General features: G+C 62.5%; 48 protein-coding genes (2 of these 48 cut by a window edge). 28 read left to right on the top strand and 20 right to left on the bottom strand.

Features of this window, described 5'->3' with window-relative positions; translation table 11 throughout:
- Nucleotides 1-649: the 3' portion of a DnaJ C-terminal domain-containing protein gene (locus GNZ12_RS04875; protein WP_172309282.1), read on the top strand. Its footprint begins 395 nt before the window's first position; 649 of the gene's 1,044 nt are visible here — the last part of the coding sequence; its start codon lies off the left edge, out of view; the stop codon is at nucleotides 647-649.
- Nucleotides 646-957, top strand: a complete 312-nt coding sequence (locus tag GNZ12_RS04870; RefSeq protein WP_172309281.1) for a chaperone modulator CbpM — start codon at nucleotides 646-648, stop codon at nucleotides 955-957. Before GNZ12_RS04875 ends, GNZ12_RS04870 begins: the two co-directional genes overlap by 4 nt.
- 57 nt (nucleotides 958-1,014) lie before the next feature.
- Here GNZ12_RS04870 and GNZ12_RS04865 read toward each other — a convergent pair whose 3' ends face one another.
- Complete coding sequence (locus GNZ12_RS04865) at nucleotides 1,015-2,307, bottom strand: NRAMP family divalent metal transporter (protein WP_172309280.1); 1,293 nt, start codon at nucleotides 2,305-2,307, stop codon at nucleotides 1,015-1,017.
- Nucleotides 2,308-2,552: 245 nt separating this feature from the next.
- A complete protein-coding gene (locus GNZ12_RS04860; protein WP_172309279.1) occupies nucleotides 2,553-3,425 on the bottom strand; it encodes a LysR family transcriptional regulator in 873 nt (290 codons plus the stop codon).
- Nucleotides 3,426-3,631: 206 nt separating this feature from the next.
- Between GNZ12_RS04860 and GNZ12_RS04855 the strand changes: the two genes are divergently transcribed.
- The 4 genes from GNZ12_RS04855 to rbsK all read left to right on the top strand — a co-directional run bounded on the left by GNZ12_RS04855 (nucleotide 3,632) and on the right by rbsK (nucleotide 8,295).
- The gene (locus GNZ12_RS04855; RefSeq protein WP_172309278.1) at nucleotides 3,632-4,597 is read left to right on the top strand and encodes a sugar ABC transporter substrate-binding protein; all 966 of its coding nucleotides are present in this window, start codon (nucleotides 3,632-3,634) and stop codon (nucleotides 4,595-4,597) included.
- Between the two features lie 73 nt (nucleotides 4,598-4,670).
- Nucleotides 4,671-6,311 carry a sugar ABC transporter ATP-binding protein gene (locus GNZ12_RS04850; RefSeq protein WP_172309277.1) on the top strand — a complete coding sequence of 547 codons (1,641 nt, stop codon included), beginning with the start codon at nucleotides 4,671-4,673 and terminating at the stop codon, nucleotides 6,309-6,311.
- Between the two features lie 3 nt (nucleotides 6,312-6,314).
- Complete coding sequence (locus GNZ12_RS04845; protein ID WP_172309276.1) at nucleotides 6,315-7,316, top strand: ABC transporter permease; 1,002 nt, start codon at nucleotides 6,315-6,317, stop codon at nucleotides 7,314-7,316.
- Nucleotides 7,317-7,341: 25 nt separating this feature from the next.
- Nucleotides 7,342-8,295, top strand: coding sequence for a ribokinase (rbsK, locus tag GNZ12_RS04840; protein WP_172309340.1), 954 nt, complete (start codon nucleotides 7,342-7,344; stop codon nucleotides 8,293-8,295).
- Nucleotides 8,296-8,313: 18 nt separating this feature from the next.
- Here rbsK and GNZ12_RS04835 read toward each other — a convergent pair whose 3' ends face one another.
- Complete coding sequence (locus tag GNZ12_RS04835; RefSeq protein WP_172309275.1) at nucleotides 8,314-9,225, bottom strand: LysR family transcriptional regulator; 912 nt, start codon at nucleotides 9,223-9,225, stop codon at nucleotides 8,314-8,316.
- Between the two features lie 116 nt (nucleotides 9,226-9,341).
- Between GNZ12_RS04835 and gltP the strand changes: the two genes are divergently transcribed.
- The 3 genes from gltP (at nucleotide 9,342) to GNZ12_RS04820 (ending at nucleotide 12,539) form a co-directional block, all read left to right on the top strand.
- Entirely contained in the window at nucleotides 9,342-10,667 is a 1,326-nt protein-coding gene (gltP, locus tag GNZ12_RS04830; RefSeq protein ID WP_172309274.1) for a glutamate/aspartate:proton symporter GltP, read from the top strand.
- 54 nt (nucleotides 10,668-10,721) lie between these two features.
- A complete protein-coding gene (locus tag GNZ12_RS04825; protein WP_172309273.1) occupies nucleotides 10,722-11,996 on the top strand; it encodes an aminotransferase class V-fold PLP-dependent enzyme in 1,275 nt (424 codons plus the stop codon).
- A 339-nt stretch (nucleotides 11,997-12,335) separates the two neighbouring features.
- The gene (locus GNZ12_RS04820; RefSeq protein WP_172309272.1) at nucleotides 12,336-12,539 is read left to right on the top strand and encodes a hypothetical protein; all 204 of its coding nucleotides are present in this window, start codon (nucleotides 12,336-12,338) and stop codon (nucleotides 12,537-12,539) included.
- A gap of 95 nt (nucleotides 12,540-12,634) precedes the next feature.
- Here GNZ12_RS04820 and GNZ12_RS04815 read toward each other — a convergent pair whose 3' ends face one another.
- From GNZ12_RS04815 to GNZ12_RS04800, 4 genes are read right to left on the bottom strand one after another with little or no spacing between them, the layout of a single operon-like run.
- Entirely contained in the window at nucleotides 12,635-14,266 is a 1,632-nt protein-coding gene (locus GNZ12_RS04815) for an efflux transporter outer membrane subunit (RefSeq protein WP_235993605.1), read from the bottom strand.
- Nucleotides 14,263-17,496, bottom strand: a complete 3,234-nt coding sequence (locus GNZ12_RS04810; protein ID WP_172309271.1) for an efflux RND transporter permease subunit — start codon at nucleotides 17,494-17,496, stop codon at nucleotides 14,263-14,265. Before GNZ12_RS04810 ends, GNZ12_RS04815 begins: the two co-directional genes overlap by 4 nt.
- 6 nt (nucleotides 17,497-17,502) lie before the next feature.
- A complete protein-coding gene (locus tag GNZ12_RS04805; RefSeq protein ID WP_172309270.1) occupies nucleotides 17,503-20,568 on the bottom strand; it encodes an efflux RND transporter permease subunit in 3,066 nt (1,021 codons plus the stop codon).
- A 12-nt stretch (nucleotides 20,569-20,580) separates the two neighbouring features.
- Nucleotides 20,581-21,789 carry an efflux RND transporter periplasmic adaptor subunit gene (locus GNZ12_RS04800; protein ID WP_172309269.1) on the bottom strand — a complete coding sequence of 403 codons (1,209 nt, stop codon included), beginning with the start codon at nucleotides 21,787-21,789 and terminating at the stop codon, nucleotides 20,581-20,583.
- Between the two features lie 367 nt (nucleotides 21,790-22,156).
- On the opposite strand from GNZ12_RS04800, the gene GNZ12_RS04795 reads away from it, so the two are divergent.
- The 6 genes from GNZ12_RS04795 (at nucleotide 22,157) to GNZ12_RS04770 (ending at nucleotide 29,208) form a co-directional block, all read left to right on the top strand.
- Complete coding sequence (locus GNZ12_RS04795; RefSeq protein WP_216673095.1) at nucleotides 22,157-23,596, top strand: ATP-binding protein; 1,440 nt, start codon at nucleotides 22,157-22,159, stop codon at nucleotides 23,594-23,596.
- The gene (locus GNZ12_RS04790) at nucleotides 23,581-24,963 is read left to right on the top strand and encodes a sigma-54-dependent transcriptional regulator (protein ID WP_172309267.1); all 1,383 of its coding nucleotides are present in this window, start codon (nucleotides 23,581-23,583) and stop codon (nucleotides 24,961-24,963) included. Before GNZ12_RS04795 ends, GNZ12_RS04790 begins: the two co-directional genes overlap by 16 nt.
- Nucleotides 24,964-25,143: 180 nt before the next feature.
- Nucleotides 25,144-26,388 (top strand): Crp/Fnr family transcriptional regulator, encoded by a 1,245-nt coding sequence (locus GNZ12_RS04785; RefSeq protein WP_172309266.1) that lies wholly within the window; start codon nucleotides 25,144-25,146, stop codon nucleotides 26,386-26,388.
- Nucleotides 26,389-26,459: 71 nt separating this feature from the next.
- A complete protein-coding gene (locus GNZ12_RS04780) occupies nucleotides 26,460-27,224 on the top strand; it encodes a flagellar motor protein (RefSeq protein WP_172309265.1) in 765 nt (254 codons plus the stop codon).
- Between the two features lie 96 nt (nucleotides 27,225-27,320).
- Nucleotides 27,321-28,037, top strand: a complete 717-nt coding sequence (locus tag GNZ12_RS04775) for an OmpA family protein (RefSeq protein WP_172309264.1) — start codon at nucleotides 27,321-27,323, stop codon at nucleotides 28,035-28,037.
- Between the two features lie 277 nt (nucleotides 28,038-28,314).
- The gene (locus GNZ12_RS04770) at nucleotides 28,315-29,208 is read left to right on the top strand and encodes a sterol desaturase family protein (RefSeq protein WP_172309263.1); all 894 of its coding nucleotides are present in this window, start codon (nucleotides 28,315-28,317) and stop codon (nucleotides 29,206-29,208) included.
- On the opposite strand, the gene GNZ12_RS04765 is transcribed toward GNZ12_RS04770, so the two are convergent.
- The 9 genes from GNZ12_RS04765 to GNZ12_RS04725 all read right to left on the bottom strand — a co-directional run bounded on the left by GNZ12_RS04765 (nucleotide 29,131) and on the right by GNZ12_RS04725 (nucleotide 38,826).
- Complete coding sequence (locus tag GNZ12_RS04765; protein ID WP_235993604.1) at nucleotides 29,131-30,309, bottom strand: MFS transporter; 1,179 nt, start codon at nucleotides 30,307-30,309, stop codon at nucleotides 29,131-29,133. The two genes, GNZ12_RS04770 and GNZ12_RS04765, sit on opposite strands and share 78 nt — an antisense overlap.
- Nucleotides 30,306-31,100, bottom strand: a complete 795-nt coding sequence (locus GNZ12_RS04760) for a DeoR/GlpR family DNA-binding transcription regulator (RefSeq protein WP_172309262.1) — start codon at nucleotides 31,098-31,100, stop codon at nucleotides 30,306-30,308. The genes GNZ12_RS04765 and GNZ12_RS04760 overlap by 4 nt, the downstream gene beginning before the upstream one ends.
- 390 nt (nucleotides 31,101-31,490) lie before the next feature.
- Nucleotides 31,491-32,402: an HvfC/BufC N-terminal domain-containing protein gene (locus GNZ12_RS04755; protein ID WP_235993603.1), complete on the bottom strand. Its 912-nt coding sequence runs from the start codon at nucleotides 32,400-32,402 to the stop codon at nucleotides 31,491-31,493.
- Nucleotides 32,386-33,282: an MNIO family bufferin maturase gene (gene bufB, locus GNZ12_RS04750; protein WP_172309261.1), complete on the bottom strand. Its 897-nt coding sequence runs from the start codon at nucleotides 33,280-33,282 to the stop codon at nucleotides 32,386-32,388. The genes GNZ12_RS04755 and bufB overlap by 17 nt, the downstream gene beginning before the upstream one ends.
- 37 nt (nucleotides 33,283-33,319) lie before the next feature.
- The gene (locus GNZ12_RS04745; protein ID WP_172309260.1) at nucleotides 33,320-33,583 is read right to left on the bottom strand and encodes a BufA1 family periplasmic bufferin-type metallophore; all 264 of its coding nucleotides are present in this window, start codon (nucleotides 33,581-33,583) and stop codon (nucleotides 33,320-33,322) included.
- Between the two features lie 155 nt (nucleotides 33,584-33,738).
- Nucleotides 33,739-34,188, bottom strand: a complete 450-nt coding sequence (locus GNZ12_RS04740) for a copper chaperone PCu(A)C (RefSeq protein ID WP_172309259.1) — start codon at nucleotides 34,186-34,188, stop codon at nucleotides 33,739-33,741.
- A gap of 75 nt (nucleotides 34,189-34,263) precedes the next feature.
- Nucleotides 34,264-35,820: a PepSY-associated TM helix domain-containing protein gene (locus GNZ12_RS04735; RefSeq protein ID WP_172309258.1), complete on the bottom strand. Its 1,557-nt coding sequence runs from the start codon at nucleotides 35,818-35,820 to the stop codon at nucleotides 34,264-34,266.
- 142 nt (nucleotides 35,821-35,962) lie between these two features.
- A complete protein-coding gene (locus GNZ12_RS04730) occupies nucleotides 35,963-38,341 on the bottom strand; it encodes a TonB-dependent receptor (protein WP_172309257.1) in 2,379 nt (792 codons plus the stop codon).
- An 83-nt stretch (nucleotides 38,342-38,424) separates the two neighbouring features.
- The gene (locus GNZ12_RS04725) at nucleotides 38,425-38,826 is read right to left on the bottom strand and encodes a DUF2946 domain-containing protein (RefSeq protein WP_172309256.1); all 402 of its coding nucleotides are present in this window, start codon (nucleotides 38,824-38,826) and stop codon (nucleotides 38,425-38,427) included.
- Between the two features lie 268 nt (nucleotides 38,827-39,094).
- Between GNZ12_RS04725 and GNZ12_RS04720 the strand changes: the two genes are divergently transcribed.
- Nucleotides 39,095-41,260 carry a tetratricopeptide repeat protein gene (locus tag GNZ12_RS04720; protein WP_172309255.1) on the top strand — a complete coding sequence of 722 codons (2,166 nt, stop codon included), beginning with the start codon at nucleotides 39,095-39,097 and terminating at the stop codon, nucleotides 41,258-41,260.
- A 4-nt stretch (nucleotides 41,261-41,264) separates the two neighbouring features.
- Here GNZ12_RS04720 and GNZ12_RS04715 read toward each other — a convergent pair whose 3' ends face one another.
- Nucleotides 41,265-42,221 (bottom strand): LysR family transcriptional regulator, encoded by a 957-nt coding sequence (locus GNZ12_RS04715; RefSeq protein ID WP_172309254.1) that lies wholly within the window; start codon nucleotides 42,219-42,221, stop codon nucleotides 41,265-41,267.
- A gap of 104 nt (nucleotides 42,222-42,325) precedes the next feature.
- On the opposite strand from GNZ12_RS04715, the gene GNZ12_RS04710 reads away from it, so the two are divergent.
- The 10 genes from GNZ12_RS04710 (at nucleotide 42,326) to GNZ12_RS04665 (ending at nucleotide 53,064) form a co-directional block, all read left to right on the top strand.
- Nucleotides 42,326-43,441 (top strand): aryl-sulfate sulfotransferase, encoded by a 1,116-nt coding sequence (locus GNZ12_RS04710; RefSeq protein ID WP_172309253.1) that lies wholly within the window; start codon nucleotides 42,326-42,328, stop codon nucleotides 43,439-43,441.
- A gap of 30 nt (nucleotides 43,442-43,471) precedes the next feature.
- Nucleotides 43,472-44,800 carry a uracil-xanthine permease family protein gene (locus tag GNZ12_RS04705; protein WP_172309252.1) on the top strand — a complete coding sequence of 443 codons (1,329 nt, stop codon included), beginning with the start codon at nucleotides 43,472-43,474 and terminating at the stop codon, nucleotides 44,798-44,800.
- Between the two features lie 65 nt (nucleotides 44,801-44,865).
- Entirely contained in the window at nucleotides 44,866-45,972 is a 1,107-nt protein-coding gene (locus tag GNZ12_RS04700) for a porin (protein ID WP_172309251.1), read from the top strand.
- Nucleotides 45,973-46,536: 564 nt separating this feature from the next.
- Nucleotides 46,537-46,734 carry a hypothetical protein gene (locus GNZ12_RS04695; RefSeq protein ID WP_172309250.1) on the top strand — a complete coding sequence of 66 codons (198 nt, stop codon included), beginning with the start codon at nucleotides 46,537-46,539 and terminating at the stop codon, nucleotides 46,732-46,734.
- A gap of 104 nt (nucleotides 46,735-46,838) precedes the next feature.
- The gene (locus GNZ12_RS04690; protein ID WP_172309249.1) at nucleotides 46,839-47,408 is read left to right on the top strand and encodes a phasin family protein; all 570 of its coding nucleotides are present in this window, start codon (nucleotides 46,839-46,841) and stop codon (nucleotides 47,406-47,408) included.
- A 132-nt stretch (nucleotides 47,409-47,540) separates the two neighbouring features.
- Complete coding sequence (gene phbB, locus GNZ12_RS04685; protein WP_172309248.1) at nucleotides 47,541-48,284, top strand: acetoacetyl-CoA reductase; 744 nt, start codon at nucleotides 47,541-47,543, stop codon at nucleotides 48,282-48,284.
- A gap of 36 nt (nucleotides 48,285-48,320) precedes the next feature.
- On the top strand, nucleotides 48,321-48,479 hold the full coding sequence (locus GNZ12_RS04680; RefSeq protein WP_172309196.1) for a hypothetical protein: 159 nt from the start codon (nucleotides 48,321-48,323) through the stop codon (nucleotides 48,477-48,479).
- Nucleotides 48,480-48,900: 421 nt separating this feature from the next.
- Nucleotides 48,901-49,914, top strand: coding sequence for an ABC transporter substrate-binding protein (locus GNZ12_RS04675; RefSeq protein ID WP_172309247.1), 1,014 nt, complete (start codon nucleotides 48,901-48,903; stop codon nucleotides 49,912-49,914).
- A gap of 287 nt (nucleotides 49,915-50,201) precedes the next feature.
- Nucleotides 50,202-51,329 carry a porin gene (locus tag GNZ12_RS04670; protein ID WP_172309246.1) on the top strand — a complete coding sequence of 376 codons (1,128 nt, stop codon included), beginning with the start codon at nucleotides 50,202-50,204 and terminating at the stop codon, nucleotides 51,327-51,329.
- A 109-nt stretch (nucleotides 51,330-51,438) separates the two neighbouring features.
- Nucleotides 51,439-53,064, top strand: a complete 1,626-nt coding sequence (locus tag GNZ12_RS04665; protein ID WP_172309245.1) for a methyl-accepting chemotaxis protein — start codon at nucleotides 51,439-51,441, stop codon at nucleotides 53,062-53,064.
- 294 nt (nucleotides 53,065-53,358) lie between these two features.
- On the opposite strand, the gene GNZ12_RS04660 is transcribed toward GNZ12_RS04665, so the two are convergent.
- A complete protein-coding gene (locus tag GNZ12_RS04660; RefSeq protein WP_172309195.1) occupies nucleotides 53,359-53,853 on the bottom strand; it encodes a hypothetical protein in 495 nt (164 codons plus the stop codon).
- Nucleotides 53,854-54,150: 297 nt separating this feature from the next.
- Here GNZ12_RS04660 and GNZ12_RS04650 point away from each other — a divergent pair, with 297 nt between their 5' ends.
- Nucleotides 54,151-54,699, top strand: coding sequence for a carboxymuconolactone decarboxylase family protein (locus tag GNZ12_RS04650; protein WP_172309244.1), 549 nt, complete (start codon nucleotides 54,151-54,153; stop codon nucleotides 54,697-54,699).
- A gap of 143 nt (nucleotides 54,700-54,842) precedes the next feature.
- Nucleotides 54,843-55,700, top strand: coding sequence for a helix-turn-helix domain-containing protein (locus GNZ12_RS04645; protein WP_172309243.1), 858 nt, complete (start codon nucleotides 54,843-54,845; stop codon nucleotides 55,698-55,700).
- Nucleotides 55,701-55,936: 236 nt separating this feature from the next.
- On the opposite strand, the gene GNZ12_RS04640 is transcribed toward GNZ12_RS04645, so the two are convergent.
- Both GNZ12_RS04640 and GNZ12_RS04635 read right to left on the bottom strand, forming a co-directional pair.
- Nucleotides 55,937-57,304 (bottom strand): c-type cytochrome, encoded by a 1,368-nt coding sequence (locus GNZ12_RS04640; RefSeq protein WP_172309242.1) that lies wholly within the window; start codon nucleotides 57,302-57,304, stop codon nucleotides 55,937-55,939.
- Nucleotides 57,301-57,671, bottom strand: partial view of a GMC family oxidoreductase gene (locus GNZ12_RS04635; protein WP_172309241.1) — the final stretch only. 1,408 nt of this gene lie beyond the right edge of the window; the window shows 371 of its 1,779 coding nt (coding positions 1,409-1,779); its start codon lies off the right edge, out of view; its stop codon occupies nucleotides 57,301-57,303. Before GNZ12_RS04635 ends, GNZ12_RS04640 begins: the two co-directional genes overlap by 4 nt.

Raw genomic sequence — 57,671 nt, 5'->3', positions numbered from 1 at the left:
TGCCCGCAACGAGGGAATGGGGCAGCATCAGGAGGCGGCTTACGGCGGCGAGCGCTATGCAGCGCCCGGCCAGGATCACCATGCCAAGGTTGTCATCGATCTGGAAGAAGCCTATCGGGGAGCACAGCGTTCCATCTCGCTGGAGATGCCGGTGCTCGACGCAAGTGGCCACGTCACGCTGAACTCACGAACGCTGAACGTCTCCATTCCAAAGGGCGTCTACGGTGGCCAGCATTTGCGGCTGGCCGGCCAGGGCGGCCCTGGCTTTGGCGACGGGCGCGCAGGAGACCTCTATCTGGAGATCCATTTTCACGAGCATGGCCGCTTTCGCGTCGATGGCCGCGACGTGACGATCGATGTGCCGGTCGCCCCGTGGGAGGCCGCGTTGGGCGCGCGGATCACGGTGCCCACACCCGACGGCGCGGTGGAAATGACGGTGCCACAGAACTCGGCCGGCGGCCGCCGGTTGCGCCTGCGAGGCAAGGGCATCCCAGCCAGCGGTCCGTCCGGCACACCGGGTGACCTCTATGCGCAACTGAACGTCGTTCTGCCGCCCGCCGACAGCGATCAGGCACGCGCGGCCTACGAGACGATGCGGCAAGCGTTCAGCTTCGAACCTCGCGAGCATTTTTCAGGGGACCCGTCATGAACGAATCGCGCACTGCATGGTTGGAATGTCTGATCGTCGAAGAGCAGGTGGAGTTCACCCTGATCGAGTTGTGCCGGGCAACCGGCGCCTCGGAAGCGCAGTTGGCGTCGTGGATCGATCAGGGCGTCATTGAGCCGAAATACCCAGGCAGCACGGATGCACCGCGCTTTGACGGGTCGTCATTGCGCCGTGGCCGAACTGCCCGGCGCCTCGCGCACGATCTCGAGATCAACGCTGCGGGCATTGCGCTCGCGCTCGATCTGCTCGATCAAATCGAAGTCTTGCGCGCACAGCTGCTTGGACGATAGAGGCAGATCGTTGTCACCTGTCCGCCTGCCAGCGCCTTCCAGGCGCGAAAGCAGGGCTCATGGCGCAATCCACGCGACGATCATCGCGATCACCGTCGCCGCCATCACACCGGTTGCCACCCAGCCGAGGACACGCAGCACCAACGGCAACGTGAAGCGCGACATGATGCCGGTACGCATCGACAGATGCATCATGACGATCATGACCGGCACGGCGACCACCCCGTTGAGCACCGCGCTCCAGAACAGCGCCTTGACCGGGTCGATCGAGGTGAAGTTCAAACCGACGCCGATCGCTGTCGCCGCGGCGATCACGCCATAGAACGCCTTCGCCTGCAGCGGCAGGCGGGCAAGTCCAACCCGCCACGCGAACAGTTCGCCGACTGCGTAGGCACCCGAGCCGGCCAGTACCGGCAGCGTCAACAAACCGGTGCCGATAATGCCGGCCGCGAAAACGACAAACGTGAACGGTCCGGCGACCGCTCGCAGCGCTTCCGCCGCCTGGGCCGAAGTCTGGATATCGATGGGCCCGTGAGCATGCAACGTCGCTGCGGTGGTCACGACGATGAAGAAGGCGATGGTATTCGACAGCGCCATGCCGAGATAGGTATCGATGCGGATTCGCGTGAACTCGGCAGGGGCTTCCCACGGCGCGTGAGTGAGCGGATGGGCGCCGGGCCGCTCCAGTTCGTCTTCGACTTCCTGTTCGGCTTGCCAGAAAAACAGGTAAGGGCTGATGGTCGTACCCATGACCGCAACGATGGCCACGATGTAATCCGGTTTAGCCGAAAGCGGTGGCCAGATCACGGCCAAGCCCACCTGGTCCCACGGCACTTTGACGACGAATGCGCAGATCACGTAGCTGAAGAGCGACAGGCACAGCCATTTGAGTATCGATACATAGCGAGCGTAACGCGTGAAAACTTCGAGCGCTACCGAGAGCAGGCCGAAACCGCAGACATAGAGCAACGCGGGGCCAGAGATCAACAGCTTGAGCGCCGCGCCCATCGCGCCGAGGTCGGCGCCCAGATTGATGATGTTCGCAATCAGCAGCAGACTGACGACGCTGGTGGAAAGCCAACGCGGATAGTGCCGCCGTAAATTGCCGGCGATGCCGCAACCGGTGACGCGCCCGATGCGCGCACTGATCTCCTGGATCGCGGCCATTAGCGGATAGCTGAACAGCAAGGTCCACGCGAGACCATAGCCGAACTGCGCGCCGACCTGCGAATAGGTGGCGATGCCACTTGGGTCGTCGTCCGAGGCGCCGGTAATGAGGCCGGGTCCCATTACCTGAAGCAGTTTCGGGCGGTTCGGCTGCTTGACTGGCTCGCGGGTCAGCGTGTCCATGGCCGGGGGCTCCTCTTTGGCCGGCGAGGCCATAATCGTCCGTCAGATGGTCGTGGGCGCCGCCGGTTCGGTCGCCGCCACGCATTCATGCCAGCCGATGATGCAGCGTGACGCGGCGCGGGTAGCGTGAACCTGTTTGCCGACGTGCTGTGAGACGAGTCGAGGGTGCGCCTGTTCGCCGGTGCAGTCGGTACGGTGTCGTACCACGTGGTGCCGCTCGCCCCCACGAGCGCCGGGGCCCGGTGCTACCGGAAGATCTCGGCAATGAGATTAGCCACGGTCCGGATGCGCTCGCTGTCGCGCAGGGCGGGATGCAGCACCATCCACACGTCCTGGTCGAGCGCCTTGATGTGCTTCTCGATGCAGACGAGATCGCTCGTTGTATCGCCCGCGAGTTGGGCAAGCACGCCGAGCCCGGAACCACCCAGCACGCCGTCGAATACGCCCATGCCATAGCTGCTTCGAAGCGAAGGCGCGGGCGCGCCGGGCAGGGTCTTCAGCCATTGCGTGGCGGGATGATCCGGCTGCCGGTCGTCATAACCGACGAACGACAGCTTGTCCCATTCCTTCCTCGTGATCGCCGCCTTGTGGCGCAGATAGTAGTCGCGCGAACCAAACAGCCCGAAGCGGATCTTGCCGATGCGCCGGACATACAGGTCGCCCTCGTCCGGGCATTCGGACCACAGCGCGATGTCCGCTTCGCGGCGAGCAAGGCTATACGGCCGTCGTGAAGTCAGCACTTCGATGGCGAGGCCGGGCAGCCGCTCCTGGAACGAGCCGAGCAGCTTAAGCAAAATGTAAGACGGCCATTCGACGGCGTTGATCCGCACCGTGCCGTGCGCACCTGCGCCGCCGGTCACGTCCGCGGCGCGCTCGATCTGGTGGGCGAGATCTTCCATCTGCTCGGCCCAGGCCAGCACGCGCGCGCCGAATGCCGTGACCGTGCAGCCTGAGGGCACCCGGTCGATCAGCGGTTCACCCAGCCGCCGTTCAAGCTCGGTCAGGCGGCGCGACAGGGTCGGCGCGCTCAGATCGCAGGCCGCCGCGGCCGCTCGCATGGTCCCGCCGCGCGCGATTTCCACGAGAATCCGTAGGTCGTCCCAGTCTACGTGTTCCATTTTTGAAACGCTCGATTTTGAAATTAGGCATAGCATAACGTGGATCGCGAGGATAGCATTGGACCTGGCCATACTCGTCCCGGCATCTGGCAAAGAAACCTGAGGGTTTCAAGGGCAGCCGGTGGCAGGTGTGGCGAACCAACCTTCCCATCACACGACTCAACGGCTATCAGTATGTAGACCGAACGAGCGATACGGAGACATCAATGATTCGTCATTTCCAACTGGCGCGGCGTCGCGCCATCGTAGCCAGCGCAGCCTTCCTCGCAGTGTCGATTCTGCCGATGCCCGCCGCGTTCGCTCAGGCCGCACACAAGCCGAAAGTCGCCCTGGTGATGAAGTCGTTGGCGAACGAGTTTTTCCTGACCATGGAAACCGGCGCGAAAAACTATCAGAAACAGAACCCCACAAAATTCGATCTCGTCACGAACGGCATCAAGGACGAAACCGATACGGCTAACCAGATTCGCATCGTCGAGCAGATGGTCGTGTCCAAGGTCGACGCACTCGTGATCGCACCGGCCGATTCCAAGGCGCTGGTGCCGGTTCTCAAGAAAGCGGTCGACGCCGGCATTATCGTGGTCAACATCGATAACCAGCTGGATCCGGACGTGCTCAAATCGAAAGACCTGAACATCCCGTTCGTCGGCCCGGATAACGCGAAGGGCGCGCTGAAGGTCGGCGACTACCTGGCGAAACATATGAAGGCGGGCGACAACGTGGCCATTATTGAAGGCGTCTCGACGACCACCAACGCGCAGCAACGCACGGCTGGCTTCAAGCAAGCCATGGCGACGGGCGGCATGAAGGTCGTCTCGCTGCAATCGGGTGAGTGGGAAATCGACAAGGGCAACGCCGTGGCGAGCCAGATTCTCAATGCCAACCCGGACGTCAAGGCGCTGCTGTGCGGCAATGACAACATGGCAATCGGTGCGGTCTCGGCCGTGCGCGCGGCAGGCAAGGCCGGCAAGGTGCAGGTGGTGGGCTACGACGACATCGATGCGATCAAGCCGATGCTCGCCGACGGTCGCGTCCTCGCCACAGCCAATCAGTACGCCGCCAAACAGGCCGTGTTCGGTATCGACACAGCGTTGAAGGCAATCGCCGAACACAAGAAGCAGTCGGAATTGTCGGGCGTCGTCGAAACGCCTGTCGATCTGGTCACCAAGTAAGGCTGGCATACCGCGTGGCCCGTATTGCATGACGGGCCACACCGCCTGATCTTTGTCCCGCTTGATCAATCTGATGTCTACTCCCATCCTATCCTTGACCGATGCCCCGCCCGTGCTGACTGTTCACGGCATCGGCAAGACGTACGCCGGCCCTGTGCTCGCCGATATCTCGCTGGACCTTTACGCGGGTGAGGTGCTGGCGCTGACCGGCGAAAACGGCGCGGGCAAGAGCACCTTGTCCAAGATCATCGGCGGTCTCGTCAACCCGACGACCGGTTCGATGACGCTGGGCGGCGCGGCTTACACGCCGGCCAGCCGCAAGGACGCCGAGGCGCTCGGCGTGCGCATGGTCATGCAGGAGTTGAACCTTCTGCCGACCCTCTCGGTGGCCGAGAACCTGTTCCTGAACCGCTTGCCGCAGCGCGGCATGTTCGGCTGGATCGATCGAGCCAAATTGCGTGAGGACGCCCGGCATGCCATGGCGCAAGTCGGGCTCGACGCGATCCACCCTGATACGCTGGTGGGCACGCTGGGCATCGGGCATCAGCAGATGGTCGAGATCGCGCGCAATCTGATCGGCGATTGCCGCGTGCTGATCCTTGACGAGCCCACCGCGATGCTGACCGCCCGCGAGGTGGACCTGCTGTTCGAGCAGGTCGAACGGCTCAAGGCGCGCGGCGTGGCGCTGGTGTACATCTCGCATCGACTAGAAGAATTGAAGCGTATCGCGCGTCGCGCTGCCGTGCTGCGCGACGGGCAGCTTGTGCATGTCGACGAGATGGCGAATCTGTCGGCCGACCGCCTGGTCACGCTGATGGTCGGGCGCGATATCGGCGAGCGGATCGATCTCGGCGAGCGGCGCATCGGCGACGTAGCGTTCAAGGTGACGGGGATGACCCGCGAGCCGGCCGTCCGCGATGTGTCCTTCGAGGTGAAGGCAGGCGAGATTTTCGGCATCAGCGGTCTGATCGGCGCGGGCCGCACAGAACTGATGCGGCTCATCTACGGCGCCGATCGTGCGGATGCCGGCACGGTATCGATCGGACAGGACGGCGGGCCGCTCGCGCCCGTGAAGGTGTCGTCGCCATCGGACGCCGTGAAGAACGGCATCGCGCTGATTACGGAGGATCGCAAGGGCGAGGGCCTCCTGCTGACGCAGCCCATTGCAGCCAATATCTCGCTCGGCCATCTGCGCGCGATGTCGAGCAAGGGAGTGGTGGACGCCCGGCGTGAGGCGGCGCTGGCGCGCAAACAGATCGACGCGATGAGCATCCGCAGTTCGGGGCCGTCGCAGCCAGTGTCGGAGCTCTCCGGCGGCAACCAGCAGAAGGTGGTGATCGGCCGCTGGCTCGCGCGCGATTGCACGGTGTTGCTGTTCGACGAGCCCACACGCGGCATCGACGTCGGCGCGAAGTTCGATATCTATGCCTTGATGGGCGCGCTCGCGCGGGAAGGCCGCGCGTTGGTAGTGGTGTCGAGCGATTTGCGCGAGTTGATGTCGATTTGCGACCGGATCGGGGTGATGTCGGCAGGACGGATGACAGGCATGTTCGAGCGTGGAAGCTGGACTCAGGACGCGCTGCTCGCAGCGGCGTTCGCGGGCTACACGAAACGCGACGCGCTGCTGCACGATCCGATCGAACCCGACGCAGGGGCGCCCCACGCAAAAGCGCCCGACGCAGCGGCGCCCGGCACAAAATCTGTGGAGTACTGAAGCATGACCGCACCAACCAGCCTGCCTACGTTGCAGAACAAACCGCCCAAAGACGCGAAGCCGATCGGCACGCGCCTTGGATTCTCGAACTACCTTGGCCTGCTCGGCGCGCTCCTCGGGATGATTGTCCTGTTTTCGCTGCTGAGCTCGCACTTCCTGAGCTACGACACCTTCAGCACGATCGCGAACCAGATTCCCGATCTTGTCGTGATGTCGATCGGCATGACCTTCGTGCTCATCATCGCCGGGATCGATCTGTCGGTCGGTTCCGTGCTGGCGCTCGGCGCGGCGCTCACGAGCGTCGCGGCCTTGCAGTGGCACTGGCCGGCGTTGCCCGCCGCCTTGCTCGGCATGGCGGGGGCGGCACTGACGGGCTGCGTGACCGGCATGATTACCGTGGCCTGGCGGATTCCGTCGTTCATCGTGTCACTCGGCGTGCTCGAGGCGGCCCGCGGTCTCGCGTATCAACTGACCAACTCCCGCACAGCCTATATCGGCGACGCGTTCGATTTCCTCTCCAACCCGATTGCGTTCGGCATTTCTCCTGCGTTCCTGATTGCCATCGTTGTCATGATCGTGGCGCAGTGGGTGCTGACCCGCACGGTCTTCGGGCGTTATCTGATTGGCATCGGCACGAACGAGGAGGCGGTGCGCCTCGCGGGCGTCAACCCGCGACCGTACAAGGTGGCGGTCTTCGCGCTGATGGGCCTGCTGGCTGGTCTGGCTTCCCTGTTTCAGATCTCGCGCCTTGAGGCCGCGGACCCGAACGCCGGCCAGGGCATCGAATTGCAGGTGATCGCGGCCGTCGTGATCGGCGGCACGAGCTTGATGGGCGGCCGCGGCTCGGTGATCAGCACGTTCTTTGGCGTACTGATCATCTCGGTGCTGGCCGCGGGTCTCGCCCAGATCGGGGCGACCGAGCCGACCAAACGCATTATCACAGGGGCGGTGATTGTCGTGGCCGTCGTGCTGGATACTTACAGAAGCCGGCGTCGCGCCGCATGAATTGACCATTAGCGGCCGTTCGTGGATGGTCGGCAGGAGAGTGAACGTGTCGAAAGAAGTAAAGCCGGGCCGCGTGCTCGTGGTGGGCAGCATCAATACCGACCTGGTCGCCCGCGCACCGCATTTGCCGCGGCCTGGCGAGACGATCGGCGGACAGGAGTTCTCGCAGGTTGCGGGCGGCAAGGGCGGCAACCAGGCGGTGGCGGCCGCGCGGATCGGCGCGCGTGTGGCGATGGTCGGACGCGTGGGGAAGGATGCGAACGGAGCTCAGCGGGTCAAGGATCTGGAAGCGGAGGGTATCGACTGCGGAGGTATCGAGGTCGACCCGGTACAGCCCACCGGCGTTGCGATGGTGACTGTGTCGGACGACGGACAGAACACGATCGTGGTGGTTGCGGGCAGTAACGGCGAACTCACGCCAGAGAGCGTCGCGCGTCACGAAGCGGCGATCAAGGCCAGCGACGTGGTGGTCTGCCAACTGGAAACGCCTTGGGATTCCGTCCATGCAACACTCGCGCTCGCCCGGCGCCTGGGCAAGATCACCGTGCTGAACCCGGCGCCGGCAACCGGTCCGCTCCCCGCGGAATGGCTGCCTCTTGTCGACTACCTCGTGCCGAACGAGGTCGAGGCCGCGATACTCGCCGGCCTGCCGGTCGAATCGCAAAGCGGCGCGAGAAGGGCGGCGCTGGAGTTGCAACGCGGCGGCGCCCGTAACGTGATTGTCACGCTGGGTGCGCAAGGGGCCTATCTGTTGCCGGAAGGGGGCGAAGGCACGCATTTTTCCGCGCCGCAGGTCCGGGCGGTGGATACGACCGCGGCCGGCGACACCTTTATTGGCGTCTTTGCCGCGCAACTGGCTGCCCGGCAGCCGCTGGAAGGCGCGATCAGCCTCGCGCAACGCGCGGCTTCGATTTCCGTCACGCGCGCGGGTGCGCAGCCGTCGATCCCGACGCGCGCAGAAGTGGATAGCGCAGCCTGAGAAGGGCCGCGGTCTCGCTCAGACCCGGCCCGGATCGAGCAGGTTCGAACTGAAATCGCAGCACTGTGCCGCGAGTCGCGCGATTTCGGTATTGAGCGAACGCGGCTGTTCCGCCCGATGCAGCGCGACGTATGAAACGGGCGGCAGCGCGGGTCGCGTCTGGATTATGCCGAGCGCGCCGCGTGTGACCATATGGTTCAGGCACGCCTTCGGCAGATAGCTGACGCCGAGCCCCGACAGCGTCAGTCCGATTTGCGCGATCAGACTGTTGCTCGCGAGAATTCTTTGCATGTTGACGCCGTGCTCCTGTAGAAAACGGCTATAGATAAAGCCCGTTCCCGACAGACCGCCTTGCAGGATCAGCGGATACTGCGCAATCTCGGCGAGCGAAATGGCCGCCTTCTTCGGCGCCAGCGCAGGCGCACACATCCACGCGTTATCCACTTCACCGACCTTCGTCATCGCGAAGGGCTCAGTGCTGTGGATTTGTGGAACGACGATGATGTCGATCGTGTCGTCGGCGAGCCGGTCGCGCAGCGTCGCGTTCAGATCCACCTCGGCTTCGACGACAACTTTCGGGTACGCGGCCTGGATCGCGCCGATCAGGCGAGGCAGCCACGTCAGCGCGGTCAGTTCAGTCACCCCGATGCGGACCTGGCGCACTAGCGCCTCCTTCGAGCTGATCCGCTCGACAATCTGGTCACGCCGTTCGAGCAATTCCTTCGCATAGGCGAAGAACTCGGCGCCTTTCGGCGTCAGCCGCGCGCTGCGGTGCGCACGGTCGAATACGGTCAGGTCGAAGGCGCGCTCGAGCTCCTGAATCCGCTTCGAAACGGCCGATTGCGTGGTGTTGAGCCGGCTCGAAGCCGCTTCGAACGAGCCGAGCTGAACGATCCAGTACAGCGCTTCCATCTGCTTGAACGTCAGCATCGCGCCATCCTTCACATGAAATAAAGCGATAGTTTCTCATATAAAAAAATCGCTTTTTTTACTTATTTCGGCTACTTAAGGTTCCTCCATCGCCCCGTCCCCAATCTGGAGAGAGCATGGATACCGTCGTCGAAAGCCCGCCCGTCAATCACATCGCGCGCAAACCGCGTGTCGGCCTCGCGTGGCAGATCCTGATCGGTCTCGTCATCGGCATCTTGACGGGACTCGTGCTGAACCACTTCCCGCAAATGCGGGACGCGACCATTTCCGGGCTGTTGCAGCCCGCCGGCGACATCTTCATCAAGCTGATAAAAATGATTGTCGTGCCGATCGTATTCACCAGCATGGTGGTCGGAATCGCTGGCGTGGGAGACGGCAAATCGCTCGGGCGCATCGGCCTGAAGACGCTGGTGTACTTCGAGGTGATTACCACGATCGCAATCCTGCTCGGCCTTGTGCTCGGCAACGTGCTGCAGCCGGGCGTGGGCACGGATATGTCGCAACTCGGCCATACCGACATTTCCCGCTATCAGCAGATGACCCAGCAGATGCAGGGCCATCACGGATTGATGGCCCTCCTGCTCGGCGTGATTCCGGACAATATCCTCGCTTCGATGGCGAAAGGCGACCTGCTGCCGGTGATCTTCTTTTCGGTCCTGTTCGGCCTCGGCCTGCAGTCGGTCCCGGAAGAATTCCGCAAGCCGGTGATCGCCATGCTCAAGGGCGTCGCGGAAGCGATGTTCAAGGTGACGAACATGGTGATGCATTACGCGCCGATCGGTGTGTGCGCGTTGATCGCGGTGACAGTTGCGAGCTTCGGTTTCGGGTCGCTGCTGCCACTGCTCAAGCTGGTGGCCGTCACGTACCTCGCGATCGTGCTGTTTGTGCTCGTCGTGCTCGGCATCACGGCCCGGCTGTTTGGCTTCCGTATCTTCACGCTGCTGCGTGTCATCAAGGACGAGCTGATCATCGCGTTCTCGACCTGCAGCTCGGCAACGGTACTGCCGCAACTGATGAAGAAGATGGAAGACTACGGCGTGCCGAAGAGCATCGCGACCTTCGTCGTGCCGACCGGCTACACGTTCAATCTCGACGGCGCTTCGATCTATCTCGGCATCGGCACGCTGTTCGTCGCGCAACTGTACGGCATTCATCTCGGCTGGCAGGAACAGATAGTCCTTGTATTGACGATGGTCGTGACGTCCAAGGGCGCGGCTGGCGTGCCGGGCTTCATGTTCGTGATTCTGCTCGCCACGCTTGCAAGCGCGGGGCTGCCGCTCGAAGGGCTCGCTTTCATCGCCGGCGTGGATCGTGTCATGGACATGGGACGTACCGCCCTTAACGTGGTGGGCAACGCGCTTGCGCCGCTCGTCATCGCCAAATGGGAAGGCCGGTACGACGCGCAGAAGGGCAAAGCGTATCTCGCGTCGCTCGACGCTTGAGCGGCACAGTTCGCAGCACGACAATCATTTAGCAAAAAGGTCAGGAGCATTCAGATGAGCAGTAGGCAAGGCGAATTTTTTTCCGCGTCGTTGATTGAGGAGATCAAAGCACGGTTTCACCATGTCGACCAGGACATCGACGGGCGCGAACGGCTCTTCTTCGACAACGCGGGTGGCTCGTTCCGCCTCAAGGCGGCCGTCGACGCGTTCGCGCGAATCGACGCGCTGCCCGATTGCCCGGAGCGCATCCACGCGCGCGCACGCCATCTACAGGACATTCAGGAGCGCGGCGAGGCGGATATCCGCACGATCCTCAACGCGAAGGACGGCAGCATCTACACGTCGCTGACCGCGTCGGGCGCGATGTTCGACATGGTGCGCGCGATCATGGAGAACGTACCGGGCACCAACGCGGTCACGACGATCCTTGAGCATCCGTCTTCTTTCGACGCGATGACGTACTACGCACAACGCACAGGCAAGTCGTTGCGTGTTGCGCCCAGCAATCCGGAGACGGGCGGGGTGGACGTGGAGGCGATTCTGTCGTTGATCGACACGGACACGGCGCTGCTCAGCGTCATGGCGGCATCGAACATTTCCGGCGCGAAGTTCGACATCGCGACACTCGTTGAGCGCGCGAGAGAGAAAAAACCCGGACTCTTCATCGTCGTGGATGCGGTCCAGCACGCGCCGCATGGTGTCATCGATCTGCAGAATACGCGGGTCGACGGTATCAATTTCGCGCCCTATAAGTTTTTTGGCTGCCGCGGCTCCGGTATTTCCTGGCTGTCGCCGCGCGTGGCCGTTTTGCCGCATCACCGTCTCGACGCGAAACAGGAAGGCGTGTGGGAGCTTGGCAGCCCGGCACCCGCGCAGTTTGCGGTCGTGACCGAGATTGTCGAGTACGTGACGTGGATCGGTGCTCAATTCAGCGATGCCGATACGCGCCGGGCGCTTTTCGTGGAAGGGATGAAACGCATCGAGTTGCATGAGCGCGCGCTGCTGGCGGCGCTGCTCGACGGTCAGGGTGGGCGGCGCGGCCTGCGGCGGCTCGACGGTGTGGACGTGTTCTGGGATCACGCCGATCTGACGCAGCGCGATCTGATCCTCGGTATCGGTTTCACGAACCTGAGCCCCACCGATGCTGTACGCGAGTACGAAAAACGTGGCGTGATCGTCTACGAACGGATCGCGTCAAGCCTGTATTCCGGCCGGATGCTGAAGTCGTTCGATCTCGCCGGCGCGGTGCGGATTTCGCCGCTGCACTGTCACGCACCCAGCGACGTCGAGCGTTTTCTTTCGATTACCGAAACGCTGAGCACACTTTGATGATGAAGCCACGGTCCGGGTTCTCCCGGACCGTGGCGCCACGCGCTTAAGCGGATTCGTAAAACCGGGTGACGGCATAACCGGCGACACGCCCGGCCCGCCGGTTCCGCGACCCGTACGCAGACCCCAATTACGTGGCGCACAAAAAATGTTGCGCCCCTTTACTCCCCTCTGACACACACACTGCGTATAGCCCCTTTGCCGCAAGGCGTGGCAACGATTTGTCGCCCACGCTTACAGCGCTGCAGGTAACTCACTGAAACAAAATCGTAGTCGAACTGTAGTGTCGCGTGGCTAGGATGTCCCCATCGCCCATGTATCGATCAATGGAGGTGCCGGATGCTTAGCCATCACGAACTCGCGACTCTCATGCTGCTTGGCGACACGGACAAGCGCCTGGAAGCTTTCGATCCGGATGTATTGACCTTACACCATTACGAGCTCGTGGAAATACGGCAGCGTGATCCGCAAGGATCGACGCTGCGACTCACCCGCCAGGGTCGCGAACTACTGGAACGTCTGCGCATGGGCGCAGGGGGATGAGCGAAGGCGCAGGGTGAATGCGGCCCCGTCCTGCTTTGCCTGCGCGAGACATCACCCGAAGCTCGGGAGTGTTGTAGGCGCGTAATAGATGCGATCTAGCGCGCCGGCGTGGAATCCGCCCTGGTTTCTTCGGCATTGACCGCTGCCTGCCTGTTTTCATCCCACTGCCAGCCGCCCCCCAGATTCTTGATCAGCGCGACGCTGCCTTGCGTCAACAGCGACTGACTATCCTTGAGCGATTGCTCGGCCTGCAACAAGGTGAGCTGCTGCGTCAGCACGTTTTCCTCGCTTGCCGTGCCGGCCAGCAATTGCGCGCGTTCGCTGGCAAACAACTGCTGGTTACGCTGGTAAATGTTGTCGAAAGCCTGCGTCTGCTGCTGGAGATGATTGATCGATGACAGACTGTCCTCGACATTCTGAAACGCCGTCAGCACAGCACCGCGATAGGCGGCCACATCCTCGTCATAGGTCGCGCGTGCTTCGCGCACCGCCGCGCTGCGTGCGCCGCCGTCGGAGATCGTCGCGGCAAGATCGGGGCCCAGCGTCCAGACGCGGCTCGGCAACGAGAACAGATGCGCGAACATGTTGTGCTCGAATCCCCCCTGCGCGGTGAGATCGAGCACCGGGAAGAAGGCGGCCTCGGCCGCACCGATTTTTGCGTTCGCCGACGCGGCGGTGCGTTCGGCGCTGACCACGTCGTAGCGCCGCTCGAGCAGTTGCGACGGCAAGGCGAGCGGTACCGGCGGATTGGCGAAGACGTAGTCGAGCTTCGGCGGCACGGAGAAGCCGGCCGGCGGCTGGCCGACCAACACCGCAATCGCATGTTCGTCCTGTTCGCGCGACGTTTCGGTACTTTGCAGATCGGCCACCACGACCTCTAACGTGTCCTGCGCGCTCAGCACTTCGTCGTTCGATGCGGTGCCCTGCAGGAACGCAGCGCGCGTGATGTCCAGAATGCGTTCATCGACGCTTTGCTGCTGCTTGAGCGATGCGATATCCAGATCGGCCTGGCGCAGCGCAAAGTAGTCGGTCGCGACGCTCGCGGCGATCGAGAGGCGTTCGCCGGCCAGTTGGGCATCGCTTGCCTGCGCGCTCGCTTTGGCCGACTCGATCTCGCGGCGGATTTCGCCCCAGAGGTCAGGCTCCCAGCTTGCCGTCGCGGTCGCGCTGACCGAGTTGCGCACGCCCGCCGCTGTGCTGCCGGTCGTGTTGCTGATGCCGCTGCTGGCCGCCGCGGGACCGGTGCCGCTGCGCTTGGCGGACAGGCCGGCCGTGACGACCGGAAAGAGGCTCGCGCGGTTGGCGTCGACGGTGGCCTGCGCGAGCCGGTAGGCTGCCTCTGCCGCGGCGATCGACTGATTGGCGTTGAGCGACTGCCCGATCAGTTGCGTGAGCGTGTCATCCTGATACATGCGCCACCAGGTGCTCGAGAGCGACGCTTGCGGATCGGCCTGTGCGCGTTGCCAGTTCACGCCTTCCTTGAAAGTCGCCGGGATCGCCACGGTCGGCTTGCTGTAATCCGGGCCGACGGCGCAGCCCGCGATAGACAGCGAGGCAAGCGCGATGCAGGCACCGCGGCGGGCACGTTGCGTGAGGCGCGTGCGGTGCGAAGAGGGAACCGGAGACGTAACTGAAGACGCAATCGAATGCGTAACCGAACACGTCGCCAAACACGTCGCCGAATACGTCACGGAACCCATCAGCTCAAACAATGGCCTCGTCTTCATGATCGTGCGTCCTTCTTGTGGCGCCGCATGCGCCGATGGACCCGGTCGAGCCACAGATAGATGACCGGCGTCGTATAGAGCGTGAGCATCTGGCTGAAAAGCAGGCCGCCGATAATCGAAATGCCGAGCGGCTTGCGGAACTCGGAGCCGTAGCCCGAACCGAACACGAGCGGCATCGCGCCGAGGATCGCCGCGCTGGTGGTCATCATGATCGGACGGAAGCGGATCAGGCAGGCGCGCGTGATGGCCTGTTTCGCCGGCAAATTGGACTGGCGTTCCTCGGTAATGGCGAAGTCGATCATGATGATCGCGTTCTTCTTGACGATACCGATCAGCAGGATCACGCCGACCAGCGCGATGATCGACAACTCGGTATTCGTCACGAGTAGCGCGATCAACGCGCCGACCCCCGCCGAGGGCAGGGTGGAGAGGATCGTCAGCGGGTGGATCAGGTTCTCGTAGAGCATGCCGAGCACGATATACACCGTCATCAAGGCGGCCATGATCAGGATCGGTTCGTCCGCCACGGCTTCCTGAAACACCTGCGCGGTGCCCGCGAAACTGCCGACGATGCTGGCCGGCATGCGCAACTGGGCGACGGCTTCGTCGACCTGCTGGGTGGCCTGGCCGATCGACGCACCCGGGGCGAGATTGAACGACGCGGTGACCGCGGGAAAGGTGCCCTGGTGATTGATCGAGATCGCAGTCCTGCCGATCGAGAAATGCGCGATCGCCGACAGCGGCACCAGGGCGTTGCCGTTCGACAGGACCGCCGTCGAAGGCGTGACCGTCTGGCTGCCGGGGCCGGACACGGCCGCCGCGCTCGCTGCGGCAGCGGCCGCCGCAGCGGCGCTCGCCGATGTCGCGACACTCGGCGCATTCGTCGTGCCGCCGCCGGTCGAACCTCCACTCGACGTGGCCGGCGCACCGGCCGGCACATAGATGCCCTTCAGCGCCGCGGGATCGGTCCAGTACTCGGGCGCGAATTCCATCACCACGTGATACTGGTTGGCGGACTTGTAGATGGTCGAGACCTGGCGCTGGCCGAAGGCGTCGTACAGGCCCTGGTCGATCGAATCGAAGTTCACGCCGAGGCGCGAGGCCGCGTCGCGATTCACTTCAATGCTCGCCTGCATGCTGTTGTCCTGCTGGTCGGTATTGATGTCCTCCAGCGTTGACAGCTTATGCATGGCGGCGACCACGGCGGGCACCCACTTGTCGAGGTCGGTCTGCTCGTCGGCGGTCATGGTGAACTGGTATTGCGCGCCGCTTTGCCGTCCGCCCACTGTAATGTCCTGGGCCGATTGCAGATACAGTCGCGCGCCGGGAATATCGCCCAGCGTGCGGCGCACCTGGGCGATCACCTGGTCGGCCGTCGCCTTGCGCGTGCCGAGCGGTTTGAGCGTGACGAACAGAAAGCCGGTATTGATCGCATTGGAGCCGCCCATGAAACCGCCCACCGCCTGGACATTCTGATTCCTCAGCACCAGTTGATTGATCTTGAGGAATTTCTGCTGCATGGCGTGATACGAAATGCTTTGCGAGGCCTGTATCTGACCGATCAATCGGCCTGTGTCTTCCTGCGGGAAAAATCCCTTGGGGACGACGATATACAGCAGCACGTTGAACGCCAGGACCAGAATCGTGACGATCCCCATCAATACCGGATGGCGGATCACCCAGCCGAGCGTGCGGCCGTAGAAGCGGTGAAAGCGCGAGTCGGGGTACTCGTGCTCCGCATGAGCGGCGCCGCTGCTGCGCAACGCAATGCTCGAGAGCATCGGCGTGACGGTGAGCGAGATCAGCATCGACATGATGATCGCCACCGAAAGCGACACCGAAAACTCGCGAAACAGCCGCCCGACGATGCCGCCCATCAGCAGCAGCGGAATGAACACCGCGATCAGCGAGACGCTGATCGTCAGCACCGTGAAGCCGACTTCGCGCGCGCCGTTCAGCGCGGCCAGCATCGGCGGCTCGCCGCGCTCCAGGTGGCGCATGATGTTTTCGACCACCACGATCGCGTCGTCCACCACGAAACCGGTCGAGATGGTCAGCGCCATGAGCGACAAGTTGTTCAGGCTGAAGCCGAGAAAGTACATCACACCGAAGGTGCCGAGCAGTGAAAGCGGCACGACAATGGCCGGCACGAGCGTGGTGCGCCAGTTGCGAAAGAACGCGAAGGTCACGGCGGTGACCAGCAGCACGGAGATCGCCAGCGTGATTTCCACTTCCAGCAGCGAGGCGCGGATGGTCGTCGTGCGATCCATCAGGATGTTCAGCTTGATGGTCGGCAGGATCGACGCTTCCAGAAACGGTAGCGCGGCCTTCACATTGTCGACCGCCTCGATGACATTCGCACCCGGCTGCTTGTAGACGATCAGCAGCACGGCGGGCTTGCCGTTCGATAGGCCGAAGTTCTCCAGATTCTCGACGTCCTGACGCACGTAACCCAGATCGGAGATGTGCACCACGTCGTTACCGCTCTGTTTGACGATCAGCGGCGCGTAGTCCGGTGCGTTGTACAGCATATCGTTGGCGCCGATGGTGTACTTGACGCCGCCCACCGCCGTCGAGCCCTTCGCCCGGTCGACGTTCGAAGTGACGATGGCCGCGCGGATCTGTTCGAGACTGATGCCGTAGTGATTCACGCGATCCGGATTCAGTTCGATCCGCACCGCCGGCAGGGCGCCGCCGCCCACCCTGACGTCGCCGACCCCGGGTGTTTGCAGCAGCTTCTGTTGCAGCACGGTGGAGGCCGCATCGTAGAGCTGCCCACGGGTCGCCGAATCCGACGTCAGGCTGACGATCAGGATCGGCGCGTCGGCGGGATTCACCTTGCGATAGGTCGGATTGCCGTCGAGGTTTGCCGGCAGGTTGGTGTGCGCCGCGTTGATGGCGGCCTGCACGTCACGCGCCGCGCCGTCGATATTGCGGTTCAGGTCGAACTGAATCGTGATGCGGGTCGCGCCGAGCGAGCTCACCGAGGTCATCTGCGTGATGCCGGCGATCTGCCCAAACTGGCGTTCGAGCGGCGTGGCGACGGAGGTGGCAACCGTGTTCGGATCGGCGCCGGGCAGCGTCGCCTCCACGCTGATGGTCGGGAAATCCACTTCAGGCAGCGGCGCAACCGGCAGCAGCTTGAACGCGAGCGCACCGAATAGCGCGATGCCGGTCGCCATCAGCGTGGTGGCGACCGGGCGCTGGATGAACGGTTCGGAGAGGTTCATCGCGCGTTACTCCGCGGTGGCCGGTTTGCGCTTGCTGAAGCGGTCTTCGACGCGATGCATGGCGAGATACATGACCGGCGTGGAGAACAGCGTCAGCAATTGACTGATCACGAGGCCGCCTATGATCGCGAAGCCGAGCGGATGCCGCAGTTCCGAACCCATGCCGGTGCCGAACGCGAGCGGCACGGCGCCGAACATCGACGCCATGGTGGTCATCAGGATTGGACGGAAGCGCAGTTCGGCGGCGCGGCGAATCGCGTCGACGGCGGGCAGTTTTTCATTGCGCTCCAGTTCGAGCGCGAAGTCGATCATCATGATCGCGTTCTTCATCACAATGCCGATCAGCAACACGATGCCGATCAGCCCGATGATGTCGAACTGCGTGCCGGTGATGACCAGCGCCAGCAGGGCACCGAGCGCCGCGGAGGGCAGCGTCGAGAGGATCGTGACCGGATGGATGAAGCTTTCGTACAGCACGCCGAGCATCAGATACACCACGATGATGGCGGCCGCCACCAGAAACGCCTCGTTGGAGAGCGATGACTGGAAGGTCGCCGCTGTCCCTTCCAGCGAGGCTTGCACGGTGAGCGGCAGGCCGATCTGCTTCTCGATGTCGGCGAGTCGCGATACCGCGGTGCCGAGGGTGTAGCCGGGTTGCAGATTGAACGAGACGTCCGCGTACGGGAATTGCCCCTGGCGGTTGATCGTCACGGGTGCATGAATCACTTTCATCGTTGCCATGCTGGCGAGCGGCGCGACACCGCCTGACGACGTGTCGACGTAGAGGCCGGAGAGCAGGTCGGACAGATCGCCGGTGGTTTTATCCGCCACCAGCACGACGTGATACTGGTTGAGCTGCGTATAGATGGTCGAAACCTGGCGCTGGCCGAAGGCGTCGTACAGCACGTCGTCGATGGCTTGCGGCGTGACGCCGAGACGCGAGGCGGTGGCGCGGTCGAATGTCAACTGGATCTGGTTGCCCTGCTGCAGTGCCTGGCTTTGCACGTCGGCAAACGCCGGGTTTTGCCGGAGCGCGGCGATCAGCTTGCCGGTCCATTGATCGAGCACCACCGGATCGGTGGCCTGCAGACCGACGCGGTAGCTGGTGGTCGAGATCATGTCGTCGAGCGTCAGATCCTGCACGGGATGCAGGAACAGCCGCATGCCGGCGAGACTGCCGGTGGCGTCCGCGAGGCGCCGGATCACCGCGGCGCTGCTATCGCGATCGCCTTTGTCCTTCAGGTTGATCAGCACGGTGCCCTGGTTGAGCGTGGGGCTGGTCTGATTGATGCCGACAAACGAAGACAGACTTGCCACTGCCGGGTCTTTCAGCAGATCGCCGACCAGTTGCTGCTGCTTCTGGACCATGTATGGGAACGAGATGGTCGGCGCGGCTTGCGAGATGCCTTCGATCAGACCGGTGTCCTGTTCCGGGAAGAAACCCTTGGGCATCAGGACCAGGATGAGGAAGGTCAGGGCCGCCGTGAGCGCCACGGACAGCAGCGTCAGCCCGCGATGCGCCAGCACCCAGCCGAGTGCCTGCCCGTAGCGGCGATTCACGCGATCGAAGAAATCGACGCGATGTTCCGCCTCATGCTCCTTGAACATGCGCGAGCACATCATCGGCGTGAGGGTCAGCGAGACGATTGCCGAGATCACGATTGCAATGGCGAGCGTCAGCGCGAATTCGCGAAACAGCCGGCCCACCACGTCGGCCATGAAGAGCAGCGGGATCATCACCGCGATCAGCGAAACCGACAGCGAAATGATCGTGAAACCGATCTGCTTCGAGCCCTTCAAGGCGGCCTCTAGCGGCTTGTCGCCCGCCTCGATATAGCGCGTGATGTTCTCGATCATCACAATGGCGTCGTCCACGACGAAACCCGTCGCGATGGTGAGCGACATCAGCGTCAGATTGTTCAGCGAGAAGCCGAGCCCATAAGCGACCGCCAGTGTGCCGATCAACGACAGCGGCACCGTCACGGCGGGAATCACCGTCGCCGCCACTTTGCGCAGGAAGATAAAAATCACCATCACGACCAGCGCGACGGCCACCCCGAGTTCGTACTCGACGTCGGTAACCGAGGCGCGGATGGTTTGCGTGCGGTCGGTCAACACGTCGACTTGCAGCGTGCCGGGCAAGCTCGCGCGCAATTGCGGCAGCAGCCGCTGCACGCGGTCCACCACGTCGATCACGTTGGCGCCGGGTTGGCGCTGGATATTGAGCACGATCGAGGGCGTGGTGTTGGTCCACGCGGCCTGCTGGACATCTTCGGCGGCCTCGACCGATTTCGCGACCTGCGCAAGGCGAATCGGCGCGCCGTTCTTGTAGGCGAGGATGACATCGGGGTACTGATCGGCCGTCTGCAACTGGTCGTTCGCGCCGATTGAATACGCCTGGTATTTGCCGTCCAGATTGCCTTTCGCCTGATTGACATTGGCGTTGCCGAGCGCAGTGCGTACGTCGTCGAGCGAGAGACCCAAGGAATTGAGCGCACCCGAATTGGCTTCGATACGCACCGCCGGCCGCTGACCTCCGCTGATCGTCACGAGGCCGACGCCGGAGATCTGCGAGATCTGCTGCGCGAGGCGGGTATCGGCGAGGTCCTCGATTTTGGTGAGCGGTAGCACGTTCGAGGTGAGCGACAGGGTGAGGACCGGTGCGTCCGCTGGATTCACCTTGCTATAGACCGGCGGGTAGGGCAGGTTGGCCGGCAGATAGCTGGCGGACGCGTTGATGGCCGCTTGCACTTCCTGTTCGGCGACGTCGAGGGAGAGCGAGAGATCGAACTCGAGCGTAATGATCGAGACGCCGTTCGAACTCGTCGAGTTCATGGTTTTCAGTCCCGCCATTTCGCCGAGCTGGACTTCGAGCGGCGCGGTGATCGACGAGCTGACCACATCGGGGCTTGCCCCTGGATACTGCGTATAGACCTGGATCGTCGGGTAGTCGACCTCCGGCAGCGCGGAGACCGGCAACAGGTGGTAACCGAGCAGGCCGGCGAGCAGCACGGCGATCATCAGCAGCGAGGTCGCGATTGGCCGCTCGATGAAAGGGCGGGAAATGTTCATGGAGGCCGCCCGCTAATTGGACGTGACCCTGGACGCGGCCGCAGCGGACGAGGCTGGGGAAGCCGAGGCGGCCGAAGCCGCGGATGCGCGCGCCGGCGCCGCCGCCACCACGCGCACCACGGAGCCGTTGTCGAGCTTGTCGGCGCCGTCGGTCACCACCTGCTCGCCGGCCTTGACGCCGCCGTCGAGAATCGCCGTGTTGTCGCCGCTGACCGGGCCGGCCTTCACATTGCGCAGCGCGACCTTGCCGCCTGCGCCGACCACGAATACAAAGTCGCCGTTGGTGCCGTGCTGGATCGCCGCCGTGGGGATCACGGGAATCTGATTTAACGTGTCCGCCTGCATGCGCGCGTTCACGAACTGATTCGGAAACAACGCGTCGCCGGACTGCGGGAACTCAGCCTTGACCTTGATCGTGCCGGTGGCGGTGTCCACCTGGTTGTCGACGGCGAGCAAGCTGCCTTGCGCCAGCAGGGTCTTCTTGTCGCGGTCATAGGCGAGTACCGCGACGGCACCGCGCGACATCGCCTGACGGATCTGGCCGAGATAGTCTTCGGGCACCGCATACACCACGGTGGCCGGCTGCAACTGCGTGATGACCGCGACGCCGGTGGTGCTGGCGGTCGTCACGTAGTTGCCCGGATCGACGAGGCGCAAACCCACCACGCCGTCCACGGGTGAGGTGATCGTGCAATAGCTCACCTGTACCTGCAGATTCTTCACATTGCCGGTATCGGAGACGACCGTACCCTGATCTTCATTGACGGTCGCCACCTGGGTATCGAGCGTCTGCTGGGTGATCGAGCCGATCTTGATCAACTGACGGTAGCGTTGCAGGTCGAGTTGCGCATTGGCGAGCGCGGCCTTGTCATGGGTTAGCGTGCCTTGCGCCTGCACGAGCTGCGCCTCCAGTGCGCGCGAATCGATGCGCGCGATCACCTGGCCTCGATGGACGAACTGGCCTTCCTTGAAGTCGACCGAATCGAGTATGCCGTTGACCTGGGTGATCACCGTCACGGTTCGCGTCGGCGTCACGGTGCCGAGTGAATCGATGTAAACGGGCACGTCGGCCAGTCTGGCGGCGACGGCCGACACAGGCGTGCCGCGCGGCGTCGCCGGTGCTTTTTGCACGGGATGCCGGAAGTGAAAAAACCAGACCGCCGCTACAGCCAGCAACACGATCACTACGGCGGCGGTCCAGTTCAGTTGGTGTCTTTTCATGCGCGCCTCGTTCGCGAAAGCGGGGGTGTGCCGCCATCGAGAGGCTGCATGCCAGGATTTGCAACGACTATGCCAAGTGAGTGGCCCCGATGCGCCGGGGCTGGTGCGCGCGAGATAGGTCGGGTTGTCGTGATTTGTGACGGGCACTGTCGCAAATCACGACAACCCGGCACGACAATCCGGCGCGCGCTTTCATCGGACCTGCGCGTCGCGTCAGCGCGACGGCTGCGGCGGCGCGGGCTGCCGGCCGGTGTCATGCCGGTCCGGTTCAGCCTGGCATACCATTCGCATCAGATCGTCTTGTCGATGTGCAACGCCCGAACACACCAGGACCCTCATGTTTCGATCGTTACGCGGCCGTCTTATCGTGCTGCTCGTGCTGCTGGTGGTCGCCGCAGGCGCGACGGCCACCTTGATGATCGGGCTGTTCCATCAGTCGGCTGCGGCGCGGGTCGGCCAGGCGGCGGCTGAGAACAGCCGCGCCTGCGAATCGATTGCCGCGGCGTACCGCCTGCATGGCGCCGAACTGGCGGGGTTCTCGTCCGCACCTGACAATGCCGCCGAGCGCGCCCGCCTGACCGCGCTTGTGCAAGGCGCGCTGCGCAACCGGCCGGGCGTGCAAGGCGGCATCTGGCAGGGCGACATGGGCTCGGTGGCCTACGCCTTTCCGACCTACGAGGGCGCCACCGCACGCACCGATCCGCCCGGCGGCGAGCTGCCGCGCATCCGCGCCACCAATGCCGCCGCGTCGAGCAGCGACCGCGCGGCCAGCAACCGTTACGGCGTGCTCTCCGGAACCCTGCTGATCGCGGCATGTCCGCTACCGGGGCCGGTCCCCCACCTGAGCGCCTGGACGATGACGTGGACCTTCACCTTTGCGGGCAGCAGCTACTATCAGATGATGGCGGGGCAAGCCGTGCTGCTCGTCACGGTGCTGGTTGCCGCGGCCTTGTTGACGCACCTGACCATGACCTGGTCGCGCCACGTCTCGCAGATCGAGGCGGCGCTCAATACGTACGACGTCGCCGATATGCCGGAGCTGCCGGCCACGCGCGAACGCGAGCTGGATCGCATCGTGCTGGCGTTGAACGAGGCCGGGCGCCGGCTCTCCGCTGCGCGGCTGCGGGGCGACCAACTCGCGCGGCAGATGGCGACCGCCGAGCGGCTAGCCGCGATCGGCCGGGTCGCGGCCGGGGTTGCGCATGAGATCCGCAACCCCATCGCGGCGATGCGTCTGAAAGCCGAGAGTGCGGTGGCCGGAGGGGCCGAGCGTCAGCCCCAGGCGTTGCGCGTGATCCTCGGCGAGATCGAGCGGCTCGACGCGCTGGTGCGCCGGCTGCTGAGCATTACTGAACATGACGAACCCAAGCGTGAGCGGATCGACGTCAGCGCGTTTCTTGACGCGTGTATTGCGCAGCATACTGAGCGTGCGGCAGCGAAGCAGGTGACGATTGCCTGCACGGCCGACCCCGAGGAGGCGCGTTTCGATCCGGACCAGCTTCAGCGCGCGATGGATAATCTGATTCTGAACGCGATCAATGCGGCGCCGGAAGGCAGCCGGATCGACGTCGCGGCGGTGCACCGCACGGATGCGCTAGTCTTATCCGTGCACGATCGAGGCGTGGGCCCGCCCGAGGCCATTCGGGATCATCTCTTCGAGCCGTTCGTGACCGGGAGGCCGGATGGAACGGGTCTGGGTTTGTCGATTGTGCGTGAAGTGGCAGAAGCGCACGGCGGCTCGGCGCGTTTTATATTGACGGACAACGGAACCTCTTTCGAGATTATCTTGCCATGGCCCACATCCTGATCGTCGACGACGACGCGACCATGCGCGATGCACTCGCCGAAGTGGTCATCGACCTGGGCCATAGCGCGTGCATGGCCGCCAACGGCATGCTGGCGCTCGAGCTGCTCGACACCGAGGCCGTCAACGCCATGATCCTCGACTTGCGCATGCCCGGCATCGACGGGCTCGAGGTGCTGCGCCGCATGCGCGAGCGCGACGGTGCGCCCCCGGTGACCGTGTTGACGGCCCACGCGACGGCGTCCAATACGATCGAAGCCATGCGTCTGGGCGCTTTCGATCATCTGACCAAGCCGATTGGCCGCGCCGATCTTGCCCAGGTGCTGCAGCGCATGCTAGCCAGCGTCGAGGAGTCCGGCGGTGGGGTTTGCGCTGAGGAACCCGAGGCGCTGATCGGTTCGAGCGAGGCGATGCGCACCGTGCAGAAAACGATCGGTGTGCTCGCCGATAGCGACGCCACGGTATTGGTCACGGGCGACACGGGAACCGGCAAAGAGGTGGTTGCGCGCGCGATTCACGAGCACGGGCAGCGCAATCGCGGGCCGTTCGTCGCCGTCAATTGCGCGGCGATTCCCGCCGATCTGCTGGAAAGCGAACTCTTTGGCCATGTTCGTGGCGCATTCACCGGCGCGAGCGCCGATCGGCAAGGGGCGTTTCGCCAGGCTGAATGCGGCACCCTGTTTCTCGACGAGATCGGCGATATGGACATTGCCATGCAGGCGAAGATCCTGCGCGCGTTGCAGGAACGCGTGGTCGTACCGGTCGGTGGAAAGCCGGTGCCGGTCAACGTGCGCGTGATCGCGGCGACCCACCGCGATCTCATCCGCAGTGTGCATGACGGCACGTTTCGCGAGGATCTCTTCTACCGGCTGCATGTGGTGCCCATCCACTTGCCGCCGCTGTCCGAACGGATTGCCGACATCGTGCCGCTCGCCGAGTATTTTCTGAATCGCGCGACGGCGGGTAAGCGCCTTTCCGCCGACGCGGCCGCGCATCTGATTCGCTATGGCTGGCCCGGCAATGCGCGCGAGCTCAAGAATGCGATGGAGCGGGCCGCGGTGATGGTGCGCGGCGAATACATTCACGCGACCGACCTGACGTTCCTCGACGATGCGCGCTCGCGGCAGGACCCCGTGGTCGACTGGCCGGACGAAGACCTGCCCTCGGCACTCGCACGGCTCGAGGAAATGCTGATTCGCCGCGCGTTAAAACATAGCGGCAACAACCGCACCGACGCCGCACGTCGGCTCAATGTAAACCGGCAACTGCTTTACGCAAAGCTCAAGCGCTATGGGATCGAGGTGGCCGACGCTCCACACGAGGGCAAGGACGGTATTGAAGGCAGCGAGCGTAGTGAAGGCGAGGTGTAGTCACAGCGAACGGCTCGCCAAACGTTTGCGCCGTTGCCGCTATTGGTCTGACGATTTATCAGGTTAAAGATTTGCGTTTTGCATGTCGTTATCAAGCCCATAAGTCGGGACCATCGCACATACCCGTGCCTTACGAAGGCGCGGGATGCACGAGGCAATAGCTCTTCGGGGGAATGAATCTTGAATCAACAACGATCGCCATGGTCGCGCGCAGCGGCTCCGGGCGAAGTCATCTATTCGGAAGGCTTCGCAGGCGACGCCGTCATCTACGTGATCGCAGACGGCAAAGTCGAAATCTCCACCCAATGCGACGAAAAGAAAGTCATCCTCGCCACCCTCGGCAAGGGCGAGTTTTTTGGCGAAGCGTCGTTGTTGCCGGCCGAACCACGAGCGCATACCGCGAAAGCCCTTAGCTTCTGTCAATTGACCGTCATTGCAGCCAAGGTCGTGGAAGAGGAGCTCGAGCGCGTGTCGCCGCTGCTGCGCCATATCGTGCGCACCATGATTCGACGCGTGAAGAAGAAGGACGATGTCCTTGCCACCAATACGCATGCTGATTTTCTGCCAGGTGTTCTCTCGTACGCGCATGTTCTGTCGCTGATGGCGGGGACCGAGAGCGCAGACCGGCTGGACGGACGCGCGCGCCGCGCTCAAGGGGAGGAGTGCTCGGTGCCTCTGCCGGAAGTCATCAAGAAGTGCCATGCGATTGCCGGCCATTCCCGTCCGCATGTGATGGCGATGCTCAAGCGCATGGAGAAACTCAACCTCGTGACGCTCGAACCGGGCCGCTCCGATCGCGTGAGCACCGTGTCGGCGCGCTATTCGGCGCAGGACGGCGCAACCGGCCGGCAGCTCGTGACTTTCGATCCTGTGCGGATCACGGAACGGGCTCAGCAGGTGGCGGACCACGATCTCGATGTTTCAATCAACAGTGAACTGGAGCTGATCGAGCTGGCCGACCTGGAAGCCCTGATCGGTGTCGAGAAGAATCTGATTCTCAACAAGCTCTCGCATGCGGAAATCGCCGAAGACATCTTCGCGTTTCGCAAGACCAAGGTATTGAACTACGTCGAGGAAAAGGGCATCACGTATTTTTCCCGGCGCAATCCCCGTGGCACGAGCGAGCTGAAGTCGCTGGACGATCTGGAGTTTGTCGACCAGCGAACCCTGTTCGAAGCCGTGAGCGCTTTCGACACCTATGACCTCGCGAAATTGCTTGCCGCCGTGACGGGCGAGCCGGTCGCCGATCGTTTGTTCTCGGTGATGACCGAGGCGCGCAAGAAGGAGGTGTCGTGGGTCATGCGGCGTGAAATCAAGATCGATCCGCTCGAGGTTGCCGAGATCGAGGAGCGATTCATCGAGACCGTACGCGCGATCAAATCCCCGGCAGCCAATGCTGCGCCGCTTTCCAATGTGAATGCCTGACACCTGGTGGTCGGACAACGGGCCGCGTTCAGGTCCGCTCCGATGACCAGAGCGGCCGTTCGAGAGGATATATGGATCTTTTGACGCTATTCGGCGCCCTGTTCGGCGTGACGGCCATCGTGGCCGGCTTTTCGCTCGAAGGTGGGCATTTCACCTCACTGTTTCAGCTGGAGGCGTTTGTCATCGTGGTGGGCGGCACCTTCGGCGCGGTGATGATCCAGAACACGTGGGCCAGGTTTTATGACGGCTTGAAACAGTTGCGCCTCGCTTTTGTGAAAGCGCGGCAGGTCGACCGGGAAAGCTTGTCGGTCCTGCTCGAGTGGGGCGATCAGGCGAAGGTGAGCGGCATGCTCGTGTTCGAATCGATCGAGGCGGGCGGCATCAATCCGTTTGCCAAACGAGGTTTGGAACTGCTGGCCAACGGCGTGTCGACTGCCGTGCTCGAAGACGCCTTGCAGCGGGAACTGGATGCCTATGAGCGCAATCACATGGCGGCCGCGCGGATCTGGCAGCAGGCCGGTGGCTATGCGCCGACGTTCGGCATCCTCGGAGCGGTGCTCGGCCTGATTCAGGTCACCGGCCATATGCTCGAGCCGGCGCAACTCGGGCAAGGGATTGCCGTTGCTTTTGTGGCCACGCTGTACGGTCTCGCATTGGCGAACCTGGTGTTTCTGCCGTTGTACGGAAAGATCCGGGCGCAGGTGGATAGCGAATTGCGTTTCAGGCGTTTATACCTCGATGGCCTGCTTGCGATATCGCGCAAGGAGTCGCCCCACACGATCGAAACCCGGCTCGCGGGCGACATCCGGGAAAGATCGGCTGAGTTGCTCGGCTAACCGGTCTCGAAGCGGGTCTCGAAGCCGGTCTCGACCGGTTGGCTAAAACTCGCCAGGCGCCCATTCAAACGCAATTCGGAAGCAGACGTTTCGACCATGAACACTTCTTCGGGTAACCGGCGCCTCGCCGCAAACAAAACCGGCTATCAGCACCACGATGACGGCAGCGACGGCGATGATGAGGCGCAGTCCGGGCGCTGGTTGATTTCCTATGCGGACCTCGTCACCACGCTGATGGTGTTGTTCCTTGCGCTTTATGTGCTGCAGTTGGCGAAAAACCGGGAGCTCGAAATAAAGATGCTCGAGCGCCATGAGATGAAAACGGAGTCGGCCGCCGGCAGCGCTCACACACCGGTCGCCGTGCCTGGCGCGCCGGATGCCGCAAGGCGGCAGCTACTTTCATTGCTGGCGCCGCTGCAGGATAACCGGCAGATTACGATTTCAAATGCCTCGCAGGGCGTGGAAATCGCCATCAACGCGAAGGTGCTCTTCAACTCGGGCGACGCGCATTTGTTGCCGGAATCTTCTGGGGTGTTGGAGCAGATCGCCGGGGTGCTGCGCGACCGGTCAAAGAACAACATCCTCGTCGAGGGACACACGGACAGTGTGCCGATATCGACCGCGAAATACGAATCCAACTGGGAGCTGTCGTCGGCGCGAGCCGGTGCTGTGGTTCGATTCTTCGCCGACAAAGGAATCGAACCTCACAGAATGGCCGCCATCGGCAGGGCGGACAATTTCCCCCTGATCATCGGCGACGATGCGGCAGCGCGCGCCGCGAATCGCCGCGTCACCATCCTCGTGGAATATTGAGTGACAAGATCCGTGAACGCATGGCGAATCGCGCCATGCCGGTCGCTACGTGTTTATACCGAGAACCTGCGCACCAAACGGTACTTGCGCGCCGCGGAACAGGCTGCGAAGATCGCGCTAAAGCCGCACTTTCCTCTGATGTTTTTCATTGTCCCGACGCCTCCTGCCGTGTTGATGAGCCCGTCGGCGATCCGGGCCGTGGGTCGACTGTTCCCGATCATGGCAGCCAGGTCGGGTGGCTGAGCGATCGAACGGACCGTATTGACCGGGGAATCACATGTTTGCATCGAGCCCATTTGCCGAACTGCTGGACCATGCGAGCCGCTGGCTCCACGGTTACGCGCTCGTTCTGGTGATGATGACCGTGGGCGCGGTGCTGGAGCGGCCCAGGCCGGCCGAGTTATTGCAATCGCGCGCCGGGAAGCGCTTTAACCTCGTCTACGCCGCACTGTATCTGGCGCTCGCGGAAGCCATGCGGCCGCTGATGGCGATGACCAGTGTCGCGATCGTCAATGCGCTCGGCGGCGGCTGGGTCGTGCTGGCCTCGCGGGGATGGGGCGCATTGGCCTCCATCGTGGTCGTGCTATTGACGTTCGATCTGCTCGAATATGCGTTTCACCGCTTGCAGCATGCATGGCCCGTGCTGTGGAAGCTGCATTCGCTGCACCATAGCGCCACCGAGTTCAATGTCACTGTGACGCTCCGGCATCACTGGTTCGAAGTGCTCATCAAGGGCTGCCTGCTTTATCCGGTGGCGGGCGTGCTGTTCAAGGTCGAGCCGTGGATCTTCGGCGTGACCTCGATCATTTTCATGTTCGGCAATTACTTCGCGCATATGAACCTGCGCGTCGACCTGGGCCGCTTCACGACGTGGGTCAACAATCCGCAATACCATCGCCTGCATCACTCGAACCGCGCCGAGCATTTCGACTACAACTTCACGCAATTGCTGCCGCTGTGGGACCACCTGTTCGGCACGTTATGGGTGCCGGCGAAGCACGAATGGCCGGCCACGGGTCTGGACGACGGTGCACAACCGCGCTCGCTGCTCGGCGCGCTGAGCTGGCCGCTGCGCTCGCATGCCGGGCGTGATCTAGGCCAGCCTCGCGCTGCGCACCGCTTTGCCGCCCAGCAGGCAAACGATCAGGGTCGCCACGACGAGCACGCATAACGCAAGGCGCAAGCTGAGCAAGCCCGCGCCGAATCCGATCAGGGGCGGGCCGATCAGGAAACCGGCATAGCCCGCCGTGGCCGCCATCGACACGCCGACAGCCGGCGTGACGGTGGAGCGGCCCGCCGCACTGAAAATGACAGGAACGATATTCGCGAGGCCGACGCCGACCATCGCGAAGCCCGCGCAAGCCGTGAACACGGTCGGCAGGCTCAACACCAGCGCGAACCCGGCCACCGCCAGCAGACCGCCGAGGCCGACTACCTTGCTCGAGCCGAAGCGTCGCACGGAGACGTCGCCGACAAGGCGGCAGGCGGCCATTGAGAATGCGAACGCGGAATAGCCGACGGCGGCGACACTGGCCTCTTCGCTTAAGGCCGAGCGCAGGTACACCGCGCTCCAGTCAGCGACCGCGCCTTCCACCAGCATGCACAGGAACGCGAGCATCGCCAGTTTCATCACACCGGCAGTGGGCCACGCAAATCCATTGGAGGAGGCGGCCACCCGGGGACCGAGATCGCGCAACGCGAGCGCTGCGGCAGCGACCATGAGGACGGCGATGAACACGTCTGGCAGGACGAGACCGCCGATCACGCCGATGCCGCCTTTCTGGAGCATGGCGCCGGTTGCCGCGCCGAGCAGGCCGCCCGCACTCCAGGACGCGTGAAACGACGACATGATCGGCGACTTCCATTGCGTTTCGATCGTGCTGGCGTGGCCGTTCATCGACACGTCGAGCGCGCCGTTCGCCGCGCCAAGTGCGAGGAGCGCGATGCACAGCGTTGCCAGGTTCGGCGCGAAGGCGGGGAACGGCAGCGCCACGACAAACGCCGCGCTGAGCAGCGCGGTGGCCCGGCCGCTGCCGAAGCGCGGCGCCAACTGGCCCGCCAGCGGCATCGCGACGATGGCCCCCAGCGCAAACGCGAACAATGCGATGCCTAACGAGGCGTCGCTGAGGGACAGGCTTTCCTTGATGCGCGGCACCTCGACCGCCCAGGCGCCGATCCCGAAGCCGTTGGCGAGAAACACCCCGAGGGTGGCCACACGTTCCTTGAGCGGCTTCATGAACGGCGTACTGACCGGTTGAGCGAGTGACTTCATGAGCGCGCCACCATCACGTTGTCGCAGACCGATTCGAGCCGGGCGCGCCGCTCGGCTGTCACATCCGCTTCGACGAACAGGTAGTCCACGGCGTCAGCTGGCGCCACGAAAAACGGCGCGGCGGTCATCAGCTTTTCCGATGTCAGGGCAATGGCGATCTGGCTGCTGGCTTTGACCATCGCGCGCTTGAGTTCAGCGTCTTCGGCCTCGAAGGCGGCGACCCCTTCGTCTGGATCGAACGCGCACGCGCCCAGGAAGCACAGGTCGGGCTTGATCTGCTGGATCTGCAGCAAGGCCGTGGCGCCGGTCGAGCCGGCTGCGTGCTGAGCGATGCGCCCGCCGATGAGAATGATGTCGAACCCCGGCCGGTTCAGGAGCCGCGCGCACGCCTCAGGCGAGTTCGTCACGACGGTGAGATCCGCGTTGTCCGGCAAAGCCGCGGCAATCGCGACGTTGGTCGACCCGGCGTCCAGCAAAATGATCTGCTTTGGCCGGACGATCGACGCAGCGGTGGTGGCGAGACAGGCCTTGCGGTCCACGGCTTCGTGCATGCGGACCGCTGCGCTTTTGGCGGAAGGCGAGATCAGCAGGGCGCCGCCATAGACGCGTTTGCAATGGCCCTGATCGGCCAGCTCGCGCAAGTGACGGCGAACCGTGTGTTCGGATGTCTGGAGTTCAGCCGCGAGTTCGGACGCCAATACGCGGCCCTGCGCCCGTAGCCGTTCCAGAATCAGCTGTTCCCGTTCCTCGGGCAGAAGCCCGTCCATCGCATCCTGTCGCGTTCGTTGCATGACTTCACCTTGCTCGATTGCAAAACTATCATAATCGAGCAAAAGTTATCATAAACGAGCGGAATGTGCAATGGCGGCAAAGCGGCAAAGCGGCAAAGCGGTGAGGCGGCAAAGCGGCAAAGCGGCAAAGCGGCAAAGCGGCAAAGCGGTGAGGCGGCAAAGCGGTGAGGCAGCAAGGCAGCAAGGCAGCAAGGCAGCAAGGCAGCAAGGCGGGAAGGCAACAAGGCGGGAAGCCAACAAGGCGGGAAGGCGACTAGGCGGTGAGGCGGTCAGTGCGTCACAGCAAGCCTTTGACGGTCCGTTCAGCACCACCACGGTTGAATGTCACGCGCCCAGGCGGGTTGTCGAATGCAATCGACAACCCGCTGAATGGACAGCATCGGCAGGTCGTTAGGGTGCCGGTGCAACCCTATGTTCGGCGGTCTGCGTAGCGGGCTGGAGGCCTGTAATTGCCGAGGCCGTGATCCACGCGCGCAATTGGGACGTGAAATCGAATTCGGCATCGATTGCGAATGCCAGGTCGAGCGCTTCATTGAGCGTTGCTCCGCGCTGCAACGCATCGAAAGCCGCATGCGCGGCGGTGCATTGAACGAGTACGTACGGTTGCCATTGGGGGCGCACGACCAGTGCATAGGTCGGTGAGTCGAGATCGACCGGAAAAGAGCCTCCCGGCTGATGCGCGGACCAGATCTCGGCGACCGCATAGCGCGAGACGATGAGCGCGCAGGCGGGATGCACGGCCAGTTTTGCGTCGAGCAGGTCTTCGGGGCGGAGGGCGGCCCATTCCGGTTGCGTGAGCACCTTGGCGTCCGCGGCAAAGTAGGCCAGATGCAGCGACCATTCGAGACGCGCGAGGTCGGCGAAATAGCGGAAGCGGGGGGCCTGTTCGTAGGTTTCGATGAAGGCCGGTATCGCAGCGCCGAAGCGATTGAGGTCGCCGCTCTGCGATGGGTGCGCTCGCGCGTAAGCCACTGATAGCGCATCGAAGTAGGCCTCGCCGACCAGCGCCAGCAAGACGGGATAGGCGCTCGCGAGTGCAGTCCGCCGATTGGCGCGAACGCTGCTCCGGTAGAGGGCGACGCGTTGGCGCAGGTTGTCTTCGAGTTCGTTGCCGCTGCCGCTGCCGCTGCCGTTGCCGTTCGCGCAGGGGGCTTGTTCAGTGGCACATGCAGGGCTGTCGCCGTGAGCTTGCGCGTGATCGGCTTCGCGCGCCGGGCATTGCAGCTGCGAAAGTACCGGTAGCTCTTCGCCCTCCAGCGATTCGGCAAACATGCGCTGCAGTGACTCAAGCGGTGTGAGCATCGCTGGCGCCGTGTTGAGTCGAAGGGGGGAGGGCCGATCGCCTGGCGTGAACGGTTGCCTGAATATCACGGGCGCGGCCGGCTTCATCGAACACGACGCTTAACGCCGGTATATCGGTATCCCACTCGATCAGTGCCGGTATCGTGCCGAACCGCTGGAGTGCGTATTCGTAAAGCGCCCAGACTTCGTTGGCGACACGCGAGCCGTGATCGTCGATAACGGCGATGTCCGTCACGCGATGGCCCGCAAGATGAATCTCGCCAATCGTGCCGATCGCCAGCGCGTTCATGGCCGCGATGGCGTCCTCTCCATGATTGCACTGGTTCACATACAGGTTGTTCACGTCGAGCAATACGCAGCAACCCGTGCGGGATGCGAGCTCGGTAAGGAATGCCGTCTCGCCGTACTGATCGTCGCGGAATCGAACGTAGGTGGAGACGTTTTCCAGCAGAACCGGCCGGCCCAGCGCGTCCTGCAATTCGCTGACACGCGAAGCGAGCAGCGCGAGCGCCGCCTTGGTCAAGGGCATCGGCAAAAGATCGTTCAGATGGCCGGTTGACGTCGCGCCCCAGCAAAGGTGTTCAGAGACGACAGCCGGCTCGATCCGCTTGATTAGACGTTTGAGCTTCGCGACGTGATCGAGGTCGAGTGGATTCGCCGAGCCAAGGCCGAGACCGACCCCATGCAAACTGACGGGCAGGTCGCGTCGCACGGTGTCGAGCACATGCAGGTCAAAGCCACCGTCGCCGAAATAGTTTTCACTGTGCACCTCGACCCAGTCGAGCGCCGGCGTGGCGCTGAGGAAGTCGCGGTAGTGGGCATGGCGCAACCCGATACCGATGCCCGGCGGCGCGCCGGCGGAAGGGGCGAACGGATGCATCAAAGGCCTCGAGTAGCGCTGGAACGCCGCTTTGGCATCAGGAATGCTGTTCGTCGATCTTGCCGCCCATCTTCTCGCAGGTTCCTTTCGGGACGGTTTTGAAGTCGCCTTTATCGTTGTCGACCTTGGCTTCCCCGGCGCAGTCATGCACACCAGTCTTGCTCGCGCAGTCGTTCTGACCGGCCTTGGCGATGCCAAAACATTGAACCTTGTCGTCAGCATGCGCGGCGCCGATGCCGGCGGCCGCGAGTCCTGCGAGGGCCGCGGCGATCAAGGCCGGGCGGCTAAGTTTCGAGTTCATCTTGCATCTCCTGAGTAAGCGGCGGTGGATCGCCGCACCATTTCGACCGTCGTTCCGCCATGGGCTGCCTTGGGGCGGATGCGTTGTGCTTGATTCGCCGCACCGGGACCATGTGTAAACCGATTTTAGGCTTGCGACATTGCCTGTCCAGTATGTTACTGGCTCATCGTACCTGCGCTTTTCACGGCGCAAGCGGCGGTGACTTTTTCGCCGTCGCTGAACGAGAACGTCAGCGGGATCGTTGTGCCGATCTGGAGCGGTTGTTTCGGATGCTCCAGCATTACGTGATAGTTGCCCGGCGCAAAGACGAGCGAACCGTGCGCGGGCACCGCCACCTGATCGACCATTGCCATCGACGACATGCTGCCCTGGCTTTGCGTCTGATGCAGCATGGCCATGCCGAAAGCGTCGGAGCCGACACCGACGAGATTGACCGGTTGGTCGCCGGAATTGCTTGCCTTGAAATAGCCGCCCGATGGCAGATCGCCCGGCAATGCGCGGATCCAGCAGTCCGATACGCTCGCGGTTGCCGCGGCGGCCGCCAACGCATGAATGGACGATCCGCACAGCAAGGCGGCGAGTAGAAGGTTGCGTGATGTCTTCATGAGGTGCTCCTTGGTTTTGACAGCGGGAATGAAGCGTTAAGTGGATTGCATAAGCGGGCTGCCTAAGCGCTTTGCCTAAGCAGGTTGCCGCGTGGCGCGGCCAAAAAACGTGCGGTCGGCGAGCCACACCGCGAGCAGCGTGGCGCTCATCAATGGGAAGGCGATGCCGAGCAGAACGAGGCCGATTTTCCAGCCACGCATCGGCGGCGCGGCGCGCTCACGCGAGGGGGCGCCGAGCGAGCGCTGCGGCCGCCGTTTCCACCACATCACGCAGCCGGTCACCGCCATCCCCGCCAGCCCTAGCGAAATCGCGGCGCAGAGAATCTGATTGGCGACGCCGAAATAGCGGCCCATATGCAAGGACGTGCCGTACGACACCGCCTTCGACACCGCGCCGTAGTCGCCGTAGCGGATGTCTTTCAGCACCGCGCCACTGTATTGGTCGATGTACAGCGTGCGCTCGTCTTTCGGGTCGGCGGGAAAGTACGAGACGGTGTAGACGCCCGTAGCGGAGGTGGGCAGCACGATGTCGTAACCGCTCGAGACGCCGAGCGAGGCGACGAGCGCAACGATGCGTCCGAGCGGCAGCGCCTGCGCCGCGTGCGCATCGGCGGATTGCGGCACGGGGATGTTGCCGACCGCCCATGGTGTGAGCGGCAATGGCAGGTCGTCCATGACCATGCCAGGCATCGAGTCCATGTTCGCTTCGTGCGCGCTGTGCTCAGCGTGTTCACCGCGCTCATCGTGGCTAGCGTGCGCGTCGTGCTTATCGTTTGATGCGTGGGTGCCGTGTGCCGATTGCGTTTCGGTGCTTGTATTCACAGTGCCCGCATGGTCGCCGGCGCGCATGCCTGGCAGTACAGAGCGCAACGGCAAGCCGCCCCACGATCCCGGCGGCGCGCCAAGATTCGCGGCGGTCGCGAGCGCCTTGAACTGCTTACCCCATGAACCCGTCCACGGCAGACCGCTCAGCACGAATACGAGTGCGCCGAGCGCGAGCCAGATACCCATCACGGCGTGCAGGTTCTTCCACAGCGCGCGACCTTGTAGCGAGAAACGTGGCACCAGTGCCGCGCGTGCGGTGGTTTTCTCGCGCGGCCACCAGAGTGCAATGCCGGTGCCGATCATCACCAGCGTCCAGCACGCGGCCAACTCCATCAGCAACTCGCCTGGTTTGCCGAGCAGCAGCTTGCGGTGAAGCATGCGGTCCACTTGCATGAAACGGTGCTCGACGCTCAGCGTGCCCAATACTTCGCCGCTGTACGGGTTCAGATAGACACTCTGTTTTTCGCCGTCGGCGAGGCGAAAGATGAACTCGGTGCTGCGATCCTGTGCGCTCGCGATCGGGGCCGTCACCGCGCGCGCATCGGCCGGCATCGCTGCGCGGGCTTTGGCAAGCAAGGTGTCTTCAGTCAGCCTCGGTGTGGCTTGCGGTTCGACGATCAAGCGGTGCGGGTAAAGCATCGGTTCGATTTGCGGCTGGAAGCAATACAGCGTGCCGGTGATCGCAAGCACCACCAGAAACGGCATCACAAAGAGGCCCGCGTAAAAGTGCCAGCGCCAGAGCGTCCGGTAGCCGACGTTCGCAGCGCCTGTTGCCGAGGTCGTGCGTTGAGCGGTAGTGGTGGACATTCAATCCTCCTGAAGCAAAGAGTGGGTCAATCGATTTGCGCAGCGATGCACGTGTTGGTTTGCAACTCGCCAGTGCCTTGAGTGCGAGGCGCACACCAGGCGCACACCAGGCGAGCGCAAACCACACATGCCAATCGCGTGTTCACATGCGCAGCTTCGCTTCGACGTAGAACGTGCGGCCCGGATACGGGTGATAGACGAAATAGCGCGCGTCGAACAGGTTGTCCACGCCGATACCGACTTCACTCAGTTTGGTCGGCTTGAACGTGAACTTCGCGTCCGCAACCGTGTACGAACTGGCGCCGCCGAATACATCGGGATTCGTGTCGGTGTTGGTGAGCGTGTTGTATTCGCGGCCGGAGTAGCGTGCGGCGAGCGTGAGCGCCGCGCGTTCGTCGATGTGGTACGTCGCGGCGAGATTGGCGCGCCACAGCGGGATCCGATAGAAGTACTTGCCGACGGTCGCCGGGTTCTGCGCGTTCGCGATGATCTTCGACTGCGCGTATGCCACGCTCGCCAGCAGATCGAGACCGCGTATGAACACATCCTGTCCCGAGTAGCTTGTTTCGACGCCACGTGAGCGCACCTTGCCGATGTTCTGGAAGTTCGTCACGTTCGGAATCACGGTCGTATCGGTCTGGCTGAAGATCGTGTTCTTCACGTCGTCCTGAAACAGCGAGAAGCGGAACAAGCCATTCCAGTGCGCCCATTCGGCGGTCAGCTCTTTCGAGAGATCGTCTTCAGGCTTCAGGTTCGGATTGTTGTTGATGATCGACGAGCCGTTGATTTGCCCCTGGAACATCTCACCCACGGTCGGAAACCGATAGGCGCGGCCAATGGAGGCGCGCAAGATCAGATCGTCGGTGACATCGAATGACAACGAGGCCTTCGGCGAGAAGTGATGCTGGTTCGCGTCGCTGTACGGAATGGCTTTGCCGGGCAGCGCTTGCGAACCGCCGTAGGCTTGCCAGTCTTCATACCGCACGCCGTAGACCAACTTCCAGCGCGGCAGAAAGCGCCATGCGTCCTGTGCGTATAACGCCTGGGTCTGCGTCTTGCCCTTGAACGCATTGGCAAACGACGTGGCCGAGCCATCGCGCCAGTTCAGCGTGTTGTAACTCTCGTTGTCGAGGAAGTAGTTGTCGTAGTGATAGCCGAAGCTCAACGCGTGGTTCGTCAACCCCGCTTGCGGCGTGACGGGTGTGTACGTGGTGCGCAGATCGAGCGTTTTCCAGCCGGTGCCGTCGCCGAAGATCACCGTACCGGGGCCGTTGCCCGGCGCACCCGAGTTCGCGGTGCGCGCCACGCTATTGCCGATGTCATAGTACGAAGCAACCGCTTCGCCGTTCCAGCCGGTGGCATTGCGGGTCTTCAGCGTGAGCCCGTATAGCCAGTTCTCGCTGTGGCCGAGACTCGGAGCGAGGGCGGCTGCCGGAATCGTATATTCGTAGCCGCCTATCGCGACCTTGCCGCTGTACACAGGGTTGCCGTTCGCGTCGCGCAGGAAACTCGACGTCGCGCTGTTATAGGTCTGGTGCCAGTAGCCGACCGTGAAGGCGGCCTGCAGTGTCGGCGTGAAGTCGTACTGCATCTTCAGCTTGAACTGGTCCTGCACCGTGTGTTCGATCCCTCCGCCGTTCACGCCGAGCACCGCAGTTGGCGTATTGGTCTGGTTGTTGTAGAAGTACGCCCCGGTAACCGGCGTGTCACCGGCTTTCGCTGGCGTGTTGGACTTGGCGAGCGTGGCGAATTGCAGCGGCTGGCTCGTGTTCTCCAGGTGATTTACGCCCAGAAAATACGAGAACTTCCCGATCCGGTCGCCGATCGACGCGCTCGCTTCGCTGCCGTTGAAATTCTGATTCACGCCGAACAGGCTGAAATGCTGAGTGAAGGCTTTGACGTCCGCGTTGGCTTCGAACTGCTTCGGCATGCGAGTGCTGATCAGTACCGTGGCGCCCAGCGAATTGCCCGGATAGAGCGCGGAAAACGGTCCATAGATCACGTCGACCTGCTGGATCTCGTCGGGAAACACCATCGACCAGCGCGGCGGAAACGAATAACTGTTGCCGAGCAGATTGCTGAGCAGCAGGCCGTCCGCATAGACGAGACCGCGCGCGCTCTGCGTGTTGCTGGTGCCGCGTACGGCGATGATCGAATTCAGATCGCCGATAAAGCGCTTGCGCACGGCAAGGTTCGGCATGTATTTCAACACGTCTTCGGTGTTGACGACGTTCCAGTTGTCGAACTGGTCGCGCGTCACGGTCTCGACTGAGGCCGGCAGGTTAGGGTCGACGGCGCGCGGCGCGGCGACGGTATTGGCGGTGACGCTGACAGCAGGGAGCGTGGCGTCGGCGGGCGCGCTATCCGCGTGAGCCGGGGATGCGATAAATGCCGGCACGAACGCCGGAAGCAGGGCTGGAATACAGGCCGGAAAAACCGACCGCGGCCGCCGACCGGATGGAATGCGCCGAGCGCCGCGGCGGGCGCAAAAGGGCAGCCTTCGCAGAGCGAAGTTGAACATAAACGTTTCCTTGATGCATTGAACAGGCGATCGCGCGCCCCCTCAACGGGTGCGACAAGATGCGCGATCAGGAACAACAGCGATCAGGAAACGGCAGGCGGGTCTCTTGGGCGTCCGGACGGGAACGCGCCGAGCGGCGTGAAGCGGGTGGAGAGCGCCGGCGGCGCGGTGCCGGCCAGCGCGAGCGCGGCTGGTGGTTCGACGGCCGCGACGCTCGGCATGGCGACGTGATGTTCGAGCAGGTGGCAGTAGCCGCATGCGCCGAAGGCGTCGTCGTGGCTGAGATGGACCGGTGCCGGGCTGGCAGGCGTGGACTGGCTCGCGAGGCTCTGGTTGGGCGGCTGTAGCGCCGAACAGAGCGCGGCGAAGGGCTCGTGCGCGCGGTTCGATACCAGCATCTGACTCACGACCGGGGCGAACACGACGAGCCACATGGCGATCAGGCCAAGCCATGCGGTCATGCGGTTGCGGGAGCGTGGAGTCATGTTGGGTGAATGTAAAGACGCGGGCGATTCTAGCATTGCCGCGCATTCTTTTCTCGTGTGATTCCGTTTATAGCGGTGGATTAGAAGCCCGAAATCCGCTCATTTCCGGGCGTTACCGCGTGGCCGTTTCCCTTAAGCTGCGTGGTAGATGTCCCGCTTTCCCTGTCGGCGCTTCGACTCACCTACGCAGATAGGTGAGGCACCGGACAGGGTGCGACACACGCGATTGACCCGGCCTGAACGCCGCCGACCCCAGCTACCACGACTCATGACATCCACGCCGATGCCCGCATCCTCGATAACCGACATCAATCAACGGGCAGCGTCGCTCTGCTCAGCCGGGCAATTCGCCGAGGCCTGGTCGTTGGTAAAGCCGATCCTCGAAGCGCACGCCGACATAACGGACGACGCGCGGGCCGACACGTTGAATATTGCGGGGGCGTGTTCGTACGGCTTGCGCAGTCTTCAGGACGCGGAAAACTACTGGCGCCAATGTCTGCGCGTAAAACCCGGCTACGCCGAGGTGTACTGCAGTCTCGGCATGCTGCTCAAATCGGACGGGCGCCTGTCGGCGGCCAAGGCGGTCTTTCGGCAACTGGTCGCGCTGCGGCCCAGTCAGGCCGACGCGCACCACAATCTGGGCACCGTCCTCCACGGAATGGGCTACAAGGACGAGGCGGAGGCGTCGTATCGTCAGGCCGTCGCGATCCGCCCCGACTACGCTCACGCGCACTACAACCGGGCCATCGTGCTGGTCGAACTGCGCCGGCTGCAAGAAGCGGAAGTGGCCTATCGCCAGGCGCTGATCGGGCTGCCCCACCATGCCGAGGCGCACAACAACCTGGGCAACGTGCTCATGGAACTCGGCCGTGTTGCCGACGCGGACGCCGCGTACCGGCAGGCGCTGACCATCAAGCCCCAGTATCCCGAGGCGCTCAATAACCTCGGCGGCGCGCTGAAGGCCGCGCACCGCCTGCCCGAAGCCGAACTGGCTTGCCGGCTCGCGCTGGCCATCCGCCCGGACTACGCCGAGGCGCACCTCAATCTGGGCGCGGTGCTGGCCGATCTCAAGCGCCTGCCCGAAGCTGAAGCGGCCTATCGGGCGGCCATCGCGCATCGCCCGGACTATGCGGAGGCGCACTACAACCTCGGCCTCGCGCTGTCCAACCTCGAACGTCTGCCTGAGGCCGAAATGGCTTACCGGGAGGCGCTTCGCTTTCGACCCGACATCGTCCAGGCCCACAACAATCTTGGCGGCGTGCTTCGTCTGCTCGATCGTTTGCCCGAAGCCCTCGAAGCCTTCGCGCAAGCGCTCGCGCTCTGTCCCGATCTGGCCGAGGCGCACTACAACCTCGCGACCGCGCTGGCTCAACTCAGGCGGCTGCCTGAAGCCGAAGCCGCTTACCTTCGGGCGCTCGCGTTACGCCCCGACTACTGCGAGGCCAGATTCGGTCTGGCCGTGCTGATGCTCGGCATGGGCCGGTTCGAAGAGGGCTGGCGCTTGTATGAATGCCGTTACGAACAGCCGGGTTTCGTGCATCAGAAGACGCACGCCATGTTGAGTTGCCCGCAGTGGCAAGGCGACACGCTCGCCGGCAAGTCCCTGCTGGTCTGGCAGGAAGACGGGCTCGGCGATATGGTTCAGTTCAGCCGCTATTGCGCCTTGCTCAAGGCGCAAGGTGCCGCGCATATCTCCTTTGCGTGCGTGCCTGCTTTACACAGGTTGATGGCTTCGGTGGACGGTGTTGATGACGTGCTCGATCACAACACGGCACTGGCTCGAGTTGCCGCTTCCACCTACGACTGCTGGACGAGTCTGTTGAGCGCGCCCATGCACTTGCGCACGACGGTGGACACGATTCCGCGCGCGGTTCGCCTCGCGGCTGAGCCGTCGCTCGTCGAAAAGTGGCGGCCGATGCTCGAGACCATGGCGCCCGGCCGCAAGATCGGGCTGGTCTGGAAGGGCAATGCGAAACACCATAACGATGCGAACCGGTCGATACCCACGCTGGCCACGCTCGCGCCGCTCTGGAGCGTGCCGGGGCTGAGCTTTGTGAGCCTGCAAAAAGGCCAGGGCGAGGACGAGGCGCACAACCCGCCGGCCGGTCAGCCGCTGCTCGAACTCGGCTCGGCGGTGAACGATTTCGCGGACAGTGCCGCGATCATCGAGCAACTCGATCTGGTGATTTGCGTGGATACGTCCATGGCGCATCTGGCCGCGTCGCTGGGCAAACCGTGCTGGGTGATGCTGCCGGAGAAAGACATCGACTGGCGCTGGATGCACGAGCGCAGCGATTCGCCGTGGTATCCGCACACGCTGCGGCTGTTCCGCCGGGCGGCGGGCGAAGGCTGGTCCGTGACGGTCGAGAGGGTGAGGCAGGCGTGTGTGGAGCGATTCTCCGCTGCGCATGCTACGGAATTGAATGTCTTCTGATTCCTCATTTGACCCGCTGCCCACGCTTGCGGCCCGCTTGCGCTGAAGCGTGGAACTGGCTCTCGGTCGCTTCGATCGCGTGGCCGAGGAACTGCAGGAACATGCTCATCGCAACGGTCGTGGTCAGGTCAGATCGTTGATAAAGACAACTGAACGACTTCGCGCCTGCATCGGCGAGCGGCGTCCACGCGAGCTTGCGCTGCGTCACGTCCTCCGCGACGTTCTCCGCGATCAGGAAGCCGATACCGATACCTTTCGCAACGAGCCGGCGCACCATCGAAACCGAACTCGTCTCCACCAGCGGACGCGCCTTGCGCTGCTCGCGGTGGTCGATCTGATCCACCATGGCCCGCAACTCCGTATCCGGTGTCATGAGAATGAGTGGGTAGTCGAGACAGTCGCGCAGCCGGGGCCGCTTGCCGAGTTTTGTCAGCGGATGTCCCGGCGGCGTGACGAGCCCGAGATGCTGCGAGAAGGCGCGCACTTCCACGACGCCTGGCGGCGGCTTGCGACGCAGGCCATAGCCGATGTCGGCTTCGCCGGTCTCCACCCATTTGAGGATGCTTTCGCCATTGCCCGAGCGCACGCTGTAAGTCACGCCCGGATAGCTTGTCATCGCCGCCTGAATGGCGTCCGGCACCAACTGCTCGGCTGACGAAGGCGACACCGCCAGGTTGATATGCCCGCGACGCAGCGAGCGCAGGTCTTCCACCTGAGTCATCGCGTTATCGAAATCGCGCTGCCCGCGCCGCACCGCAGCAATGATGATTTCGCCGGCCGTGGTGAGTTGCATGCCGCGCGGCAAACGGTCGAAGAGCGGCGAGCCGACTTGCTCTTCCAGGTTGAGGATTTGCTGGTGCACCGCGGCAGCGGTCAGGTGCAGCGATTCGGCCGCTTTGCGGATCGAACCGCGCCTGACCACTTCGTCGAAGCAACGGAATGTCTGCGATATTGGACGCATAAATTGACCGTATAGTTTTTCCATACGGGCCGTAAAGAATAATCAGGTTTTATTGACGGGTCGGATAGCCTAGATTTCGCTTCATCATCTTAACGGAGCGAATCGTGACCACGACAGTCGATCAAATTACCCAGCGGCGCCGCGGCGTCGGCCTCATCGCTCACGACCCCAGCGCTTCATTCGGCGGGTATACGCTGATTGCACCGCAAACGGCGGGCGGCCATGTCTATCTCATCGATATCGACGGCACAGTCGTTCACGAGTGGAAGATGCCGGTGCGGGCTGGACGCCACGCTGTGATTCTTCCCAACGGCAATCTCGGCTACAACGGCAACCACGCAAAATCGGAAAACCGTTACGCGCCGTGGTCGATGTGGCATGGCGGCGATTTCTCCGAAGTCACGCCTGATGGCGAGGTGGTCTGGCATTACGAAGATCCTGCACACCACCATGACGCGCAGTGGCTCGCCAACGGCAATCTGCTTTACGCCGCGTGTGCGCCGGTGCCGGCGGGCTTTGCCGAGCGCGTGCCGGGTGGCACGGCGCACGGCCCCGACGAAGTCATGTACGCCGACGTGATCCGCGAAGTGAATCGCGCGGGCGAGCTGGTGTGGGAATGGAGGGCGTGGGAGCACCTGAAGCCCGAGGACTTTCCGATAGCGTCCGGCTTCGGCCGGTATCACTGGCCGCTCGTGAACGGGCTCGGCGTGAATGCGAAGGGCGACGTGCTGATGAGCCTGCGCACCACGTCGGGCATCATCGCCGTCGACCGCAGGACCGGCGGCGTCACGATGCACATTCCGCCGAGTGTGGTGTCGCATCAGCACGCACCCGTAGCGCTCGCCAACGGCAACATTCTCACGTTCGACAACGGCAATTTCCGCACTGGTGCGCACGTGGTTTTCTCACGCGTGCTCGAGATCGATCCCTCGAACAACGAGGTGGTGTGGTCGTACGCCGACGACATGGTGAACGCGTTCTACAGCGCCTTTATGGGCAACGCGCAGCGGCTCGCGAACGGCAACACGCACATCACCGAGTCGGCGACCGGCCGGCTCTTCGAAGTGACGCCCGCGGGCGAGGTGGTGTGGGAATACGTGATTCCCTGGTTCGGCGAGTACCCGGACGAAGCGGCGCGCAAAACCGGCCCCGGCCAGTTGAACAGCGTCTTCCAGACCTTCCGCTACAGCCGCGAGCAATTGCCGTGGCTGCGCGCCTGAACGCCGCGTTTTCGATCCCTCGGGGGTAACGTGAATCCAGACCCAGCCACACATAGCGTCGACGCTCGCTTGCCCGCGTGGCAACTCGTGCTGTTCGGCTTGCAGCATGTCCTGTCGATGGCGGCTTCGCCCGTCACCGCAGTTTTTCTGGTGTCGAGGATGTTGTCGCTCTCATCGGACCTGACCGTGCAACTGATCGGCGCGACCTTCTTTGCCTGCGGCGCCGGCACGCTGCTGCAATCGCTCGGGGCGGGGTCGATCGGGGCACGTCTACCATTCGTGATGGTGCCGGGCGGCGCGCCCGCCATGCTGTTCGCCGTCATCGCCATGCAAACCGATCTGCGCACCGCCGCGGGCGCGGCGATTCTCACCAGCCTGTTCTACTGGCTCGTGCTGCCGGTATTCGCGCGCTGCCTGCGGTTTTTTCCGCGGGTGGTGGTGGGAACGATGCTGCTGCTCGTCTCGGTGAGTCTCATCAAGATCTACGCGGGCATCGTCGTCGGCCAGCCGGGAACGCCGGGCTTCGCGCGGCCGCAGTCGCTTGGCCTCGCGCTGCTCACGATCGTGGCCACGCTGGCGGTGGCGCGCCTCTTCAAGGGCACAGCAGGGCGGCTTGCCGTGCTGATCGGCCTCGCGATCGGCACCTGCGCAGGCTGGGCAACCGGGCTGATGCCGGCAGGCGGCATGTGGGCCGGTCCGCTCATCACGTTGCCGACACTGCTGCCCTTCGGCATGCCGCGCTTCGACGTGCTCGCCGCGCTGCCGATGCTGATCTTCAGTGTCATTTCGATGGCCGAGGCAACGGGGCAGACGGTCGCCGTCGGCGAGATCACCGGCAAGAAGATCGACATGCGACGCGATGTGCCGAGGACCATTCGCGGCGATGCGGTGGCGTCGCTGCTCGGTTCGCTGCTGGGCACCTCGCTCATCATCACCAGCGCGGAGAACATCGGCGTTGTGCAGACTACCGGCGTGCGCTCGCGCTATGTGACCGCGACGGCCGGTGCGATGCTGATGGTCATCGCCCTGTTTGCGCCGCTCGGGCGCTTCGCTTACGCGATTCCCGCACCGGTGGTGGGCGGCACGGCGCTGATCGTGTTCGCGATGATCGGTGTGATGGGCGTCAACCTGCTAGGTAAGGTCGATCTGCATGCACGCGGCAATCAGTACACGCTCGCCGCCGCGCTCGTTGTGGGGCTGATACCGATTCTGGTCCCCAATGTGTATGCGTCGTTCCCCAGCTATTTGCAGATCGTATTGGGCAACGGTATGGCGGCGGGGACACTCGCTGCAATCGTCGTCAATCTGGTTTTCGGCACATGGCGCCTCAGTCCGGCAGAGAAAATCCAGACAACCTGATCTCGGGCATTCACTTTTAACGCACGCCCTCGCAGTCCTCCCTCGAACGCATCAACCCACACTCCATGAAAACCCATTTCGCTTTCCGCGCGGCGGACGTCGCGTGCATGGCTGCGCTCGTCGTTTCCACCGCGGCCAACGCCCAAAGCAGTGTCACGCTGTATGGAAGTCTCGACGCCGGTCTCAGCTATGTGAGCAATTTGCACGGCGCTCATGCTTATATCGCCGAGCAGGGAACCTTTCAGGCCGACCGATTCGGCTTCCAGGGCGTCGAAGATATCGGCGCGGGCAGGTCGGTCGTGTTCAGGCTCGAAAGCGGTTTTGTCACGACAACCGGTGCATCTGCCAGCAGCAGTACCTTCTTCAATCGTCAGGCCTACGTAGGGATGTCCGATCCGATGTTCGGCACCGTGACGCTCGGCCGCCAGACCGACTGGAATTTCGATTGGCTCGGCTCGGTGTCGACCGGTCAACTGCTCGGCGACTTCTCCGCGTTTCACCCCGGCAATCTCGATGGCCTCGGAAGTACCTTGCCGGTGCAGTTGTCGAGCACGGTGAAATGGAAAAGCGCGAATTACAGCGGACTGAGTTTCGGCGCGCTCTATGGGTTTCCCGGCGCGGCTGCCAGCAATACGAATGGGCGGACCATCAGCTTTGGCGCTAACTATATGAATGGGCCGCTCAAACTGGTGGCGGTGTATTCCGAGTACCACGACCGTTTGCTGCCACTTTCCAATGGACTCGGCCTGACTTCGTTCGAAGGACAGACACTCGCGCCCGGCGCGACCTTCAACGCGAAACAGGTGCGCGACATGGGGATCGGCGGCGCGTATCGCTTTGAACGCGTGACGCTGCATGCGCTCGCCACGGATGTGCGGATCCAGTCGGACGCCGGCAGCGAGCACTTTCGTACCGTCGACGGCGGCGTCAACGTTCGCTTGACACCTGCGGAGGAAATCGCGGCGGGGGCGTGGACCGCGACGCTCGCCGGGCGTCGCTGGACTCAGTTCACCGTGGCCAACGTCTATTCGCTGTCGAAGGTGACGCAAGTCTACGCCGACCTGATGGTCGAGACCGCCGGTGGTGGGGCGGTGGCAAATACGCTTGGGATCGGCGCGGCGTCAGGTGGACGGCAGACTGTGTTTCTGAGCGGGATACATCATCTGTTCTGAGGCGGGCGTGGGTACGAACGTGTCGTGCAAGACAACCACGTGCCATAAATATGTCAGAAGTCATTTCCCTTATTGAAATTAAGGCTATTGCGAAAACTCATGCGCACTGTAATAAATGTTTCGCAAAGTCGTAGTATGAGCGCGCGGCAAAGGGTCAGTCTGTAAATACAATATTCAAATATAAATAAGCCCATTGAAATAAAATTGAATTGATTTCGTTAATTAAGTAATCAATTCAAGCTTTGGTGGGTTGGCCGGATCGCCGTATCGGCCATGCCAGGCTGGCATCTGCGGGGGCGGCGACGATGTTGTGGGAGGGGCGCCGCACGGCCCTGCGATGCACTGATATTCAGCAGACGAAACAGAATTAAGCAGACGAAACAGCTGCTTGAATAAAGCGCATCCCGCATATTGCAATTGAATATTTAACAGTTATGATGACGTCTCCGTGAGGTGATTTCTCGAATGATCACTCTACGGAGACGGCAGAAATATTTGCCGGGCATTCACGCTGGAGGGGGTAATTGATACTTCCGCGCAGATAGACTAAATCGAGGAGACGATATGCTGAGTCCCCATGAATTTGCTACCTTAATGCTCATCAAGAACGCGCCGGACCAGATTGAACTGGGCCGCGCCGAGCTCGACGCCCTGCTCGAGCGGCAACTCATATCACTGGAAAACCTCGCGTCAGGACGCTCACGTCCCCGGATCACAAGCGAAGGAGATTCTATTCTCAAGGCTGTTGCCCGGATGCGCTAGGCATCCGCGACATCCACTTTGATTTATCCACCATCGCGATCCGCCGCAACACATCCGTCCGATCGGGGCTTCGCGCGCCGGACCGAATTTTGAGGAATTCAACAATGACTCTATTGAGTCCCGAGCATATTGCTGCCGCGAAAGCCAACGTCGACGCGTACTTCGGGGTGACCGGAAAGATCTTTGAAGGCGTCGAAAAACTGGTCGGGCTGAACCTGCAGGTCGTCAGGGCCTCGCTGGCCGAGGCGCAGGAGAACCTGACGAAGGTGTCCGGCACGACGGAGCCGCAGCAATGGTTCACGCTGCAAACCGGTTTCACCGGACCCTTTGCGGAAAAATCGCTGTCATACGGCCGGCAAGTGTTCGACATCGCCTCGAGCACTCAGGCTGAAGTCACGCAACTCACACAGACGTACTACGAGCGGTATAACGATCGCGTGCAGGTACTCGTCGAGGAAGCGGCGAAGCATTCGCCCGCAGGTTCCGAAGCCGCGATCGCTGCATGGAAATCTGCGATTGCCGCCACCGCGACCCTGTGCGAAACGCTGCAGAAAACGGGTCAACAGGTCGTGCAGGCTGCCGAAAGTAATTTTGAAGCCGTCACCGCCACAGCATCGAAGGCCGTGCGAAGCAACAGCGAGCAGGCTCCCGCAGCCGCGGGCGCGAAGCGATAGAACTGACGCGGGCAGCAATGCCCGTGGTGAGGTTTATGTAATATATGAAGGATTCCTTATAAGTATGAAAGAATCCAGGATTCCGGCATCCACTTCATGGACTGACAGTCCAGCTTTTATGAGGACGATTCGATGGCAAAGCAGATCGCAGTGGTGACGGGTGGAACGGGCGGACTTGGCGAAGCGATCAGCATCAAGCTGCATGACGCCGGGTATGCGGTCGTGGTCACCTGTTCGCCGGGCAACACCGGTGCGAACGAGTGGCTCGGCCGGATGGAGGCACAGGGACGGCAATTCCTCGCCTACACTGTCGACGTCGCCGACTACGACTCGTGTGAAAGATGCATGGCGCAAATCAGAGCCGAAGTCGGACCGGTCGACATTCTGATCAACAACGCCGGCATCACGCGAGACGCCAGCTTCAAGAAGCTCGACAAGATCAATTGGGACGCGGTAATCCGGACCAACCTCGATTCGGTGTTCAACATGACCAAGCCGGTGTGCGACAGCATGGTCGAGCGTGGCTGGGGCCGCATCATCAACGTGGCGTCGATCATCGGCTCCAAGGGCGGGTTTGGCCAGACCAACTATGCGGCGGCGAAGGCCGGCATGCATGGCTTCACGAAATCGCTGGCGCTCGAGGTGGCGAAGAAAGGCGTCACCGTCAACACGATCTCGCCCGGCTATATCGCGACGAAGATGGTGATGGCGGTGCCCGAGGAGATCCGCGAGACCAAGATCATTCCGCAGATTCCGGTCGGCCGGCTCGGACAACCCGACGAAGTCGCCGCACTCGTGCTGTATCTGTGCTCGCGCGAAGCGGGTTTCGTGACCGGGGCCAACATTGCGATCAACGGAGGGCAGCACCTGCAATGAAGCCGATAGTTCGATAGTTCTGCAATGGAGATCGCGATGAGTGAAGCAGTGGGAATCGTTGTGGGTTCGTTCGTGCTGGCGATGGCACCTGTGTTCGTCGCCACTCATTATTACCGGGAGCAGATGCATCGAAAGCGGCTGAGGCAGCTGGATCACCGTCACTACTGGCCGCACTGGAGCAACGCCCGGCATTGAGCTTCCGCGCTCGCCACGGTGTTGTTGCGGTAGCTGACGGGCTGCTGCGTTCCACGGCGCAGTAGCCGCCCTCGGATTCTGATGGATATCTCAACCAGCAGAATTCTCCAAGCCAAGGCTTCACCGCCTTGGCTTTTTTGTGCGCCCGACATGGGCTCACTCTTTACCTCGTCGCTCAGTAACGTTCGTCCCATCCCGTCTGGCAACGCAAAAGACAGGATTTAAACGCATTCTTCAAACATAAGCAGAGCCTCGGCATTCATAGTCAGGTTTTGCATGACGGCGTGTTCGCCTGTCATGGAAATCCCGTATGGAACCTGGGTCTCCGTGTAAGCCGAGGGAAGGATTCGGTCCCCTAGAATCGCCCCATCGATGCAGACGGGCGGCATTCCGCCGCGCCGGACAATAACGGAGACTATCGATGACCCCTGGCTTTCGCACGCTGCGCCATATCGCCGTTGCTTCAGGCCTCCTGTTCAGTCTTGCGTCGCAGCACGCGAGCGCCGCCGACAGCGAGAAGATCACGATCATGGTCGGCGGTATCACGAAGCTGATCTATTTGCCGGCGCGCCTGACCGAACAACTCGGCTATTTCAAGGACGAAGGGCTCGATGTCGAACTTCTGTCGCAGCCGGCCGGCGTTGACGCTGAAAACGAACTGCTGGCCGGCGCCGTTCAGGCTGTTGTCGGTTTCTACGACCATACGATCGATCTGCAAACCAAAGGCAAGGACGTCAAGGCGATCGTCGTCTTCGGGCAAGTGCCGGGCGAGGTCGAAATGGTATCGACCAAAGCGGCCGAAACGGTCAAATCGATGGCGGATGTGAAGGGCAAGACGCTTGGTGTGACTGGCCTCGGTTCTTCAACAAGCTTCCTTACGCAATATCTTGCCGGACAGCACGGCATCCAGTCCACGGAATACACGATGCTGCCGGTGGGCGCGGACGCCAGCTTTATCGCGGCGATCAAACAAGGCCGCATCGACGCCGGCATGACGACCGAGCCGACCGTCTCGGCATTGCAGAAGTCCGGCGACGCGAAGGTGCTCGTCGACATGCGCTCGGTCGAAGGCACGAAGGCGGCGTTGGGCGGCACCTACCCGGCGTCGAGCCTCTACGTCCAGGCGGCGTGGGCCGATTCCCACAAGGCTGAAGCAGCAAAGCTCGCGCACGCGTTTGTTCGCACGATGCAATTCATCCACACGCATAGCGCGGAAGAAATTGCAGCGAAGATGCCTGACGACTATCAGAAAGACAAACCCCTTTACGTGAGCGCGTTGAAAGCGTCGCTGCCGATGTTTACGAAGGACGGCAAGATGCCTGCTGACGGTCCGGAGACCGTGCTGAAGGTGCTGTCGGCGTTCAACCCGTCGGTAAAAGGCAAGCATATCGAGCTGGCGAAAACCTACACCAACGAGTTCACCGGTTCGAAATAGGTCCGCACTTGCCGGTAGCTGCCGCATGTCTGTCGCAGTGTGACTTCGTTGCGCGGCCTCGGCTGCATCCTGCGCAGCAACGATATCGCGTAGCTAACGCCGATTTTGTGATGTATATCAGTAAATACACTTAGTTGTACAAACAGTACGGGAAAGCTGCGTGAAGGATTGAGAAAACTAGGATTGCGCTCATCGGCTGACCGGGGGCCGTTGTCCGGATCTCTGGACGGCAGTCACCGCAGTCGGCGAAAACGAAAATTTCAATGTAGTAATCTGAGGAGACGATCTTGAAGAAAAAGTATCTGGCCTTGGCCGTTACGGCAGGCGCTTTTGCAGCAACCGGCGCGCACGCCCAATCGAGTGTTCAGTTGTACGGCCTGATTGATCTGAGCGTACCGACCTATCAGTCGCACGCGAATGCGAACGGCGATCATGTGATCGGCATGGGTATCGGCGGCGAACCGTGGTTCAGCGGCAGCCGCTGGGGCCTGAAGGGCGCCGAAGATATCGGTGCGGGTTCGAAGATCATCTTCCGGCTCGAAAGCGAATACCGCATGAGCGATGGCCAGATGGAAGATCCGGGCCAGATTTTCGACCGTGACGCATGGGTCGGCATCCAGAACGACACATTCGGCAAGATTACGGCAGGGTTCCAGAACACGATCGCACGCGACGCATCGACGATTTATGGCGACCCGTACGGCACCGCGAGTCTGACGACGGAAGAAGGCGGCTGGACGAACGCGAATAACTTCAAGCAGATGATTTTCTACGCGGCCAGCGCGACCGGCACACGTTATAACAATGGCGTGGCATGGAAGAAACTGTTCGACAATGGCATTTTCGCCAGCGCAGGCTACGCATTCGGCAACTCGACGAGTTTCGGCTCCAATTCCAACTACCAGGCAGCGCTCGGTTACAACGGTGGACCGTTCAACGTGTCGAGCTTCTATAGCCACGTGAATCGCGTTGGCTTTACAAACCAGTCGTTCTCGGTGGGTGGCAACTACACGTTCGGTATCCTGCGCGCCAATGCGGGTTACTTCCGTTATCTGGGCAATCAGGGCGATCTCGGCCAGCGTCAGGACAACGCCTTTACGGTGTCGCTCAAGCTGTCGCCGAAGGGTCCGTTCGACTACGAACTCGGTTATCAGCAGATGCGTACGAAGAACGCCGCTTATAACAGTGACGGCGATATTCCGAACGCGAACATCGGCGCTTTCGACCCGACGTCAGGCCTCCACAACGGTTACAAGGAAACGCTGTACTGGTCGGCGTTCTATCACCTGTCCAAGCGCACTGAAGTGTATCTGGCGGGTGACTATATGAGGTTGCATGGCGGCTACACCGTCGGAACCACGTTCGGCGCGACCAATCAGCTCGAACTGACTTCGGGCGTGCGCACTCGCTTCTGATCCGGGAATCAGATTCACTCTGATTTGTTCATCGATGTGCTCCTCCTGGCGGCGGCGGACTTGTCCGCACGCCGCTTTTTTTGGGCTCAGAGGGTCGAGGAAGACAGCCATGTTCAGAAATACCACTATCCGGACCGCTCTGACCATTACGATCGCCGGCTACACGGCGGCGTTGATGCTTGTGATCGCCATGTCGATTGCGGGGCTGGACACGGCCAACACGGCACTCGACAGGATGTACAGTGAAGAGACGGCTGCGCTGCGACACCTTAGCGCCAGTAGCGAAGCGCTTCTGCAGGTGCGGGTCGATCTCGGTACGTACGAAACGCTCGTCGCGCAGGGAAAGCCAACCGATGCGGTGCTCGCGCGAGTGCATGCCGAGCAGACGGGTAGTGATCGCGAGCTGGCGGCCTATGCCGCGCAACCGCCGTCGAATGAGGTTGAGAGGAAGCTGGCCGACGCGCTGCGCGCGAAGCGCGAGCTATTGATGAAACAGGCGCTTAGCCCCGAAATCGCGGCGCTCGACCAGAACGATTTCATGTCGTTCCGGACGACGCAGCGGCAGGCGCCTGACAGACTGTTCAGTGACTACCGGAACGCCGCGCGCGCGCTCGAAGATTTTCAGGCAGAGCAGCAAAAAGCGCGCTTTGCCTCGGCGCAACACCATTTTCATATGCTGCTCTGGCTCTTCGGCGCGATCGGGTCCGCCGCAATGATCCTCGGCTTCTTCGCGCGCTCCGCGTTGACGAATTCGATCGTGCGGCCTATCGATGCCGCTATTCGTCATTTCGAGCGCATTGCTGCGGGTGATCTGGCAAGCGAGATCGCAGCGCTGGGCGTCAACGAAATGGGACGCTTGATGGCTGCACTTGGCCGGATGCAGGCGGGGCTCGTTGCTGCCGTGAGTCAGGTGCGTCAGGGAACGGCGGCGATCACGCACGGCGTAGGCGAGATCGCGAGCGGCAATGCCGACCTGTCGACGCGTACTGAGTTGCAGGCGGCGACCCTGGAGCAGACCGCATCGAGCATGGAAGAGTTGACGGCGACGGTCCGGCAAAATGCCGATAGTGCGCGGCAGGCCAGTGCGCTCGCGGAAAACGCGTCGGAGATCGCGGCACGCGGCGGCGACGTTGTCGGCCAGGTTGTCGACCTGATCGCGGACATGTCGTCGAGTTCAAAGAGGATCGTCGATATCATCGGCGCGATCGAGGGCATTGCGTTCCAGACCAACATACTCGCTTTGAATGCGGCAGTCGAAGCTGCACGTGCCGGCGAGGAGGGACGCGGATTCGCGGTGGTCGCGGGTGAAGTGCGCGCGCTCGCGCAACGTTCGGCCGCTGCGGCGAAGGAGATCAGGGAGCTGATCGGCGATTCGGTTGCGAAGGTGAGGAACGGCGCCGAACTGGCGACTCGCGCCGGCGAGACAATGGCCGAAATCGTCACGGCGGCCCGCAACGTGACCGGTATCGTCAGCGAGATCAGCGCAGCCTCAGAAGGGCAGTCGCGCGGTATTGATCAGATCAATACCGCGATGACGCAGATGGACAACGCGACGCAACAGAACGCCGCGCTAGTCGAGCAAGCCGCGGCTGCCGCGGCGTCGCTGGAAGATCAGGCGCGCGCGCTCGTCGATGCGGTGGCAGTGTTCAGGCTGCGTGAAACAACCAGGTTGTCCGCCGAGGAGCCCAGCGGACAGAACTGGAGTGCGCCCGAGCTGTCAACGGCGAGCGCATGACGACACTCAGTGCAACCTGCCACGCCGATTGGAGGTCCAAGAAGTAGCGTATGCGCCAGATGCAAGGAGGTGTGCGATGAACGGTCGGGCAGCAGTCCGGTGCATTTGCGCCGCTTTACTCACGGTACTCACGTGCAGCTTTCTCGCAGGTCTCGCCGGGTGCGATGCGCTAAGCGGTCCACCGGCGGCGGAATGGCCAGGACCTCACGCCCCATATCCATTCCCGGACGATGTTCCACATCGTACCGAATAAGTACCGAATGAGCCGCACGAGCTCCGTGATGCCACTCAATTTCAGCCGGTTGCCCCGCACGTGACGTTGGGCGCAGTGTACGGTGACGGATACTCAGACGTGGGGCCGCTGAGCAGGCGCAGTCGTTGAGTCGCCAATACGTCGGCTTCCGTTTTATCGCGTCGGGTGAGCGTGGTACTGGCGTTGTGCACGGCGGTCAGGGGCTCGTTGACGGCGCAGTCCAGCGTTTTGCCGTCGGAGAGACGCACCGTCGTCGAATAGGCGTAATTCGGCTGCGCGGCCTGGCTTTCGGCAGTCCAGAACGCGGCGACCGCGAATAGTGCTAACAAGAGAGGTTGGTTTTTCATATTGCTTCCGTTGTCTTGATCGTCACTATTCGACCGACGCGGCAGCAGTATATTCTGGTGATCTTTGTAATTCTGAATTCCAGTTTCCAGTGTTTTTTCTGCGTTAAGGCTAGCTATACGGTAGATGTCATGGTTTCTACACCAGACCATTTCCTGCGCGCTGGCGCGTTGCTGCGCGGCAAGACCCACCGCGCGTCGCGCAAATCCATGATGCTCAGATTGAGCGGGTGGTGAAGATCACGAATCTCGGCATGTACGCCAGCATGCGAGGCGAAACATTCGTAGCGTTTCTGAAGACGCGCAAGGTGCCGGAAGCCGTCTAAGGCGGCGCGCCCCTGGGCGGTATCCTCCTGGCGGCTCTTCTTTTCGATACCAGGAAGACGTAAACCTATTACATCCGAGGTAATTGGCGAGCCTCTTCCTCACGCCTAATCTTCGCTCATCGCACAGCTCATCCCGAGCGGCGTTCATGATCGAGGACACACCATGTCGACGTTTCACATTCATACGATTGAATCCGCACCCGAACAGTCCAAGCCGGTGCTGCGGCAGCTCCAGCAAAACTTCGGCCTTATCCCCAACATTGCGGGAGCGATGGCTGAATCGCCGGTACTGATCAGCGGCTTCATCGGCATCTTCCAGAAGGTTCATTCAGGCACCTTCACGGAAGCGCAGATACAGACGCTGTTGCTGACTAACGCGGTGACCAACGCATGTTCGTGGGCGGTCGCATTCCACACCGCGCTCGCGCTGCAAGAGGGGCTTTCACCCGCCGACGTCGAAGCGATTCGCGACGGCCATACGCCTGCCGATCGCAAGCATGCGGCACTCTCGACCCTGACGAAGACAGCCATCGAGAAGCGCGGACACCTGAATGACCATGACGTGAACCCGTTTATCGAGGCCGGCTTCCGTCAGGATCAGGTGCTTGAGGTTCTCGCGGTACTGGCCGCTTCGACGATTACGAACTACGCCGGCAACATCACTCAACCCCCTCTGGAAGCGCCGTTCCAGGAATACGTCTGGAACGCGTAGATCCCGTCTGGAAGGAGCAGGTCAGCGTGAAGGAGTATGCTGACCGGCGCGGTTCGAACGACCGGTTGGCGCCGGGCATAGACGATGCTCCGGCACCACCGGTCACCCAAGCTGATCTGTACCGACTTGCGGATAAGAGAGCGATGAATCCTGCGAATCCCGAAAGGAAGACGCCGCCAAATGAACTCGGCGCGTTGTTGCGTCATTGGCGAGACACGCGCGGCATCAGCCAGTTGGACTTGTCGTTCAACGCAGGCGTCTCCCAGCGGCACATCAGTTTTATCGAAAGCGGGCGCAGCGTGCCGAGCCGTCAGATGCTGATGGATATCGCGCAAACGCTCGACATTCCTCTGCGCGAACGCAACACGCTGCTACTGGCGGCAGGCTATGCGCCGATGTATGCCGACGCTGCCTGGAACGCTCAGGAAATGCAGAGCGTCACCCACGCACTCGGACGCATGCTGCATCAACATGAGCCGTTTCCCGCGCTCGTCATGGACCGCTACTGGAATGTGTTGATGACCAACGAATCAGCGCCGCGCTTTTTCAATTGCTTCATCGATATGGCTGCGCGCAAGGGGCCGCGCAACATGCTGCATCTGATTTTCGATCCGGATGGGATGCGTCCGTTCGTAGCCGATTGGCAAGCGGTGGCGAACAGCCTGATTCAGCGTGTCTATCGGGAGTCGGTCGGCCGCGTGGTCGACGATCAGACGCACGAATTGCTTGCCGCGCTGCGTGCTTATCCGGATGTGCAGGCTGACCTGAAGTCTTCTCCGCGCACCTTGGGAGCCGGATCCGCTCCAGCAGCCATGCCGGTGATTCCCATCGGCTTCGTCAAGGACGGCGAGGTCCTGAACTACTTTTCAATGGTCGCCACCGTGGGCACGCCGCAAACCGTCGCGGCGCAGGAACTGCGTATCGAATTCATGTTCCCCGCGGACGAGGAGACCGAAGCGCGTCATCTCGAGATGATCAACGCGGTCCCGCAACAGCACTGAGCGCCAGAGACAAGCCAATCGCTACCGCTGGCTTCTCATCAATCCACTGCCGGGTGCCGCAATCGCGCCTGGACAGCGCAGCATGACGGAGCTCTGCGCGGACGCAGTCCGCTCCGGAACAACGGAGCAGATTGCGTGAAGCGGGGGAAGTGGTTTGCGCGGCCCGTGTTACGCGTCCTGACTACGGACTCGCTGCAAGGGCGGGCGCGATGTTAGTGGCGGTATGAGTGGCTGTGTTAGTGGCTCAGCGCGGCACCGGGCGGCATCTCGGGCGCACGCACCGTGACAGTCTTGCGAACCTTGGCGACGTCCGTCGCGCTAACCGTCGAACCGGTATTGCCCCAACTGTTGCGCACGAAGTTCGTCACGTCGGCGACTTCCTGATCGTTCAGGCGCCAGCCGAAGGCGGGCATCGTGAACGGGGACGGCGCGGTCTTCGTGCCTTCGAGCGTGCTGCCGGTCAGCAGCACGTGAATCAGCGAGGTCGCGTCCTTGTCTTGCACGACCGGATTGCCGCCCAGCGCCGGGATCACGCGCGTGTAGCCACGGCCGTCACTGCGGTGGCAGGCGGTGCAATTGTCGCGGTACACGGCGGCGCCGGGCGCCGTGGCGTTGCCGGTACGTAAGGCGTGAGCCGCCGTATCGTTGTACACGTACGCTGTTTCCTTCGGATCGGTCGACGGAAGTGTCTTCAGGTAGCGCGCAATCGCGGTGAGATCGGCATCGCTCATGTGCTGCATGCTGTGCTGCACGACGTCCGTCATGCCACCGAATGCCGCGCTGTGCTGTGTGCGTCCGGTCTTCAGGAATTGCACGAGGTCGGTTTCGCTCCATGCGCCGATGCCGGTGCGCGGATTGCCGCGCAGGCTCGACGGGACCCAGCCGTCGATCGCCGCGCCGCCCGCGAGAAACGCGGTGCCGTCGAGATCGCTCAATGCGCGTTCCTGCATCGTGAGCGCACGCGGCGTGTGGCAGGCACCGCAGTGGCCGAGGCCTTGCACGAGGTAAGCACCGCGTGCGACCACCGGATCGGCATAGTGCTTCGCATTGAAGGTGAATGGATCCGGCGCGAACAGGTAACGCCAGATGCCGAGCGGCCAGCGCATCGACAGCGGCCAGACGATATCGACCGCACGGTTCGCCTGATTCACCGGCGCGACCCCTCGCCTGAAGTACACATACAGCGCGTGCATGTCGTCTTCGCTCAAACGCGCATACGACGGGTACGGCATGGCCGGATACAGCGTGTCGCCGTTCGGCCGCACGCCAGCACGCACCGCGCGATCGAACTGCGCGAAGCTCCATGAGCCGATGCCGGTGTTGCGATCGGGCGTGATGTTGGTCGAGTAGATCGCGCCGATCGGTGTGTCGAACTTCAGGCCGCCCGCGAAGGGCTTGCCCGATGGCGTCGAGTGACAGGCGATGCAGTCACCCGCACGCGCGAGGTATTCGCCGTGCGCGATCAACGCCGCATCGGATTGAGGCTGGGGTGTTGCTGCTTGCGCGGCGAGCGGAGCGGACGTGGCAGCCGCCACGCAGAAAGACGCTGCGCGCACGCGTTTGAATGCCTGCCCCAGGCGTTGGATATCGATCTTCTTCTTCATACGCTCACCAGCGGCCCGGGGTTCTTCAGATACTGCGTGCGAATCGCCCGCGCCGACCAATAGGCGAGCGCGGCGACGAGGCCGGTCGGGTTGTAGCCGATGCCCTGCGGGAACGCTGACGCGCCCATCACGAACACGTTGTGCACGTCCCAGCTTTGCAGATAACGGTTCAGCACGCTCGTCTTCGGATCGGTGCCCATAATCGCGCCACCGACGAGGTGAGTAGTCTGATAGCGGCGCGAATCGAAGTGCGCGCCGAATTCGCGCGTATAGACGCCGATGGACTTCGGCCCCATCTGTTGCGCGATCTTGTGCATCTGTCCGGTCACGTATTGCGCCATCTTGATGTCGTTGTCCTTCCAGTCGA

Source organism: Paraburkholderia solitsugae (assembly GCF_013177695.1).
Lineage (GTDB): Bacteria > Pseudomonadota > Gammaproteobacteria > Burkholderiales > Burkholderiaceae > Paraburkholderia > Paraburkholderia solitsugae.
Note: the sequence above shows the minus strand (reverse complement) of the source record. Positions and strands in the feature narration are given on the sequence as shown.

Bases quoted from the DNA above. Each gene is read 5' to 3' on its own strand.
- GNZ12_RS04700 (WP_172309251.1), top strand. From the start codon at position 44,866: ATGAAAACCCATTTCGCTTTCCGCGCGGCGGACGTCGCGTGCATGGCT.
- GNZ12_RS04735 (WP_172309258.1), bottom strand. From the start codon at position 35,820: ATGTCCACCACTACCGCTCAACGCACGACCTCGGCAACAGGCGCTGCG.
- gltP (WP_172309274.1), top strand. From the start codon at position 9,342: ATGGATACCGTCGTCGAAAGCCCGCCCGTCAATCACATCGCGCGCAAA.
- GNZ12_RS04695 (WP_172309250.1), top strand. From the start codon at position 46,537: ATGCTGAGTCCCCATGAATTTGCTACCTTAATGCTCATCAAGAACGCG.
- GNZ12_RS04740 (WP_172309259.1), bottom strand. From the start codon at position 34,188: ATGAAGACATCACGCAACCTTCTACTCGCCGCCTTGCTGTGCGGATCG.
- GNZ12_RS04755 (WP_235993603.1), bottom strand. From the start codon at position 32,402: ATGCTCACACCGCTTGAGTCACTGCAGCGCATGTTTGCCGAATCGCTG.
- GNZ12_RS04800 (WP_172309269.1), bottom strand. From the start codon at position 21,789: ATGAAAAGACACCAACTGAACTGGACCGCCGCCGTAGTGATCGTGTTG.
- GNZ12_RS04865 (WP_172309280.1), bottom strand. From the start codon at position 2,307: ATGGACACGCTGACCCGCGAGCCAGTCAAGCAGCCGAACCGCCCGAAA.
- GNZ12_RS04775 (WP_172309264.1), top strand. From the start codon at position 27,321: ATGAACACTTCTTCGGGTAACCGGCGCCTCGCCGCAAACAAAACCGGC.
- GNZ12_RS04805 (WP_172309270.1), bottom strand. From the start codon at position 20,568: ATGAACATTTCCCGCCCTTTCATCGAGCGGCCAATCGCGACCTCGCTG.
- GNZ12_RS04745 (WP_172309260.1), bottom strand. From the start codon at position 33,583: ATGAACTCGAAACTTAGCCGCCCGGCCTTGATCGCCGCGGCCCTCGCA.
- GNZ12_RS04760 (WP_172309262.1), bottom strand. From the start codon at position 31,100: ATGCAACGAACGCGACAGGATGCGATGGACGGGCTTCTGCCCGAGGAA.
- phbB (WP_172309248.1), top strand. From the start codon at position 47,541: ATGGCAAAGCAGATCGCAGTGGTGACGGGTGGAACGGGCGGACTTGGC.
- GNZ12_RS04665 (WP_172309245.1), top strand. From the start codon at position 51,439: ATGTTCAGAAATACCACTATCCGGACCGCTCTGACCATTACGATCGCC.
- GNZ12_RS04725 (WP_172309256.1), bottom strand. From the start codon at position 38,826: ATGACTCCACGCTCCCGCAACCGCATGACCGCATGGCTTGGCCTGATC.
- GNZ12_RS04820 (WP_172309272.1), top strand. From the start codon at position 12,336: ATGCTTAGCCATCACGAACTCGCGACTCTCATGCTGCTTGGCGACACG.
- GNZ12_RS04790 (WP_172309267.1), top strand. From the start codon at position 23,581: ATGGCCCACATCCTGATCGTCGACGACGACGCGACCATGCGCGATGCA.
- GNZ12_RS04675 (WP_172309247.1), top strand. From the start codon at position 48,901: ATGACCCCTGGCTTTCGCACGCTGCGCCATATCGCCGTTGCTTCAGGC.
- GNZ12_RS04860 (WP_172309279.1), bottom strand. From the start codon at position 3,425: ATGGAACACGTAGACTGGGACGACCTACGGATTCTCGTGGAAATCGCG.
- GNZ12_RS04835 (WP_172309275.1), bottom strand. From the start codon at position 9,225: ATGCTGACGTTCAAGCAGATGGAAGCGCTGTACTGGATCGTTCAGCTC.
- GNZ12_RS04850 (WP_172309277.1), top strand. From the start codon at position 4,671: ATGTCTACTCCCATCCTATCCTTGACCGATGCCCCGCCCGTGCTGACT.
- GNZ12_RS04690 (WP_172309249.1), top strand. From the start codon at position 46,839: ATGACTCTATTGAGTCCCGAGCATATTGCTGCCGCGAAAGCCAACGTC.
- GNZ12_RS04825 (WP_172309273.1), top strand. From the start codon at position 10,722: ATGAGCAGTAGGCAAGGCGAATTTTTTTCCGCGTCGTTGATTGAGGAG.
- GNZ12_RS04815 (WP_235993605.1), bottom strand. From the start codon at position 14,266: ATGAAGACGAGGCCATTGTTTGAGCTGATGGGTTCCGTGACGTATTCG.
- GNZ12_RS04650 (WP_172309244.1), top strand. From the start codon at position 54,151: ATGTCGACGTTTCACATTCATACGATTGAATCCGCACCCGAACAGTCC.
- bufB (WP_172309261.1), bottom strand. From the start codon at position 33,282: ATGCATCCGTTCGCCCCTTCCGCCGGCGCGCCGCCGGGCATCGGTATC.
- GNZ12_RS04810 (WP_172309271.1), bottom strand. From the start codon at position 17,496: ATGAACCTCTCCGAACCGTTCATCCAGCGCCCGGTCGCCACCACGCTG.
- GNZ12_RS04730 (WP_172309257.1), bottom strand. From the start codon at position 38,341: ATGTTCAACTTCGCTCTGCGAAGGCTGCCCTTTTGCGCCCGCCGCGGC.
- GNZ12_RS04765 (WP_235993604.1), bottom strand. From the start codon at position 30,309: ATGAAGTCACTCGCTCAACCGGTCAGTACGCCGTTCATGAAGCCGCTC.
- rbsK (WP_172309340.1), top strand. From the start codon at position 7,342: ATGGTCGGCAGGAGAGTGAACGTGTCGAAAGAAGTAAAGCCGGGCCGC.
- GNZ12_RS04640 (WP_172309242.1), bottom strand. From the start codon at position 57,304: ATGAAGAAGAAGATCGATATCCAACGCCTGGGGCAGGCATTCAAACGC.
- GNZ12_RS04780 (WP_172309265.1), top strand. From the start codon at position 26,460: ATGGATCTTTTGACGCTATTCGGCGCCCTGTTCGGCGTGACGGCCATC.
- GNZ12_RS04645 (WP_172309243.1), top strand. From the start codon at position 54,843: ATGAATCCTGCGAATCCCGAAAGGAAGACGCCGCCAAATGAACTCGGC.
- GNZ12_RS04870 (WP_172309281.1), top strand. From the start codon at position 646: ATGAACGAATCGCGCACTGCATGGTTGGAATGTCTGATCGTCGAAGAG.
- GNZ12_RS04770 (WP_172309263.1), top strand. From the start codon at position 28,315: ATGTTTGCATCGAGCCCATTTGCCGAACTGCTGGACCATGCGAGCCGC.
- GNZ12_RS04845 (WP_172309276.1), top strand. From the start codon at position 6,315: ATGACCGCACCAACCAGCCTGCCTACGTTGCAGAACAAACCGCCCAAA.
- GNZ12_RS04855 (WP_172309278.1), top strand. From the start codon at position 3,632: ATGATTCGTCATTTCCAACTGGCGCGGCGTCGCGCCATCGTAGCCAGC.
- GNZ12_RS04720 (WP_172309255.1), top strand. From the start codon at position 39,095: ATGACATCCACGCCGATGCCCGCATCCTCGATAACCGACATCAATCAA.
- GNZ12_RS04680 (WP_172309196.1), top strand. From the start codon at position 48,321: ATGAGTGAAGCAGTGGGAATCGTTGTGGGTTCGTTCGTGCTGGCGATG.
- GNZ12_RS04715 (WP_172309254.1), bottom strand. From the start codon at position 42,221: ATGCGTCCAATATCGCAGACATTCCGTTGCTTCGACGAAGTGGTCAGG.